At 72.4% G+C, this 57,160-nt stretch carries 47 protein-coding genes, 10 tRNA genes, 1 other RNA gene and 1 riboswitch (2 of these 59 running past the window's edge); of the genes, 22 read left to right on the top strand and 36 right to left on the bottom strand.

The window, feature by feature from the left end:
* The 3 genes from AB0M18_RS27350 to AB0M18_RS27340 all read right to left on the bottom strand — a co-directional run.
* A protein-coding gene (locus AB0M18_RS27350) for a BTAD domain-containing putative transcriptional regulator (protein ID WP_365762467.1) crosses the window boundary here: on the bottom strand, nt 1-514 show its 5' end (the start). 2,762 nt of this gene lie to the left of the window's left edge; the window shows 514 of its 3,276 coding nt (coding positions 1-514); its start codon is at nt 512-514; the stop codon falls past the left edge of the window.
* Nucleotides 515-640: 126 nt separating this feature from the next.
* A complete protein-coding gene (locus AB0M18_RS27345) occupies nt 641-1,045 on the bottom strand; it encodes a Uma2 family endonuclease (RefSeq protein WP_365762465.1) in 405 nt (134 codons plus the stop codon).
* Nucleotides 1,046-1,317: 272 nt separating this feature from the next.
* Nucleotides 1,318-3,447 carry an asparagine synthase-related protein gene (locus tag AB0M18_RS27340; protein WP_365762463.1) on the bottom strand — a complete coding sequence of 710 codons (2,130 nt, stop codon included), beginning with the start codon at nt 3,445-3,447 and terminating at the stop codon, nt 1,318-1,320.
* A 543-nt stretch (nt 3,448-3,990) separates the two neighbouring features.
* Here AB0M18_RS27340 and AB0M18_RS27335 point away from each other — a divergent pair.
* The 4 genes from AB0M18_RS27335 (at nt 3,991) to AB0M18_RS27320 (ending at nt 9,259) form a co-directional block, all read left to right on the top strand.
* Entirely contained in the window at nt 3,991-5,448 is a 1,458-nt protein-coding gene (locus tag AB0M18_RS27335) for an MFS transporter (protein ID WP_365762461.1), read from the top strand.
* A 145-nt stretch (nt 5,449-5,593) separates the two neighbouring features.
* Nucleotides 5,594-6,793 carry an L-2-hydroxyglutarate oxidase gene (lhgO, locus tag AB0M18_RS27330; RefSeq protein ID WP_365762460.1) on the top strand — a complete coding sequence of 400 codons (1,200 nt, stop codon included), beginning with the start codon at nt 5,594-5,596 and terminating at the stop codon, nt 6,791-6,793.
* Between the two features lie 125 nt (nt 6,794-6,918).
* A complete protein-coding gene (gene trmB, locus AB0M18_RS27325) occupies nt 6,919-7,761 on the top strand; it encodes a tRNA (guanosine(46)-N7)-methyltransferase TrmB (RefSeq protein WP_365762458.1) in 843 nt (280 codons plus the stop codon).
* A 208-nt stretch (nt 7,762-7,969) separates the two neighbouring features.
* Complete coding sequence (locus tag AB0M18_RS27320; RefSeq protein WP_365762497.1) at nt 7,970-9,259, top strand: PrsW family intramembrane metalloprotease; 1,290 nt, start codon at nt 7,970-7,972, stop codon at nt 9,257-9,259.
* Between the two features lie 30 nt (nt 9,260-9,289).
* Here AB0M18_RS27320 and AB0M18_RS27315 read toward each other — a convergent pair whose 3' ends face one another.
* The 8 genes from AB0M18_RS27315 to AB0M18_RS27280 form a co-directional block, all read right to left on the bottom strand.
* On the bottom strand, nt 9,290-10,237 hold the full coding sequence (locus tag AB0M18_RS27315; protein ID WP_365762456.1) for an aldo/keto reductase: 948 nt from the start codon (nt 10,235-10,237) through the stop codon (nt 9,290-9,292).
* A gap of 81 nt (nt 10,238-10,318) precedes the next feature.
* Nucleotides 10,319-11,407: a M23 family metallopeptidase gene (locus tag AB0M18_RS27310; protein WP_365762454.1), complete on the bottom strand. Its 1,089-nt coding sequence runs from the start codon at nt 11,405-11,407 to the stop codon at nt 10,319-10,321.
* 11 nt (nt 11,408-11,418) lie between these two features.
* Nucleotides 11,419-11,565, bottom strand: a riboswitch (cyclic di-AMP (ydaO/yuaA leader).
* A 287-nt stretch (nt 11,566-11,852) separates the two neighbouring features.
* Nucleotides 11,853-12,944, bottom strand: a complete 1,092-nt coding sequence (locus AB0M18_RS27305) for a PP2C family protein-serine/threonine phosphatase (protein ID WP_365762495.1) — start codon at nt 12,942-12,944, stop codon at nt 11,853-11,855.
* 160 nt (nt 12,945-13,104) lie between these two features.
* Nucleotides 13,105-14,346, bottom strand: a complete 1,242-nt coding sequence (locus tag AB0M18_RS27300; protein WP_365762493.1) for an MFS transporter — start codon at nt 14,344-14,346, stop codon at nt 13,105-13,107.
* 92 nt (nt 14,347-14,438) lie between these two features.
* Nucleotides 14,439-15,473 (bottom strand): PLP-dependent cysteine synthase family protein, encoded by a 1,035-nt coding sequence (locus AB0M18_RS27295; RefSeq protein WP_365762452.1) that lies wholly within the window; start codon nt 15,471-15,473, stop codon nt 14,439-14,441.
* 86 nt (nt 15,474-15,559) lie between these two features.
* On the bottom strand, nt 15,560-15,961 hold the full coding sequence (locus AB0M18_RS27290; protein WP_365762450.1) for a hypothetical protein: 402 nt from the start codon (nt 15,959-15,961) through the stop codon (nt 15,560-15,562).
* 153 nt (nt 15,962-16,114) lie between these two features.
* Nucleotides 16,115-16,188: transfer RNA gene (locus AB0M18_RS27285), tRNA-Met, on the bottom strand.
* A gap of 87 nt (nt 16,189-16,275) precedes the next feature.
* Entirely contained in the window at nt 16,276-16,815 is a 540-nt protein-coding gene (locus AB0M18_RS27280; RefSeq protein WP_365762448.1) for a rhodanese-like domain-containing protein, read from the bottom strand.
* Between the two features lie 199 nt (nt 16,816-17,014).
* Between AB0M18_RS27280 and sigJ the strand changes: the two genes are divergently transcribed.
* Nucleotides 17,015-17,899: an RNA polymerase sigma factor SigJ gene (gene sigJ, locus AB0M18_RS27275; RefSeq protein ID WP_365762446.1), complete on the top strand. Its 885-nt coding sequence runs from the start codon at nt 17,015-17,017 to the stop codon at nt 17,897-17,899.
* Nucleotides 17,900-17,992: 93 nt separating this feature from the next.
* Here sigJ and AB0M18_RS27270 read toward each other — a convergent pair.
* From AB0M18_RS27270 to AB0M18_RS27255, 4 genes are all read right to left on the bottom strand, one after another.
* Nucleotides 17,993-18,065 (bottom strand) — tRNA-Lys (locus AB0M18_RS27270).
* A 149-nt stretch (nt 18,066-18,214) separates the two neighbouring features.
* Nucleotides 18,215-20,431, bottom strand: coding sequence for a DEAD/DEAH box helicase (locus tag AB0M18_RS27265; protein ID WP_365762444.1), 2,217 nt, complete (start codon nt 20,429-20,431; stop codon nt 18,215-18,217).
* A gap of 201 nt (nt 20,432-20,632) precedes the next feature.
* Complete coding sequence (locus tag AB0M18_RS27260; RefSeq protein ID WP_365762442.1) at nt 20,633-21,160, bottom strand: hypothetical protein; 528 nt, start codon at nt 21,158-21,160, stop codon at nt 20,633-20,635.
* Nucleotides 21,161-21,465: 305 nt separating this feature from the next.
* Entirely contained in the window at nt 21,466-21,816 is a 351-nt protein-coding gene (locus tag AB0M18_RS27255; RefSeq protein WP_365762440.1) for a metallopeptidase family protein, read from the bottom strand.
* Between the two features lie 138 nt (nt 21,817-21,954).
* On the opposite strand from AB0M18_RS27255, the gene AB0M18_RS27250 reads away from it, so the two are divergent.
* From AB0M18_RS27250 to AB0M18_RS27240, 3 genes are all read left to right on the top strand, one after another.
* A tRNA-Glu gene (locus tag AB0M18_RS27250) sits at nt 21,955-22,027 on the top strand.
* Nucleotides 22,028-22,067: 40 nt separating this feature from the next.
* Nucleotides 22,068-22,141, top strand: a tRNA-Asp gene (locus tag AB0M18_RS27245).
* 22 nt (nt 22,142-22,163) lie between these two features.
* Nucleotides 22,164-22,237: transfer RNA gene (locus AB0M18_RS27240), tRNA-Phe, on the top strand.
* A gap of 46 nt (nt 22,238-22,283) precedes the next feature.
* Here AB0M18_RS27240 and AB0M18_RS27235 read toward each other — a convergent pair.
* From AB0M18_RS27235 to AB0M18_RS27225, 3 genes are read right to left on the bottom strand one after another with little or no spacing between them, the layout of a single operon-like run.
* Nucleotides 22,284-23,117: a cytochrome c biogenesis CcdA family protein gene (locus tag AB0M18_RS27235; RefSeq protein WP_365762438.1), complete on the bottom strand. Its 834-nt coding sequence runs from the start codon at nt 23,115-23,117 to the stop codon at nt 22,284-22,286.
* A complete protein-coding gene (locus AB0M18_RS27230) occupies nt 23,114-23,902 on the bottom strand; it encodes a DsbA family protein (protein ID WP_365762436.1) in 789 nt (262 codons plus the stop codon). Before AB0M18_RS27230 ends, AB0M18_RS27235 begins: the two co-directional genes overlap by 4 nt.
* Nucleotides 23,903-23,958: 56 nt before the next feature.
* Complete coding sequence (locus AB0M18_RS27225) at nt 23,959-24,324, bottom strand: hypothetical protein (protein WP_365762434.1); 366 nt, start codon at nt 24,322-24,324, stop codon at nt 23,959-23,961.
* A gap of 118 nt (nt 24,325-24,442) precedes the next feature.
* Here AB0M18_RS27225 and hrpA point away from each other — a divergent pair, with 118 nt between their 5' ends.
* The gene (gene hrpA / locus AB0M18_RS27220) at nt 24,443-28,444 is read left to right on the top strand and encodes an ATP-dependent RNA helicase HrpA (protein WP_365762432.1); all 4,002 of its coding nucleotides are present in this window, start codon (nt 24,443-24,445) and stop codon (nt 28,442-28,444) included.
* Between the two features lie 116 nt (nt 28,445-28,560).
* Nucleotides 28,561-28,634, top strand: a tRNA-Asp gene (locus AB0M18_RS27215).
* 430 nt (nt 28,635-29,064) lie between these two features.
* Here the strand turns inward: AB0M18_RS27215 and bldC are convergent.
* Nucleotides 29,065-29,271: a developmental transcriptional regulator BldC gene (gene bldC, locus AB0M18_RS27210; protein ID WP_003949541.1), complete on the bottom strand. Its 207-nt coding sequence runs from the start codon at nt 29,269-29,271 to the stop codon at nt 29,065-29,067.
* 545 nt (nt 29,272-29,816) lie between these two features.
* Entirely contained in the window at nt 29,817-30,671 is an 855-nt protein-coding gene (locus AB0M18_RS27205; protein WP_365762430.1) for a hypothetical protein, read from the bottom strand.
* 154 nt (nt 30,672-30,825) lie between these two features.
* Here AB0M18_RS27205 and AB0M18_RS27200 point away from each other — a divergent pair, with 154 nt between their 5' ends.
* Nucleotides 30,826-31,914, top strand: a complete 1,089-nt coding sequence (locus tag AB0M18_RS27200; RefSeq protein ID WP_365762428.1) for a Glu/Leu/Phe/Val dehydrogenase dimerization domain-containing protein — start codon at nt 30,826-30,828, stop codon at nt 31,912-31,914.
* Nucleotides 31,915-32,235: 321 nt separating this feature from the next.
* A complete protein-coding gene (locus AB0M18_RS27195) occupies nt 32,236-32,490 on the top strand; it encodes a DUF3073 domain-containing protein (RefSeq protein ID WP_265861184.1) in 255 nt (84 codons plus the stop codon).
* Between the two features lie 150 nt (nt 32,491-32,640).
* Here the strand turns inward: AB0M18_RS27195 and purM are convergent, their stop codons facing one another.
* The 4 genes from purM to AB0M18_RS27175 form a co-directional block, all read right to left on the bottom strand.
* Nucleotides 32,641-33,708 carry a phosphoribosylformylglycinamidine cyclo-ligase gene (gene purM / locus AB0M18_RS27190; RefSeq protein ID WP_365762426.1) on the bottom strand — a complete coding sequence of 356 codons (1,068 nt, stop codon included), beginning with the start codon at nt 33,706-33,708 and terminating at the stop codon, nt 32,641-32,643.
* A 43-nt stretch (nt 33,709-33,751) separates the two neighbouring features.
* Entirely contained in the window at nt 33,752-35,278 is a 1,527-nt protein-coding gene (gene purF, locus AB0M18_RS27185; protein ID WP_365762424.1) for an amidophosphoribosyltransferase, read from the bottom strand.
* 216 nt (nt 35,279-35,494) lie between these two features.
* Nucleotides 35,495-36,358: an META domain-containing protein gene (locus AB0M18_RS27180; protein ID WP_365762422.1), complete on the bottom strand. Its 864-nt coding sequence runs from the start codon at nt 36,356-36,358 to the stop codon at nt 35,495-35,497.
* Nucleotides 36,359-36,401: 43 nt separating this feature from the next.
* Nucleotides 36,402-37,214 (bottom strand): sterol carrier family protein, encoded by an 813-nt coding sequence (locus tag AB0M18_RS27175; RefSeq protein ID WP_365762420.1) that lies wholly within the window; start codon nt 37,212-37,214, stop codon nt 36,402-36,404.
* An 86-nt stretch (nt 37,215-37,300) separates the two neighbouring features.
* Here AB0M18_RS27175 and AB0M18_RS27170 point away from each other — a divergent pair, with 86 nt between their 5' ends.
* The gene (locus AB0M18_RS27170) at nt 37,301-37,708 is read left to right on the top strand and encodes a nuclear transport factor 2 family protein (RefSeq protein WP_365762418.1); all 408 of its coding nucleotides are present in this window, start codon (nt 37,301-37,303) and stop codon (nt 37,706-37,708) included.
* Nucleotides 37,709-37,786: 78 nt separating this feature from the next.
* Here the strand turns inward: AB0M18_RS27170 and purL are convergent, their stop codons facing one another.
* The 3 genes from purL to purS are packed head-to-tail and all read right to left on the bottom strand — an operon-like array spanning nt 37,787 to nt 40,958.
* On the bottom strand, nt 37,787-40,036 hold the full coding sequence (gene purL / locus AB0M18_RS27165) for a phosphoribosylformylglycinamidine synthase subunit PurL (RefSeq protein WP_365762416.1): 2,250 nt from the start codon (nt 40,034-40,036) through the stop codon (nt 37,787-37,789).
* Complete coding sequence (gene purQ / locus AB0M18_RS27160; protein WP_265861196.1) at nt 40,036-40,716, bottom strand: phosphoribosylformylglycinamidine synthase subunit PurQ; 681 nt, start codon at nt 40,714-40,716, stop codon at nt 40,036-40,038. Before purQ ends, purL begins: the two co-directional genes overlap by 1 nt.
* Nucleotides 40,713-40,958 (bottom strand): phosphoribosylformylglycinamidine synthase subunit PurS, encoded by a 246-nt coding sequence (purS, locus tag AB0M18_RS27155; protein WP_137994413.1) that lies wholly within the window; start codon nt 40,956-40,958, stop codon nt 40,713-40,715. The genes purQ and purS overlap by 4 nt, the downstream gene beginning before the upstream one ends.
* Before the next feature lie 320 nt (nt 40,959-41,278).
* On the opposite strand from purS, the gene AB0M18_RS27150 reads away from it, so the two are divergent.
* The 8 genes from AB0M18_RS27150 (at nt 41,279) to AB0M18_RS27115 (ending at nt 46,082) form a co-directional block, all read left to right on the top strand.
* Entirely contained in the window at nt 41,279-41,635 is a 357-nt protein-coding gene (locus tag AB0M18_RS27150; RefSeq protein ID WP_365762414.1) for an Lsr2 family protein, read from the top strand.
* Nucleotides 41,636-41,726: 91 nt separating this feature from the next.
* Nucleotides 41,727-41,798: transfer RNA gene (locus AB0M18_RS27145), tRNA-Gly, on the top strand.
* A gap of 83 nt (nt 41,799-41,881) precedes the next feature.
* Nucleotides 41,882-41,954: transfer RNA gene (locus AB0M18_RS27140), tRNA-Gly, on the top strand.
* 178 nt (nt 41,955-42,132) lie between these two features.
* Nucleotides 42,133-43,077, top strand: coding sequence for an ABC transporter ATP-binding protein (locus AB0M18_RS27135; RefSeq protein WP_365762412.1), 945 nt, complete (start codon nt 42,133-42,135; stop codon nt 43,075-43,077).
* A complete protein-coding gene (locus tag AB0M18_RS27130; protein WP_365762410.1) occupies nt 43,074-43,856 on the top strand; it encodes an ABC transporter permease in 783 nt (260 codons plus the stop codon). Before AB0M18_RS27135 ends, AB0M18_RS27130 begins: the two co-directional genes overlap by 4 nt.
* A gap of 92 nt (nt 43,857-43,948) precedes the next feature.
* Nucleotides 43,949-45,355: a histidine kinase gene (locus AB0M18_RS27125; RefSeq protein WP_365762408.1), complete on the top strand. Its 1,407-nt coding sequence runs from the start codon at nt 43,949-43,951 to the stop codon at nt 45,353-45,355.
* Complete coding sequence (locus AB0M18_RS27120) at nt 45,352-45,984, top strand: response regulator transcription factor (RefSeq protein WP_365762406.1); 633 nt, start codon at nt 45,352-45,354, stop codon at nt 45,982-45,984. The genes AB0M18_RS27125 and AB0M18_RS27120 overlap by 4 nt, the downstream gene beginning before the upstream one ends.
* 22 nt (nt 45,985-46,006) lie before the next feature.
* Nucleotides 46,007-46,082 (top strand) — tRNA-Gly (locus AB0M18_RS27115).
* Nucleotides 46,083-46,201: 119 nt separating this feature from the next.
* Here the strand turns inward: AB0M18_RS27115 and AB0M18_RS27110 are convergent.
* The 6 genes from AB0M18_RS27110 to ffs form a co-directional block, all read right to left on the bottom strand.
* Nucleotides 46,202-47,113, bottom strand: a complete 912-nt coding sequence (locus AB0M18_RS27110; RefSeq protein ID WP_365762404.1) for a phosphoribosylaminoimidazolesuccinocarboxamide synthase — start codon at nt 47,111-47,113, stop codon at nt 46,202-46,204.
* A 120-nt stretch (nt 47,114-47,233) separates the two neighbouring features.
* Nucleotides 47,234-48,706, bottom strand: a complete 1,473-nt coding sequence (locus AB0M18_RS27105; protein ID WP_365762402.1) for a N,N-dimethylformamidase beta subunit family domain-containing protein — start codon at nt 48,704-48,706, stop codon at nt 47,234-47,236.
* Nucleotides 48,707-48,928: 222 nt separating this feature from the next.
* On the bottom strand, nt 48,929-50,833 hold the full coding sequence (locus AB0M18_RS27100) for a hypothetical protein (protein WP_365762400.1): 1,905 nt from the start codon (nt 50,831-50,833) through the stop codon (nt 48,929-48,931).
* A gap of 270 nt (nt 50,834-51,103) precedes the next feature.
* A complete protein-coding gene (gene purD, locus AB0M18_RS27095) occupies nt 51,104-52,354 on the bottom strand; it encodes a phosphoribosylamine--glycine ligase (RefSeq protein ID WP_365762398.1) in 1,251 nt (416 codons plus the stop codon).
* Nucleotides 52,355-52,415: 61 nt separating this feature from the next.
* Complete coding sequence (locus tag AB0M18_RS27090) at nt 52,416-54,572, bottom strand: DNA polymerase III subunit gamma and tau (protein WP_365762396.1); 2,157 nt, start codon at nt 54,570-54,572, stop codon at nt 52,416-52,418.
* A 94-nt stretch (nt 54,573-54,666) separates the two neighbouring features.
* Nucleotides 54,667-54,765, bottom strand: an RNA gene (gene ffs / locus AB0M18_RS27085) — signal recognition particle sRNA small type.
* A gap of 130 nt (nt 54,766-54,895) precedes the next feature.
* Here ffs and AB0M18_RS27080 point away from each other — a divergent pair.
* A tRNA-Ser gene (locus tag AB0M18_RS27080) sits at nt 54,896-54,983 on the top strand.
* An 88-nt stretch (nt 54,984-55,071) separates the two neighbouring features.
* On the opposite strand, the gene AB0M18_RS27075 is transcribed toward AB0M18_RS27080, so the two are convergent.
* The 3 genes from AB0M18_RS27075 to AB0M18_RS27065 all read right to left on the bottom strand — a co-directional run.
* A complete protein-coding gene (locus tag AB0M18_RS27075) occupies nt 55,072-56,334 on the bottom strand; it encodes a hypothetical protein (protein ID WP_365762394.1) in 1,263 nt (420 codons plus the stop codon).
* Nucleotides 56,335-56,462: 128 nt separating this feature from the next.
* Nucleotides 56,463-56,648 carry a hypothetical protein gene (locus tag AB0M18_RS27070; protein ID WP_329873312.1) on the bottom strand — a complete coding sequence of 62 codons (186 nt, stop codon included), beginning with the start codon at nt 56,646-56,648 and terminating at the stop codon, nt 56,463-56,465.
* A 92-nt stretch (nt 56,649-56,740) separates the two neighbouring features.
* Nucleotides 56,741-57,160: the 3' portion of a hypothetical protein gene (locus tag AB0M18_RS27065; protein WP_365762392.1), read on the bottom strand. 198 nt of this gene lie beyond the right edge of the window; the window shows 420 of its 618 coding nt (coding positions 199-618); the start codon falls outside the window, past its right edge; it ends in the stop codon at nt 56,741-56,743.

The following is a 57,160-nucleotide window of genomic DNA, read 5'->3' as shown; positions in this document are numbered from 1 at the left end:
GGACCAGGCCCGTGGTGGCGCCGCGCCGCAGGTCGGCCTCGACGCGCTGCCGGAGGGCGGCGAGCCGCTGGGCCTCGGGGCGGACTCCGGCGGGCTCGGGCAGGTCGGCGAGCGCGGGGCCGCGGAACAGGGCGAGGGCGGTGCGCAGCAGCGCGGCGGCGCCCTCGGGGTCCCCGGCGTCGAGCCGGGCGCCCGCCTCGCGCGCGTGCCGCTCGAACACGTACAGGTCGATGTCCTCGGGCCCGGCCACCAGCCGGTACCCACCGGGCCCCGATCCGACGGCCTCCCTGCCGAGCACCCGCCGCAGCCGCCCGACGAGCGCCTGCACCGCGGCCTGCGCGTCGAGCGGCGGCTCGTCCCCGTACACGTCGTCCACCAACTCCCCCACGGACACCGTCCGCCCGCCCCGCAGCGCGAGCGCGGCGAGCAGCGCCCGCAGCCGGGCGCCGCCGAGGGGTAGGGGCGCGCCGTGGGCGTCGAGGACATCGGTGGTCCCGAGGATCAAGTACCGCACTGGTTCATTCTCGCGGCTGCCCCCGCCGATCGCCTCGGGGTTTCCCCGGAGAGGGGCGCTCGGGGCGCGCGCCGCCGGTCTTGTCCCCAGGCTGTGGACGGGGAGGCCGGGACGCGCGGGCCGCGGTCAGAACTCGGAGGTGTCGAGCTCGAAGTCGAGCGGGAAGGGAAGCCGGGCCATCGTCCCCAGCTTGTGGGCGGCCTTGTGGGCGTAGTCCTCGCCCACGGGCTCGGAGCAGACGATGGCCTCGCCGGTGTCGCGGTCGATGAGCAGATAGACCGGGATGCCGGCGCGGGCGTAGCCCCGGGTCTTCTGTCCGCGGTCGCGACCGGCCGTGGACGGCGAGGTGACCTCGGCGACGAGGAGGACGGCGTCAGGTGCCTGCCAGACACACTCGTTGCGGAAGCTCCCTCTGGGGGCCAGGACGAGGTCGGGCAGCACCCTGCCCCCGCCCGCCAGGCCGGGCAGGACCAAGCCGATGCCCGTGTAGGCGGTCCGCCGCCGGTCCGCGTCCCAGAGCCCGCTCGACAAGCTCGGCAACCGTCTTCGCGTGGCGTCCGGTGCCGCCGACCGACGTCACCAGGACCTCTCCCTCGAAGAGTTCCACGCGCCAGCCGTCGGGGGACGCGGCGCTGAGCTGTTCGAAGCCCTCGAGCAGGCCTTCGGCGCCGCGGTCGGTTCCCGTTCTGGTCATCGCACCCTCCGTCACGTCGTGCTTCGGAGCGAGCGTCCCACCTTCACGCGCGCGTGAAGGTGTCTTCCCGACCGGCTTCACCCTCAGCGAGGGAGAGGGCGGCCGTCCCTCACGCCGGCAGCGACCGCGCCGTCGGGATCAGCGGCCCCGGCACCGCCCGGTGCCTCGGGGCTGCCGTGCCGGTCCAGCAGGAGCCGCGGCGGGCGAGGAGGCGGCGGAGCCAGAGTTCGGTGGAGACCAGGTCGGCGAGGCCGTCGAGGGGGACGGGTTCGCCGTCGGTGGCGGCGCGCAGGGCACGGCGGACCACGCGGGCCTCGATCAGGCCCGCGTCGGCGAGGAGCGGCGCGTCGAAGAGGGCCATCAGATGGGGGAGCGCGGCGCGCAGGCCCGCGCGGGTGGCGGCGGCCGGGACCGCGGGGTGCGGGGCGCCCCAGCCGGGCGGGAGGTCGTGGATGCCGGCGCCGGCGAGGACGGTGCGTAGGACGCCCGCGCGTGCGTCGGGCTGGACCCGCAGTGATTCCGGCAGGTCGCGGCAGGCCCGTACCACCTGGTTGTCCAGGAAGGGCGCGTGCAGGCGCTGGCTGCGGATCTCCGCGGCCTGCTCCAGGACCCGCAGGTCGGCGGCGGACCGCGCGAGGGCGGCACGCGCGCGTGCCTCGCCCGGGCGCTGCACGGAGGCGGGCAGGGTCGCCGCCCGGTTGAGCCGGACCGACACCTCGGCGAGCGCCTCCCCGGTCAGCCAGCGGGCCGCCGGTCCCGGCCGGGACCAGGCGAGCGCGGACAGCGAGGCCTCCAGCGGGCCGTGCGCCCCGGTGGGCGCCCGGTTGGCTTCGAGCACGCGCGTGGCGGCGGCCTCCAGGCCGGTCCGGTACGGCGTACGGGCGAGGCGCCGTGCCGCCCGGTAGACCTGGAGGGGCACCAGGAGCGCGCCCGCCGAAGGCCCGGTGGCCTTGGCGAGGGCCGTCACGGGGCGCACCAGGGAACGGCGCCGGCGGTCCATCAGGAGGTCGGCGAGGCGCGCCGGGTGGGCGTCCAGGACCTGTCGGGCGCCGAAGCCGGTGAAGTGGTCGGCGCTGCCGCCCGCGAGCCGCCGCCGGTGCCGTTCGGCCGTCACCAGAGAGGGGCCGGGTTCGTCCGTCAGCGGCCCTTCGAGGTCGGCGTACGGCAGGGCCTCCTCGCCCGCCGCGACGACCACGTGGTGCAGCCGCGGGTTGGCGGCGATCTCGCGGGCCCGGCCCAGTTCCTCCTGACTGCCGGGCGCGGTCAGATCGTTGAAGGTGACGGCGAGCAGCCGCTCCCCCGCGCCCGTGCCGTGCCCGAGGACGGTGCCGGGCACCCCGGGCAGTCCGGCCGCGAGCAGCGCGAGGGTGCCGGACGCGCTGCCGCCGGACAGGTCGGCGCCGATGCCGGGCGCGGGCGCGCCGCCGCGGGCCGCGCGCCGGTCGGCGGGCCCCATGCCGGGCACCGGGCCCGGGTCGGGCAGCGGCGCCTCGGGCGCGTGCCGGGGCGCGGTGAGCCGGGCCCGTACCGCCTCGACCAGCGCGTCCCGCACCGCCTCCACGGCCTGCCGCGGATCGGCCTCGGGCGCGGCGACGGCGAGCGAGGCGACCGTCTCGTAGCCGGTGATCTCGCGGGAGCCCTCGCGCAGGATCAGCGCGTGCCCGGGCGGCACCCGGCGCACGCCCTCGTACGGGGTGGAGTCGCGCAGCGCCTCCGGGGTCTCGGGACAGGCCAGCAGGGCCGCCAGGTGGCCGATGTCGAGCTGTGCCTCGGTGAGGTCGGCGAGCGGCAGCGCGGCGGTGCCGAAGGCGGTGCCGCCCGCCCACGGGGTGTGGAACACCGGCCGGGCGCCCGCGAGGTCGCCGGTGACGGTGATGCGGCGGCCGACCTTCACCACGGCGGTGTAGCTGCCCGCCCAGGCGGTCAGGTGCCGCAGTGCGCCCCCGCGCGCGGTCAGCAGTCCGCGCCGCAGTTCGTCGTCGCTCGCGGCGCAGCAGCCGAGGACGGCCAGCCGGGTCTGCGCGTCGATGTCCACCAGGCGCACCTCGTCGGGCCGCCAGTCGCCGACCGCCCACAGCGGGTCGGGGTCGCCCCACAGGAGTTGCGCGCCCACCGGGTGCACCGTGCGCCCCTCGGCGGGGTCGCCGACCGCGCCGGCCGATCCCGGGGAGCCGGGCGGCGCCGTGGGCGTGGCGCCGAAGCGCGCGGCGACACTGCTCCAGCCCACCAGCCACCGCATCGCCGCCTCCACAAAGGTCGAGTGGAGGACATGCTGCCATGACAACGGCGCACAGGGGGTGTCACGGGTCGCATCGCGACAAGCGCGAATGCGCCCCTGGCATGGGCCAGTTGAGACGACTCACCGAACCATCGGAATTCGGCCAATCTCAACTGCCCGGCGGGGCGGGGGTTTGTTCGACAGTCCGGGAGGCGGACGCCTCCCGGAGCCGTCCGCCGCCCGCGGGGATTGGGGCGGCGGTGTCCCCCAGCCCACCCGGTCCGGGACATCGGTCCTCGGCCAAGTGGGCCGACCCACGCAGCACTCATGGAAGCGCTCCCCCGGGTGCCGGACGAGAGCGCACGGCCGGGCGCACGGCCACACGGCGGGAGCACGAGCGACCCGGAACGGACCGCCGCTCATTCCATCCCACAACAATCTCGCCATACGGAACACCGCCCCTTAACGGTCGGGATCCGGCGAACTACGCTGTGCTTACGAATGCCGCACGCCTATGCCCGGCGTCGTGGCGGCGTCCGGGTGTCGTTGTCGAGGGGTGGCGTCATGTCCAGGGAGCAACGCGGGCCGAACGAAAAGCTCGGCACGGTTCTCGCCCTCGCGGGAATCAGCAATGCCGGGCTCGCCCGGCGCGTCAACGATCTCGGTGCGCAGCGGGGCCTGACACTGCGCTACGACAAGACCTCGGTGGCCCGGTGGGTCTCCAAGGGGATGGTGCCGCAGGGCGCCGCCCCCCATCTGATCGCCGCCGCCATCGGCCAGAAACTCGGCCGGCCCGTCCCGCTGCACGAGATCGGGCTCGCCGACGCCGACCCGGCGCCCGAGGTGGGCCTCGCCTTCCCGCGCGACGTCGGCGAGGCGGTCCGCTCCGCCACCGACCTGTACCGGCTGGATCTCGCCGGCCGGCGCGGCGGCGGCATATGGCAGTCCCTCGCGGGCTCCTTCTCGGTGAGCGCCTACGCGACGCCCGCCTCGCGCTGGCTGATCACCCCCGCCGACCCGTCGGTCGAGCGCCCGGCGCCGCATCCCGCACCGGCCGCCGGCCCGGGCCCGACCGCCGCCGGCGCGGCCGAGAACGCGGAGCACGCGCGCGTGGGGCACAGCGACGTCGCCAAGCTCCGCGAGGCCGCCGAGGACGCCCGCCGCTGGGACTCCAAGTACGGCGGAGGCGACTGGCGCTCCTCCATGGTCCCCGAGTGCTTACGCGTGGACGCCGCACCGCTGCTGCTCGGCTCGTACTCCGACGAGGTCGGCCGCGCCCTGTTCGGCGCGACCGCCGAGCTGACCCGGCTCGCCGGCTGGATGGCCTTCGACACCGGCCAGCAGGAGGCCGCCCAGCGCTACTACATCCAGGCGCTGCGGCTCGCCCGCGCCGCCGCCGACGTGCCGCTCGGCGGCTACGTCCTGGCCTCCATGTCGCTCCAGGCCACCTACCGGGGCTTCGCCGACGAGGGCGTCGACCTCGCCCAGGCCGCCCTCGAACGCAACCGGGGCCTGGCCACCGCCCGCACCATGTCCTTCTTCCGGCTCGTCGAGGCCCGCGCGCACGCCAAGGCCGGCGACGGCACCGCGGCCGCCGCCGCGCTCAAGGCCGCCGAGGGCTGGCTGGAGCGCTCCCGCGAGGGCGACCCCGACCCGAGCTGGCTCGGCTTCTACACGTACGACCGGTTCTGCGCCGACGCCGCCGAGTGCTACCGCGATCTGAAGCTGCCCCGGCAGGTGCGCCGCTTCACCGAGCAGGCGCTGTCCCGGCCCACCGAGGAGTACGTCCGCTCGCACGGCCTGCGGCTCGTGGTGTCGGCGGTCGCCGAGCTGGAGTCCGGCAACCTGGACGCCGCCTGTGCCGCCGGCACGCGTGCGGTGGAGGTGGCCGGCCGGATCTCCTCCGCCCGCACCACCGAATACGTACGGGACCTGCTGCACCGGCTCGAACCGTACGGGGACGAGCCCCGCGTCATGGAGCTGCGCGAGCGGGCCCGCCCGCTGCTCGTGACCCCGGCATGACCCGTCCGGAACGCACGGCCCGGCACGAACGGCCCCGCACGGCCCCGAACCGGCCCGCACCGGCGTGACACTCGTCCCACGGTGCGGTCGGTTTAGCCGGGATGTCAGTGGGCCAGTGCACTATCAGGGGTGGGAGGTGGCGCTGGTGTCCAGGTCGGACCGCTACGACTGTGACGTGCTCGTGATCGGCGGCGGGATCGTCGGTCTGTCGACCGCGTACGCGATCACGCGCGCCGCGCCCGGCACCCGGGTCACCGTCCTGGAGAAGGAGCACGCCCCGGCGCGCCACCAGACCGGGCGGAACAGCGGCGTGATCCACAGCGGGATCTACTACCGGCCCGGCTCGCTCAAGGCCCGCTTCGCGGTCGAGGGCGCGGCCGAGATGGTCAAGTTCTGCGCGGAGTACGGCATCCCCCACGAGGTCACCGGCAAGCTGATCGTCGCCACCGGCCGCGAGGAGCTGCCCCGGCTGCACGCGCTCGTGCAGCGCGGCCGGGAGAACGGGATCCCGGTGCGCGAGCTCGGCCCGGCGCAGATCACCGAGTACGAACCGCGGGTGCGCGGCCTGGCCGCGATCCACGTCGGCACCACCGGCATCGTCGACTACGGGCAGGTGGCGGCCAAGCTGGCCGAGGCCTCCGGCGCCCGCATCCTCTACGGCTCCCCGGTCGCTCAGGTCGACCGCCGGCCCTGGGGCGTGGCGGTGCGCACCGCGGCCGGGCGCGTGGTGCGCGGCCGGGTCCTGGTGAACTGCGCGGGCCTGCACTGCGACCGGGTGGCGCGGCTCGCCGGCGACGACCCGGAGATGCGGATCGTCCCCTTCCGCGGGGAGTACTACGAGCTGACCGACCCCTCCCTCGTCCGCGGTCTGGTCTATCCGGTGCCCGACCCCGCCTTCCCCTTCCTCGGCGTCCATCTGACCCGTGGCATCGACGGCGGCGTGCACGTCGGGCCGAACGCGGTCCCGGCGCTCGCCCGCGAGGGCTACGGCTGGTCGGTCGTCCGCCCGCGCGACCTCGCCGGCACCCTGGCCTGGCCCGGCAGCTGGGCCATAGCCCGGGAGCACTGGCGCTACGGAGCGGGCGAGCTGCACCGCTCCCTGTCCAAGCGCGCCTTCACCGAGGCGGTACGGCGGATGCTGCCGCTCGTCGAGGAGCGCGACCTGCGCCGGACCACCCCCGGCGTGCGGGCCCAGGCCGTCCTGAAGGACGGCACCCTCGTCGACGACTTCCTGATCCGCGAGTCCACCCGCACCGTGCACGTGCTCAACGCGCCCTCCCCGGCGGCGACCGCCTCGCTGCCCATCGGCCGCGAGGTCGCGGGCCGGGCGCTGGCCCAGCTGTAGGACGGACCGGGCTCCTGGGCCGCTGGGCCCGCGCGGGGCCGCGGGGCTCGCGCGGGGCCGCGGGGCTCGCGGGGGTCCCGCCGCCCCGGCAGGGCCCCCGCCCTGCCCCGTAGAATCGGGGCATTGTGTCTGAGCAGCCTGAGAACACCCCGCACACCGCCCCGGCGGCCCCCGCCTCCGACCCCGCCGGAGAGAGCGAGCAGCGCGAGCAGCGCGCCAACGAGCGCGTCGTACGGCTCGGCAGCCAGCGGTTCGCGCCCGGCGAGGGCCCGCTGGCGGATCCGGCGGGCTCGCACTACGAGCGGCGGATCCGCAGCTTCCAGCCGCGCCGCAGCCGCGTCACCGCCGGCCAGGCCGAGGCCCTGCTGAAGCGCTGGCCCGACTGGGGCCTCGACATCGACGGCAAGCGGATGCTCGACCTGGACGAGATGTTCGGCGGGCTGCCGGTCGTCCTGGAGATCGGCTTCGGCATGGGCGAGGCCACCGCGCAGATGGCCGCCGCCGACCCCGGCACCGGCATCCTCGCCGTGGACGTCCACACCCCCGGCCAGGGCAATCTGCTCGGCCTCGCCGACCGGAACGGGCTCACCAACGTACGGGTCGCCAACGGCGACGCGATCATCCTGCTGCGCGAGATGCTCCCGCCGGAGTCCCTCGCCGGCTGCCGGGTCTACTTCCCGGACCCCTGGCCGAAGAGCCGCCACCACAAGCGTCGCCTGATCCAGCCGGAGTTCCTCACGCTGCTCGCGCCCCGGCTCGCGAAGGGCGGGCTGCTGCACTGCGCCACGGACTGGGAGCCGTACGCGGAGCAGATGCTGGAGGTGCTGACCGAGCACCCCGACTTCGAGAACAGCCAGGCCGACGGCGGCTACGCGCCCCGGCCCGGATTCCGGCCGCTGACCCGCTTCGAGGGCCAGGGCCTGGACAAGGGACACGTCGTCCACGACCTGCTGTTCCACCGCAAGTAGCCCCCGCACCGGGGACCGTGGCGAGTTGTCCACAGGCTGGAAGAACCCCCTCGCCGCTGTCGGTGCCGCTGGTTAGGGTCGTTGCGTGTCGTCGAATCGCATTGCCGGACCCGCCACCGGACCCGCCACGGGTCCGGTCGCCGAGCCCGGTTCCGTCCCCGCGCAGGCGGGCGCCCCCCGCCGGGCGTTCGTCCCCGCGCCCGCTCCCGTGCCCGCGCTCGAGAGCGAGCAACCGGACTTCGCCGCCGTGCCGGAGCGGTCCAAGTGGCGCTACAAGCCACGCAGGGTCTGGCGCAGCCGGCTGGTCCGGCTGATCGCCGTGATCACCGTGCTCGCGCTGTGCGCGCTGGTGATCCTGGCGATCGTGCGGAAGGAGACCGGCACCGAGGGCTTCCTCGTGGGTCTGGGCCTCGCGGTGCTGCCGGTGCCGCTGCTCGTCCTCGCGTTCCGCTGGCTCGACCGGGTCGAGCCGGCCCCGTGGAAGAACGTGTTGTTCGCGCTCGCCTGGGGTGCGTTCGCCTCGACGCTGGTGGCGATCTTCGCCAACTCCTTCGCCGTGGAGTGGATCAGCAGCGCCACCGCCGACCCGGGCTCCGCCGAGTCGCTGGGCGCGACCGCCGTCGCACCCGTCGTGGAGGAGACCGCCAAGGGCGCCGCGGTGCTGCTGCTCTTCCTCTTCCGCCGCAAGGACTTCACGGGCCCGGTCGACGGCCTGGTCTACGCGGGCTTCACCGCCACCGGCTTCGCCTTCACGGAGAACATCCTCTATCTGGGCAACGCGTTCGGCGAGGACCAGGACGTCGGCTCGGGCGGTCTCGGCACCACGATGGCCACGTTCTTCGCGCGGGTCATCATGTCCCCGTTCGCGCACCCGCTGTTCACCTCGCTCACCGGCCTCGGCCTCGGCTTCGCCGCGCTGCTCCCGGCCGGCGCCCGCTTCCGCCGCACCCGGCTGTGGCTGCTGCCACTGGCCGGTCTGCTCCTCGCGATGGGCCTGCACGCCCTGTGGAACGGCTCGGCGACCTTCCACCCGCTGGCCTTCGTCCTCGTCTACGGCATGTTCATGGTGCCGGTCTTCGGCCTGGTGACCTGGCTCGCGATATGGAGCCGGCAGAAGGAGCTGCGGACGATATCCGGCGAGCTCCCGGCCTACGCGACGGCCGGCTGGCTCGCTCTCGACGAACCGCTCGCGCTCTCCTCCATGCGGGCCCGCTCGATGGCCCGCGGCTATGCGGCCCGCGCCTTCGGCAAGCCGGGCGCGCAGGCCGTCGGCGAGTACGAGGCCTTCGCCACCACCCTGGCCTTCCTCCGGCACCGGGCCCGCCGCGGGCAGGTCCCGCAGGACTTCACCGCCCGCGAGCAGGAGCTGCTGCACCACCTGTGGCAGCGCCGCCAGGTGGCCTCACCCGCGCTGACGTACGCGGCCCGCGCGACCGGTCGGGTGTGGTCGCCGCCGCAGTACCTGGACTACGGCGGCTTCAACCCGTACCGGAGCTAGCGGACACCGGCCTCAAAGCCCCCGGGTCCCTCAGACCGCGGACGCCTCCGTGAGCGTGGCGAGTTCGGCCTCGGTGAGCTCCAGGTCGGCGACCGCGACGAGGGCCGGGAGCTGCTCGACCGTGCGGGCCGAGGCGATCGGCGCGGCGACGGTGGGGCGGGAGGCGAGCCAGGCGAGGGCGACGGTGGCGAGCTCGGCACCACGGGCCTCGGCGACCGCGTCGAGGGCGGCGAGCACCCGCCGACCGCGCTCGGTCTCCAGATGCCGGCCGGCACCGGCGGCGCGGACGCTGTCCACGGTGCTGCCCGCGCGGTACTTGCCGGTGAGGAATCCGGCCGCGAGGCCGTAGTACGGCACGGCCGCGAGGCCGCGCTGCTCGACGACGTCGCGGAGCGGGCCCTCGTAGGTGTCGCGGGAGACCAGGTTGTACTGCGGCTGGAGCGCCACGTAACGGGCGAGGCCCTCGGCCTCGGCGAAGTCGAGCGAGGCCCGCAGCCGCTCCGGGGAGATGTTGGAGGCGGCGACGGCGCGCACCTTGCCGTCCTTCACCAGCTGGTCCAGGGCGGTGACGATCTCCTCCACCGGCACGGACTCGTCGTCGAAGTGGGTGTAGTAGAGGTCGATGTGATCGGTGCCGAGCCGGCGCAGCGACTCCTCGGCGGCGGCCTTGATGTTGGTCGCGCCCAGGCCCTTGAAGCCCGGGTGGGCACCGACCTTGGTGGCGACGAGGATGTCGGAGCGGTTGCCGCGGGAGGCCATCCAGCGCCCGATCACCGTCTCGGACTCGCCGCCCTCGTTGCCCTCGGCCCAGGCCGAGTAGACGTCGGCGGTGTCGACGAAGTTGCCGCCGGCGGCGGCGTAGGCGTCGAGCACGGCGAAGGACTGCGCCTCGTCGGCGCTCCAGCCGAAGACGTTGCCGCCGAGGGCGAGCGGGAAGACGTGCAGGTCGGAGGTGCCGAGGCGGCGCAGAGAGCTCATATGGAGATCAACTCCGCGGGCCGCCACCGGTATTCCGCGCCGCTGTCCCTCAGAGAGACCGGCCCCCGGAGAGACCGGCCCTCAGACGGACAGGCCCTTGTCGCGCAGCCAGGCCGCCGGGTCGATGCCGTCGCCGGACGGGGTGTGCACCTCCAGGTGGAGGTGGGGGCCCGTGACGTTGCCGGTAGCGCCGACGCGGCCGATGGTCTCGCCGGTACCGACGGACTGGCCGACGCCGACGGTCATGGAGGAGAGGTGGCAGTACCAGATCTCGGTGCCGTCCTCGAGCTCCAGGACGATCCGGTAGCCGTAGGCGCCGGACCAGCCGGCCGACTTCACGGTGGCGCCGTGGACCGCCTTGACCGGGGTGCCGGTGGGGGCGGCGAAGTCCAGACCGGTGTGGTAGCCGGAGGACCACATGGAGCCGGCCTGGCCGTAGGTGGAGGTGATCGTGTACGAGGAGGTCGGCAGCGCGTAGCTGGCGGCGAGCTTGGCCAGGCGCTCGGCCTCGGCCTTCGCCGCGGCCTCCTCCTCGGCCTTCCGCTTCGCCTCGGCGGCCGCCTTCTCCGCCGCGTCGGCCTTGGCCTGGGCCTCCGCCGCCGCCTTCTCGGCCGCGAGCTTCTCCGCGGCCTCCTTCTCGGCGGCGTCGGCGGCGGCCTGCTGCTGCTCGGCCTGCTGGAGGATGCGGGCGCGGAGCGCCTCGCCGGCGTCGGCGGTCGCCGTCTGCGTCCCGGCCTCCTCGCCGCCGGCGCCCTGCGGGGCGGTCTCGCTGGTGGTGTAGGTCAGCGCGGTGAGCGGCTGGGTGGCGTTGCCCGCGGTGTCGGAGGTCTTGTCGTCGTCGGAGCCGATCAGCTCGCCGACGCCGGGCAGGTCCGAGGCGTCGGGCAGGTCGACGTCCGGGAGCGCTATCGAGACCGGGGGCTTCTGCTGCGCGGTGGCCAGGCCGCCGGCACCGACGGCGGCGATGACACCGACGCCGAGCACGGTGGAGGAACGCGCGAAGTTGGAGCGCTGCTTGACGACACGGTGGCGTCCGCCGGAGCGGTTCTGCGCCCGCAGGGAGTCCTCGGTGGGGTTCCACTCCTCCGTGCCCCCGTCCAGGGCGCCCACCTGGCCGGCGGCGTCGTAGGAGGCGAAGGGGGTTTGCGGAGCAGGGGTGTTGGACGCCACGGAGGCGCTCTCCTTTCCTTCCTTCTCGCCTACCGGGTTAGCTGACGGGTTCGGAGCAGGAAGGTCTCCTACGGGCCTGCCGCACGAGTGCGGTGGGGCCCGATTCACCCCAAGTGGTGGTTCCCCGGTTCCCTTGCGGAATTCGGCGCACGCGCACGGTGCCGTCTCTTGCGACGGCTGGGACGACCGCGCTGCGTTATCGAACGTTAATAGACGCGACCCTCCGATTCCAAGCTGTTCCTCTTGATCATTAGCTGGATTGGGAGGGAATCGCCCGAGTTGAACGCCCTTCAGAAACACAGCCGTTCGCACGAGGAATCTGACGCCACGTCAATTGTTATCGGAGGGAGACCCTTCGGCTACACCCCGTCATCACCCCGTCATCACCCTGCCGTCGCCCCGCATCACCCTGCCGTCGCCCCGCATCACCCGTCGTCGCCCCGCATCACCCGTCGTCGCCCGGCACCACCGGCATCGTCCGGCGCCGTTCCGGCTGGCCCGCCGCCGGGCGGCTCACCGCGAGCAGCGCCATGTCGTCCGTCGTGTCCCCGCCCGTGTGCCGCCGCACGTCCGCCACCAGCGCGTCGAGCAGTTCCTCCGGCCCGGGGAAGATCCGCCCCGCGAGCCGCTCCTTCGGGTCGTAGAACGCGCCCGCCGCGTCCCGCGCCTCCGACAGACCGTCCGTGTAGAAGAGCAGCGTCGCGCCCGGCGGGTACGGGGTCACGTCCACCCGGTCCGGCCAGACCGCCAACTCCCCCATGCCCAGCGGCAGTGCGGCCTCGCTCGGCAGCAACGGCTCGACGCCGCCGTCCACGTGCAGCAGCAGCGGCTCCGGATGCCCGCGGTTCACCACCCGTACGACCCGGTCACCGCCCGGGATCTCGGCCAGCACCGCCGTCGTGAACCCCTCGAAGGCATCGAGCCCGGTCCGCCGCGTGCCCTCCCGGGCCAGCGCCCGTTCGAGCCGCTCCGCCACCCCCTCCAGGGTCGCCTCGTGCTCGGCCGCCTCCCGGAAGGCGCCGATGACCACCGCCACCGCCTCGACCGCGTCGAGCCCCTTGCCCCGTACGTCGCCGACCACCAGACGTACCCCGAAGGGCGTGTCCTGGACCGCGAACAGATCGCCGCCGATGAACGCGTCCGCCTGCGCCGCCTCGTACCGCGCCGCGATCTGCAGCCCGCCGATCCGCTCGGCCGGCGCCGGCAGCACGGCCTTCTGCGCCGTCTCGGCGATCACCCGGGCCGAGGCCAGCCGTTCCCCGCTGCGCCGCACCACCCGGTTGATGAGCACGGCGAGCGCCGAGACCGTGAGAACCGTCAGCGTCCCGGTGAGCGCGGGGATCTGGTCGGCCGTCCTGTTGTAGAAGAGCAGACCGACGCTCGCGAGGACGGCGGCGACGCCGGTGATCAGGGTGATCAGGGTGGAGAAGAAGGGGGCCGCGATCAGCGGCGCCGCGGCGAGCATCGGTGCCGCCGAGTACGTGGGCGGACTCGCCAGGTCCAGGGCGACCCCGGTGCAGAGGATCAACGGCGGCAGCGCCCGGAGGAAGCGCCGGGCGCCGCGGTACGAGCCGGGGTCGTCGCCCCCCGGCCCGCCCCGGGGCCCGCCCGGCGCTCCCGCTGCTCGCGCCACCTGTGCTCTCCCTGGACCTTGGTGCGCCCGGCCAGGGACAGCACCGGGACCACCCCAGGGTCCGTCAGCCCGTAGGGGTCGGCGACTCCTCCTCGGCCGACTGGCGTACGGCGGGACGCTCCGCGAGCCGCCCGCCCCGGGCGAGCGCCGCCATCGCCGCCGCGCAGCCGAGCCCGACCGCGCACAGCACCAGCCACGGCGCCGCCGACCAGCCGGTCGCGTCGAGCAGCACGCCCGTCCCCAGGTTCCCCAGGGTGATGCCGATCCCGCAGACCGTGTTGTAGAGCCCGTAGTGGGTGGCCACCCAGCGCCCCCGGGACAGCGCGACCACGGTGTCCATCTCGTACGGGTAGAGCACGGCGTTCGCCACGGCGAGCAGCGCCGCGCACAGCAGCAGCGCCGCGAGCGGGCGCCCGAGCGCGGCCGGCACCAGGAACGCCGCCCCCATCAGCCCCAGACCGAGCACCAGACACCGCTCCCGCGAGAGCCGCGCCCGGCACCAGGCGGTGATCCGCAGCTGCCCGGCCAGCGCCACCAGGGCCGAGACCACGAACAGCGCGGTGGTCGCCGCCGTGCCGTCCGCGGCCAGCGGCAGCGCCAGATAGACCTGGAAGGACAGCACGTACGAGCCGGTCATCGCCAGCGAGAACAGCCAGAAGGTGCGGTTCGCCAGCACCGTGCGGAACTGCCCGCGCGCCTCCCCCTGAAGGGCCTCCCCCTGAGGGGCCTCCGGGGTCTTCCCGCGTACGGGCAGATGCCGCAGCTGTACGGCGGTGAGCGCGGCGAACAGCAGCGCCGCCACCACGCAGGTCAGCCGGAACGACACCCCTGTCAGGGCCACCCCGGCGAGCGGGCCGAGCAGAATGCCCGCCTGGTAGTACGCGTTGAACAGGGCGAACGCCTGGACGCGCCGCTCCTCCCCGGCCTCCGCCGCCAGATAGGCCCGCACCGCCGGGTTGAACAGCGCCCCGGCCAGGCCGGTCGCCAGCGAGGCGGCGATCAGCGTCGGCAGCGACTGCGCGAAGGCGAGCGCGCCGAAACCGATCGTCCGCAGCGCGCACCCGGCCACGATCAGCGGCTTGAAGCCGAGCCGGTCGGCGAGCGCGCCGCCGACCAGGAACATGCCCTGCTGGGACAGGTTCCGCGCGCCGAGCACGAGCCCGACCGCCCAGGCCGCCATGCCGAGTCCGTCGGCCAGATGGGCGGCCAGGTACGGCATCAGCATGTAGAAGCCGAGGTTGATGGTGAGCTGGTTGAGGAAGAGCAGCCGCACGGCCGGGTCGAAGGTGCGCGTCTGCTTCCAGATCCCGCCCTTGGTCCCGCCCTTGGTCCCGCCCTTGGTTCCGCCCTGGGTCCCGCCCTGCGCGGGCTCGGCCGAGGCGCTGTCCGTCGGCGCGCTCAACGGACCGGCTCCGCGCGCTTCAGCGCCCGCCGGGTCCAGCCGCTGACCGGCTCGCCCTCGGCGAAGACGGCCGGCTCGTCCCGTACGGGACCGTCGAGCAGTCCGTGCGCCGCGCAGTACTCGTCGTTGAAGACGGTGTCGAAGTAGCGCTGCGGCCCGTCGGGGAAGACGGCGGCGATCCGGGTGCCGCGCGGGCGGGTACGGGCCAGCCAGCCGGCCACCAGCGCGACCGCGCCGACGCTCCAGCCGCCGGTCGCGAACTGCCGGGCGGCCAGTCGGCGGGCCGCCCGTACCGCCTCGGCCGGACCCACCCAGTGCACCTCGTCGAAGGCGCCGTGGTCCACGTTGCCCGGGTGGATGGAGGAGCCGAGGCCGCGCATCAGGCGGGGTCCGGCCGGCAGTCCGAAGACGGTCGAGGCGATCGAGTCGACCCCGACGAGCTCCAGGGCGGGGCTGGAACCGGCGCGCAGCGCACGGGAGATGCCCGCCGAGTGGCCGCCGGTGCCGACGGCGCAGACCAGCACGTCGATCCGGTCGAGCTGCCCGGAGAGCTCGGCGGCGAGTCCGGCGTACGCCTCGGGGTTGTCGGGGTTCCCGTACTGGTTGGGCCACCAGGCCTCGGGGAGGGCGAGCAGCAGCTCGGCCACCCGGTCCATCCGGGCCTGCTGCCAGCCGCCGTGCGGGCTGGGCTCCGGCACGACGTGGACATGGGCGCCGTGGGCGGTCAGCATCCGCTCCACGATCGGTTCGAGCCCGGGGTCGGTGACGACGTGCACGGGGTGCCCGTGCAGGATCCCGGCGAGCGCGAGGCCGAGCCCGAGCGTCCCTGAGGTGGACTCGACGATCGGCGCGCCGGGCCGCAGCTCGCCGCGGCGGCGGGCCGCCTCGACCATGTGGAGCGCGGCGCGGTCCTTGATGCCGCCGAAGTTGAAGCCTTCGAGCTTGGCCCAGTAGCCGTCGTCCATCCACAGCACGGGGGTGTTGCCGACGGTCTGACCGGCGACGGAGAGGAGGTTGGCGGGGTGCGTCATGGGGGTTGCGTCCCTAGGGGTGAGGTCGTCCCGCGCGTGCGCGGGCGTACGGAAGAAGCCGAGGTCGCGGTGGTGCGCGACCCGGCTCAGTTCCGGTTCACTCCGAGGGCGATGAGCAGACCGCCCGGCGCGGGGCCGGGCCCGGCCCGCCCGCGGACGCAGCGCGTGTGCGGGGCCTCGGGGAACACCTCGTCGTACGCGAGGAGGACGGCGCCCGCGGCGTCCGGCGCCGACAACGGGGTCCCGGTGGACTGCGCGGGCAGATGGGCGTCGAAGGACCAGCCCCCGCCGGGCCGCTCGCAGCCGTGCGGCAGCTCGGGCGCGGTGGCGGCGGTGACGCCGGCGCCGGAGGGGCCGCCGGCGAGCGGCAGGGAGTGCCCGTGGGCGCCGTGACACACGCCCGCGACCAGCGCGAAGAGCGCGAAGAGCAGCAGGAGGGCGGGGGCCCGCCGTCCTGCTTCGCACACTGTCACTCGTCGGTCACTCATGGTGTGCGCGAGGCTACGTGGCGCGCTCGCCGATCCGCAAAAGGACAGGCGCGGTTTTGGCCACCGTTTACTTCGGACGCGCCCGCTGGAAGTCCTCGGAGAACGACGAAAGCCCGGATCCGTCATCCGGATCCGGGCCTTCGTGCTACTGAGTAGCGGGGACAGGATTTGAACCTGCGACCTCTGGGTTATGAGCCCAGCGAGCTACCGAGCTGCTCCACCCCGCGTCGGTGAACACCACCTTACGGCATGGTCACCCCAGATCGGAAATCCATATCCGCAGCCCTCTCAGCAGCCGTCCTCGGCCGCCGCTCTCAGCAGCCGCAGTCCTCGGCGTCGACCGGTGCCGTCAGCGGGTCCGCGGTCTGCTGGGCGGGGCCTTCCCAGGTCTCGTACGCGAAGCCCTCGCGCACCCAGTACTCGAAGCCGCCCAGCATCTCCTTCACCCGGAAACCGAGCTCGGCGAGGGCGAGCGCGGCGCGCGTGGCGCCGTTGCAGCCGGGGCCCCAGCAGTACGTGACGACAGGGACGTCCTTGTCGAGGAGTTGCTCGGCCTGCTCGGCGATGAGCGCGGTCGGCAGATGGACGGCGCCGGGCACGTGGCCCTGGTCCCAGGAGGCGGTGGAGCGGGAGTCGAGGACGACGAAGCCGGGGTCGCCGCCGGTGGCGCGGGCGTCGGCGAGGGCGGCGGCCACGTCGGAGACGTCGGCGTGGAAGGCGAGACTGGCGGAGAAGTAGGCAGCGGCGGCGGCCGGGGAGGCCGGCGGCGTCCGGAGCACGGGGTTGCCGGGGTTGACCGGGTTGCCGGGGTTGACCGGGCTCACGGGGTTGACCTGGGGCGATGTCGTCGTCATGGTCATCAATCTAGGGACGGTGATCATCGTTCTGAAGGGACCATCCACGGCGGTCGGGGGCCTCGGCCGGGGATTCCCGGGTGTTCGGCGATGTGCGGCGCGGATCTCACGTTTCTCGTGTCGCACGGCCCGGAACCCGTCACATTCCCGGACGCTGGTCCGTCATGTCGGTGTGGACCACGACGAAGGGGAAGCGCTGGTGACGGACAAAGACCTGGATCAGGAGGGGCTGGCGGCACGGTTCGAGACCGACCGCGGGCATCTGCGGGCGGTCGCGTACCGGATGCTCGGCTCGCTCAGCGAGGCGGAGGACGCCGTCCAGGAGGCCTGGTTCAGGCTCAGCCGCTCCGACGTGAGCGAGGTGCGCAACCTCAGCGGCTGGCTGACCACCGTCGTCGGCCGGGTCTGCCTGGACCTGCTGCGCTCGCGCGCCGCCCGGCGCGAGGACCCGCTCGAGTACTACGTCCCCGACCCGGTCGTACGGGAGGAGGGCACCGCCGACCCCGAGCAGGAGGCGCTGCTCGCGGACTCGGTCGGGCTCGCGCTGCTCGTCGTCCTGGAGACACTGGCCCCGGCCGAGCGCCTCGCCTTCGTCCTGCACGACATGTTCGCGGTGTCCTTCGAAGAGATCGCACCCATCGTCGACCGCACCCCGGCCGCCACCCGCCAGCTCGCCAGCCGCGCCCGCCGCCGCGTCCAGGGCGCCACCCCGGCACCGGCGCCCGACGCGACCCGGCAGCGCGAGGTCGTGAACGCCTTCCTCGCCGCCTCCCAGGCCGGCGACTTCGAGGGCCTGCTCACCGTCCTCGACCCGGACGTGGTCCTGCGCGTCGACGGCGGCGTCCTGACCGCCGCCGCCTCCAAGCTGATCCGCGGCGCCGAGGCGGTCACCGCCCAGGCCCTCACCTTCTCCAAGTTCCGCCACTCCGCCCGCCCGGTCACCGTCAACGGCGCCGCCGGCCTGGTCTCCCTGGCGAACGGCGCCCCGATCGGCCTCATGGCCTTCACGATCGTCGAGGACCGCATCATCCGCATCGACATCGTGGCGGACCCGGAACGCCTCGCGGCCCTGGGCGTGCGCTGAGCCTCCCCCGCCGACGGGTGAGCGCTCACCCGTCGGTGGAACGCAGAAGCCCCCTGCTGCCGGTCTGACGGACCGACACAGGGGGCTCACGGGTAGGCCGTGTGGGACTCGAACCCACAACCAATGGATTAAAAGTCCACTGCTCTGCCAATTGAGCTAACGGCCCGTGGACAAGCACACCCGAGCAGCATAGCCCGATACGCCCTGCAAACCGATCGGGTATCGGCCGCGGGGCGCGGTGCGGTGTCGGAAGTGCGGAACGCCCGCACCCCCCTTGGCAGGGGATGCGGGCGTTCGGGCGTGGGCTACGAGGCGTCAGCCGTTGCGCTTCCAGCGCGGCTTGTCGTCGCGGCGGAAGCCACCGCGGTCGTCACGACGGTGGTCGTCGCGGCGGCCGAAGGGGCGCTCGTCGCGGCGGTCGCGGTTGAAGGACGGGCGCTCGTCCCGACGGTCGCGGTTGAAGGGGCGGTCGCTGCCACGGTGGCCGCCGGCGGGGCGGTCGTCGCGGCGGAAGCCGCCACGGTCGTCACGACGGTCGAAGTCGCGGCGCTCCTCGCGGCGGAACGACGGACGGTCGTTGTCCCGGCGGTCGTCACGGCGGTCGCGGTTGAACGACGGGCGCTCGTTGTCCCGGCGGAAGCCGCCACGGTCGTCACGACGCTCGTTGTCCCGGCGGTCGTCCCGGCGGTCGCGGTTGAACGACGGGCGCTCGTCCCGACGGTCGTCACGGCGGAACGACGGACGGTCGTTGTCGCGGCGGAAGCCACCGCGGTCGTCACGACGCTCGTTGTCCCGGCGGTCGTCCCGGCGGTCGCGGTTGAACGACGGGCGCTCGTCCCGACGGTCGTCACGGCGGAACGACGGACGGTCGTTGTCGCGGCGGTCGCGGTTGAACGACGGACGGTCGTCGCGACGCTCCTCACGGCGCTCCGCGTCGCGGCGCTCCTGGCGGGCCCGCTCGGCCTCGGCGGCGGCAGCGGCCGCGGCGAGCTCGGCCTCGGCGGCCTCGGTCACCTCGGCGACGGCGGCGTCCGGGTCCTCGCCGCGCTCGCGGGCGGCGCGGGCCACCAGGCGGTCGGCCTCCTCGCGGAGCTCGACGGCGCGGCGCTGCAGGCGCTCCAGCTGCTTCGTCAGGTCGGCGACCTCGCGCTCGGCCTGCTTGGCGGCGTTGTTCGCGGAGTCGGCCTGGACCTCGGTCAGCGAACGGGCGCCGGTGATCTCGGCGACCTCGGGGTCGAAGGCGCCGGCGCCACCGACGATGTGGCGCGAGGCGTCGACGCCCGCGTCCTCCATCAGACGGAAGATCTGGCGGCGCTGGTGCGGCAGGGCCAGGGAGACCACGACACCGGAGCGGCCGGCGCGGGCGGTGCGGCCCGAGCGGTGCAGGTAGTCCTTGTGGTCGCCGGCCGGGTCCACGTTGAGGACCAGGTCGATGCCGTCGACGTGGATACCGCGGGCGGCGACGTCGGTGGCGACGAGGACGTTGACGTAACCGTCCTTGAAGTCGGCCAGGGTGCGGGTACGCGCGCCCTGGGTCATGCCGCCGTGCAGCGCGTCGGCCTTCACACCGGCGTCGCGCAGCTGCTCGGCGACGCGGTCGGCGCCCAGCTGGGTGCGGACGAAGATGATGGTGCGGCCCTTGCGGGCGGCGATCGCGGCGGTGACCGGGGCCTTGTCCTTCGGCTTCACGACCAGGACGTGGTGGGTCATCGTCGTGACGGCACCGGCGGACGGGTCGACCTCGTGGGTGACCGGGTTCACCAGGTAGCGCTTGACCAGGCTGTCGATCTCGTTCTCCAGGGTGGCGGAGAAGAGGAGACGCTGACCGCCGGCCGGGACCTGGTCGAGCAGCTCGGTGACCTCGGGCAGGAAGCCCAGGTCGGCCATCTGGTCGGCCTCGTCGAGGACGGCGACCTGGACCTGCTCCAGGGAGCAGGCGCCGCGGTTGATGATGTCGCGCAGTCGGCCCGGGGTGGCGACGAGGATGTCGACGCCGCGCTCCAGGGCGTAGATCTGGTTGCCCATCGACGTACCGCCGCAGACGACCTTCATACGGAGGCCGAGGACGTCGCCGTACGGCTGGAGGGCGTCCGCGACCTGCATCGCGAGCTCACGGGTCGGGGTGAGGATGACGCCGCGGGGCTTCTTCTTCTCGGTCTGGCCGCCGGCCAGGGTGGCGAGCAGCGGGAGGCCGAAGGAGAGGGTCTTGCCGGAGCCGGTACGGCCGCGGCCGAGGATGTCCTTGCCGGCCAGGGCGTCCGGGATGGTCGCGGCCTGGATCGGGAAGGGCGTGGTCACGCCGTTCTGGGCGAGCTTGCGCACGACGCCCTCGGGGAGACCCAGGTCACCGAAGGTGATCTCCGGGACCTCGGGAGTCTCGTCGGCGGCCTCGTCGGCGGCGGTCACGTCGGCCTCGACGTCGGCGTCGAGCTCGGCGTCGACATCGAGCTCGGCGTCGAGGTCGATCTCGACGGCCGCGTCGACGATCTCGTCGTTCTCGGGCATGACGGCGTGATCAGAAAAAATGGACATGCGAAATGCGAAACCTTCCGGAGTCTCGGCACGCGCCCGTCAACTCCGTGTTTCGCACTACGGACCGCCTCAATGCGGTCAGCCACGGCAAGGGAGAGTACGCGCCAGTCACGGCGCTCTTCGGTCTTGGCGCCGGGCAAATGGGATCAAACGATCTACCACCATACGCACTCTCCCCCACCCAAGGCAAACCGACCCCCGTCACACCGGCCCGGCCTGCGGCGATGCCTCCGGCTCCCGGGCCCTTCCGGGCCCGTCGGCCGCCCTCATGGCACCCAGATGGGTGTCCGCGCCGGGCGTCGTGGTCGGCGTCTCGGAGACGGTCGGCTCGGGCGTCGGCTCCTGCGTGGGCTCCGGGGTCGGCTCCTGGGTCGGCGTGGGCGTCGGGTCCACCGGCGGCGGGGTCTCCCCGCCCGGCACCCCGGCTCCTCCCGGACCCGCGCCGGAACCGTCCGGCCCGCCCGGCGGCCGCTGCGGCTTCGGCCCCTTGCCGGGACCCTCCGCGTCCGGCGTGCCGGACGGCGTGGCCGACGCGCTCGGCGAGCCGCTCGGCACCGGCGTCTCCTCGCCCTCGCCGTCCGGGTCGGGGCCGGTACGGCCCGTACGGTCGTATCCGCTCCCGCTGTGACCGCCGGACAGCCCGCCGTCGGCCGCGGTCCCGGCCGCCTCGCCCCGCTTGCCCGCGGACGTGCTGGGCGCCGGCTTCGCCCCGTCGTCGCTCACACTCATACAGCCGCTCAGGCCCGCGCAGGCGGCGACCGCCAACGCGGTGGCGGCCCATCGCACAGGGGTGGGCAAATGGCGCACGGAGGCACCTCCAGGACATGACGGGCAGGCAGGAACGGGACGCTGGTCGAACGCGTTGCCCTGCCCAACTCCCTGGGCGCCACAAGGGACACGCCCGAAAGGCACGCCCTCTCACCCCCGCCCGCCCCGGGCGACCCCGGCCACCTCGGGCGACGCCGCCCACCCCGGGCGACGCCGCCCACCCCGGGCGACGCCGACGCGCCCCGGGCGACCCCGCCCGTCCCGGCTCAGCCGTAGCCGAGCGCGTGCAGCCGCTCGTCGTCGATGCCGAAGTGGTGGGCGATCTCGTGGACGACGGTGATCTCCGTCTCCGCGACGACGTCCTCGCGCGACTCGCACATGCGCAGCGTGGGACCCCGGTAGACGGTGATCCGGTCGGGGAGCACCCCGGCGTACCACTCGCCCCGGTCGGTCAGCGGCGTCCCCTCGTAGAGCCCGAGCAGCTCGGGGTCGTCCGGCGAGGGCTCGTCCTCGACGAACACGGCGACGTTGTCCATCAGCCGCGTCAGTTCGGGCGGGATCCGGTCCAGGGCTTCGGCGACGAGCTCCTCGAACTCCTCGCGCGTCATCTCCAGCACGCGCCCATTCTCCCCCGCCGTCCCCCGCCCGGGGGCGCCTCCCGCTTGCGGGGCAGAAACCGTTTTGGCGATAGCGGCCGCCATCCCATATGCTTCTCACGTCCCCGACGCGCTGAGAAGCGCGCAGGTGAGCCTCTAGCCCTCATCGTCTAGTGGCCCAGGACGCCGCCCTTTCAAGGCGGTAGCACGGGTTCGAATCCCGTTGGGGGCACGCATTACCGTGTGCGAGACTAGTGATCGCACACAAGCAAGGCTCTGTGGAGCAGTTGGTTAGCTCGCCACCCTGTCAAGGTGGAGGTCGCGGGTTCAAGTCCCGTCAGAGTCGCTGAGATCGGAAACGATCTCGTGGCTGGGTAGCTCAGTTGGTACGAGCGATCGCCTGAAAAGCGATAGGTCGCCGGTTCGACCCCGGCCCCAGCCACAACCGGAAGGCCCCGTTCTCACGAACGGGGCCTTCTTCGTTCCCCTCAGGCCTCCTCCCGCTTCCCCCGCCGCGCGGCGCGCCACGCGAGCGCGCCCGCCACCACCGCGACCACGGCCACGAGCAGGGCCCAGTCGGGGATCGCGCGGCCGAGGGAGGAGACGCGCTCCTCCACCGCGAAGGAGTCGTCGACCGACAGCAGCCCGGGCAGGGCGGTGGTGCCGTCGAAGACCAGGAAGAGGGTGCCGAGGGCGATGAAGAAGAAGCCCGAGAGCAGCGAGGTCGAGTGGGCCTCGAAGCGGCCGATACGGATCGGGCGGCCGCGCAGCCAGCGCCGCCGGCCCAGCTCGTAACGCTCCCAGAGCAGGGCGAGCACGAACAGCGGGACGGCCATGCCGAGGGCGTACACGGCGAGCAGCAGCCCGCCGTAGACCGGGCTGCCGCCGAGCGCCGCCACGGTCAGGACGCTGCCGAGGATGGGGCCCGCGCAGAAGCCGGCGAGGCCGTAGACGAGGCCCAGGGCGTAGACGGAGAGGGCGGTGGTGGGACGGATCCGGCCGCTGACCTCGCTCATCCGGCGGGACGCGAAGCCGAGCCCGAGGATCTGGAGCACGCCGAGGGCCACGATCGTCCAGCCGCCCACGGCCACCAGCAGGTCGCGGTGGCCGTAGAAGAGGCGGCCGGCGAAGGAGCCGGCCGCGCCGAGCGGGACGAGGGTGGTGGCCAGGCCCGCGTAGAAGATCCCGGTCCGGGCCACCAGCTTGGCGCGGGTCTCCATGGAGTAGGCGAAGAAGGCGGGCAGCAGCAGGGCGCTGCACGGGCTGAGCAGGGCGAGCAGCCCGCCGAGGAAGGCGGCGAAGTAGCCGATGCCGGAGGTCACCGCTTGTCCTCCGCGCCGGCCGACTGTGCCGACGCCGTCGGCTTCGCCGACTGTGCCGACGTCGCCGACTTCACCGCCGCCTCGATCGCCTGCGTGAAGGTCTCCATGGGCTGGGCTCCGGCGATCGGGCGGCCGTTGACGAGGAAGGACGGGGTCGAGGCTGCGCCGATCGAGTAGCCCTGCTCCTGGTCCTTGCGCACCGCCTCGCGGGCCGCCTGCCCGTCCGCGTCCCGGGCGAAGCGCGCGAGGTCCGCGACCCCGGCCTCCTTCGCGAGGGCGGTCAGGCGCTCCTTGCCGAAGCCCTTCTCCTTGGCGCCCGGCGCGTACGCCGCCTTGTGGAACTCCCAGAACCGGCCCTGCTGCCCCGCCGCCCAGGAAGCGCGGGCCGCCGCCTCCGACTCCTCGCCGAAGATCGGGAAGTTGCGCCACTCGATGCGCAGGGTGCCCGCGTCGACGTACTTCCTCACCAGCGCGGGCTCGGTGTCGCGGGCGAACTTCCCGCAGAAGCCGCACTTGAAGTCGGCGTACTCGATGAGAACCACCGGCGCGTCGGCCCGGCCCAGGGCGAGCCTGTCGGCGGCGTCACGGCGGGCGTACGCCTCCAGCTCGGGGTAGACGCCGTCGGCCGGGTCGGCGGACACCTCGGCGACGGAGGACCCGGACGACCCGGAGGGCGAGGACGGCGCGGTGGCCGCGTACGAGGCGAGACCGAGCAGCGTGGCGGCGAGGACGACACCACTGATGATCACGACGGGCCTGGACCTGTTGGGCTTGGACTTGGGCATGCTGAAGCGCTCCTGAGACGGGAGAGAAAGGACGGACGGCGAGGAGAGACGCCCGTCTAGACCCTCAGGATCGACAGCTCCACCGGCGACGGCGGTACGAGCTCCGGCGGCGCCCGCCCCGCCCGTACGTCCATGACCTCCTGGTCCGCGCCCCAGCCACCGCACGGCATCCGCTCCTCCGCGAGCGCCGGCAGCAGCTCGCCGAAGGCGTGCCCACGCGGCGGTACGGCGGGGGCGGCGGCCCCTTCCTCGGCACCGTGGCTCTCGCCGCAGCCGGGAGCGGCAGGGCCCACGGAGGCCACGGAGGCCACGGCCACCGTCTGTACGGGGTCCGGCGCCGCCCCGCACACCGCAAGACCGAGCACCAGCCCCGCCAGCGCCGCGAACGCCGCAAGGGCGCGCAGGACCGGGGTGCGGGGCATGAGGAAACCTTTCGGGAGGGTGCTGGGCGGTGTGTCCGAAATACTACGCAGAGGCGTGGCGCAGCCCTCGTAAATCGGTTCGCCGCTTCTCAGCGGCAGGTGCGATCCTGGGTTCCGTATGTCTACTTCCTTCGCCGCCCTCCAGACCGTCCTGGCCGAGGTCTCGCTGCGGGACTCGCACCGGCTCGGCCGCCGTCTCGAAGGCGCCCGCCGCATCCGCAAGCCCGAGGCCCGTGAGGCCGTCCTGGACGAGATCGCCGTCGAGGCGGCCAAGGCCAAGGAGCGCGCCGACGGGCGCGCCTCCCGCGTGCCCGCGGTCACGTACCCCGAACAGCTCCCGGTCTCGCAGAAGAAGGACGAGATCGCCGAGGCGATACGCGACCACCAGGTCGTGATCGTCGCCGGTGAGACCGGCTCCGGAAAGACCACGCAGATCCCGAAGATCTGTCTGGAGCTCGGCCGGGGCGTCCGGGGCATGATCGGGCACACCCAGCCCCGCCGGATCGCCGCCCGCACGGTCGCCGAGCGCGTGGCCGAGGAGCTGAAGACCCCGCTCGGCGAGGCGGTCGGCTGGAAGGTCCGGTTCACCGACCAGGTGAACCCCGACGCGACCTTCGTGAAGCTGATGACGGACGGCATCCTGCTCGCCGAGATCCAGACGGACCGCGAGCTGCGCGCCTACGACACGATCATCATCGACGAGGCCCACGAGCGGTCCCTCAACATCGACTTCCTGCTCGGCTATCTGGCCCAGCTGCTGCCGAAGCGCCCCGACCTCAAGGTCGTCATCACCTCCGCGACCATCGACCCGGAGCGCTTCTCCCGTCACTTCGGGGACGCGCCGATCGTCGAGGTCAGCGGACGCACGTACCCGGTCGAGGTCCGCTACCGCCCCCTCCTGGAGGAGGACAGCGACGAGGCGGACCGGGACCAGATCACCGCGATCTGCGACGCCGTCGACGAGCTGCAGAAGGAAGGGCCCGGCGACGTCCTGGTCTTCCTCTCCGGCGAGCGCGAGATCCGCGACACGGCGGACGCGCTGACCAAGAAGAAGCTCTTCAACACGGAGATCCTGCCGCTGTACGCCCGGCTCTCGCACGCCGAGCAGCACCGGGTCTTCCAGGCGCACTCCGGCCGCCGGATCGTGCTCGCGACGAACGTCGCGGAGACCTCGCTCACCGTCCCCGGCATCAAGTACGTGATCGACCCGGGCACCGCGCGCATCTCGCGCTACTCGCACCGCACCAAGGTGCAGCGGCTGCCCATCGAGCCGGTCAGCCAGGCCAGCGCCAACCAGCGCAAGGGCCGCTGCGGCCGTACTTCGGACGGCATCTGCATCCGGCTGTACTCGGAGGACGACTTCCTCACCCGCCCCGAGTTCACGGACGCGGAGATCCTGCGCACGAACCTCGCCTCCGTCATCCTCCAGATGACCGCCGCCGGCCTCGGCGACATCGAGAGGTTCCCCTTCATCGACCCGCCGGACCACCGCAACATCCGGGACGGCGTCCAGCTCCTCCAGGAGCTGCACGCCCTCGACCCGGCGCAGAAGGATCCGCGCAAGCGGCTCACCGAGACCGGCCGCAAGCTGTCCCAGCTGCCCGTGGACCCGCGGCTCGCCCGCATGGTCCTGGAGGCCGACCGGAACGGCTGCGTCCGAGAGGTCATGGTGATCGCGGCGGCGCTGTCCATCCAGGACCCGCGCGAGCGGCCGGCCGAGAAGCAGGCGCAGGCCGACCAGCTGCACGCCCGCTTCAAGGACGAGACCAGCGACTTCCTCGCCTTCCTCAACCTCTGGCGCTACATCCGCGAGCAGCAGAAGGAACGCGGCTCCAGTTCCTTCCGCCGGATGTGCAAGCAGGAGTACCTGAACTTCCTGCGCATCCGCGAGTGGCAGGACATCTACTCCCAGCTGCGGACCGTCGCCAAGCAGATGGGGATCCACCTCAACGAAGAGGACGCGCCCGAGCAGTCCATCCACGTCTCCCTGCTCTCCGGTCTGCTCTCCCACGTCGGTCTGAAGGACGTGAAGGAGTCCAAGGAGGGCGCCGCCAAGGCCGCCAAGGACGGCCGGCGCGAGGGCGGCGGCGGACGCAACGAGTACCTGGGCGCCCGCAACGCCAAGTTCGCGATCTTCCCCGGCTCCGCGCTCTTCAAGAAGGCCCCGCGGATGGTCATGTCCGCCGAGCTGGTGGAGACCTCGCGGCTCTGGGCCCGGGTCAACGCGCGGATCGAGCCCGAGTGGGTCGAGCCGCTGGCCCAGCACCTGGTGAAGAAGACGTACAGCGAGCCGCACTGGGAGAAGGACCAGGCCGCGGTCATGGCCTTCGAGAAGGTCACGCTGTACGGCGTGCCGATCGTCGCCGACCGCAAGGTGAACTACGGGCGGATCGACCCCGAGGTCTCCCGCGAGCTGTTCATCCGCAACGCGCTCGTCGAGGGCGACTGGCGCACCCACCACAAGTTCTTCGCCGACAACCGCAAGCTGCTCACCGAGGTCGAGGAGCTGGAGCACCGCGCCCGGCGCCGGGACATCCTCGTCGACGACGAGACGCTGTTCGACTTCTACGACAAGCGGGTCCCCGAACACGTCGTGTCCGGAGCCCACTTCGACTCGTGGTGGAAGCACAAGCGCCACGAGGAGCCGGAGTTCCTGGACTTCGAGCGCGAGATGCTGATCAACGAGAAGGCGGGGGCGGTCACCAAGGCCGACTACCCGGACTCGTGGCGGCAGGGCGCGCTGAAGTTCCGGGTGACCTACCAGTTCGAGCCGGGCGCGGACGCGGACGGCGTGACCGTGCACGTACCGCTCCACGTGCTCAACCAGGTCACCGACGAGGGCTTCGACTGGCAGATCCCGGGTCTGCGGGAAGAGGTCGTCACGGAGCTCATCCGCTCCCTCCCGAAGCCGATCCGCCGCCACTACGTCCCGGCCCCGAACTTCGCCGGCCGCTTCCTCGACACGGTCGTACCGGTGCAGGAGCCGCTGACGGCGGCGCTCGCGCGCGAGCTGCAGCGGATGGTCGGCGTGCCGCTGACGGCCGAGGACTTCGACTGGGCGAAGGTCCCCGAGCACCTCAAGATCACCTTCCGGATCGTCGACGAGCGGCGCCGCAAGCTGGCCGAGGACAAGGACCTGGAGGCGCTGAAGCTGAAGCTGCGCCCGAAGGCCCGTCAGGCGCTGTCCAAGGCCGCCGCGGCGGCCACGGGCGGCCGGGACGGCTCGGGCCCCTCGCTCGAGCGCACGGGCCTGAAGGACTGGACGATCGGGACGCTCACCCGGGTCTTCGAGACCAAGCGGGGCGGGCAGCCGGTCAAGGCGTACCCGGCCCTGGTCGACGAGGGCGAGAGCGTCGCCGTGCGGCTCTTCGACACCGAGGAGGAGCAGGCCCAGGCGATGTGGCGGGGCACCCGGAAGCTGATCATGCTGAACATCCCGGTGAACCCGGCGAAGTTCGCCTCGGACCGGCTGACCAACCAGCAGAAGCTGGCCCTCTCGGCCAACCCGCACGGCTCGATCCAGGCCCTCTTCGACGACTGCGCCACCGCCGCCGCCGACCGGCTGATCGCGGACCACGGCGGCCCGGTGTGGGACGAGGAGTCCTTCCGGAAGCTGTACGACAAGGTGCGCGCCGATCTGGTGGAGCTGACCGTACGGACGGTGGGCCAGGTCCAGCAGGTGCTCGCGGCCTGGCAGGCCTGCGAGCGGCGCCTGAAGGCCACGAACAGCCCCGCCCTGCTCCGCAACCTCCAGGACGTGCGCACGCAGCTCTCCTGGCTGATGCCGGCCGGTTTCGTGACCCGTACGGGTCTGAAGCGGCTGCCGGACCTGATGCGCTACCTGGTGGCGGCGGACCGGCGGCTGCAGCAGATGCCGACGGGCGTGCAGCGGGACACCACCCGGATGGAGAAGGTGCACGAGATGCTGGACGAGTACGCCTGGCTGCTCGAACAGCTCCCGAAGGGGCGCCCGGTGCCGTCCTCGGTCACGGACATCCGCTGGATGATCGAGGAGCTGCGGGTGAGCTATTTCGCGCACGCGCTCGGCACGGCGCACCCGGTGTCGGACAAGCGGATCGTGAAGGCGATCGACGCGGCCGTGCCGCAGCCGGCGCGCTAGCCCCGTCCGTCACGCCACCCGGCACACGACCCGTCAGCCCGTCCGGCAGCCGGTTCGACCGCACCCCCTGACCTGCTGTACTCTTTTCCTCGCAGCCACGGTTCAACGGCTGCGAGGGCTCTGTGGAGCAGTTGGTTAGCTCGCCACCCTGTCAAGGTGGAGGTCGCGGGTTCAAGTCCCGTCAGAGTCGCAGCAGAGAAACAGGAAGGCCCGCACCGATCGGTGCGGGCCTTCTTGCGTTCCCGGGAGCCAGGGACCAAGGTCCCTCCAAGGGGGGACCATCGGCGCGATGGAGGGCCCCTTGCGAGTGGAAGGCTGTTCCAGGGGCAAGGCTTTGACGATGTGACGGGTGTCACTCAATCAGTTTTCGGAACGGCCGAACTTACACCCCTCCTACATGACCCAGATTTAATATGTGCAATTGCACCTGGTCTACGCGGGTGAACCGGGACATAAAAAAGATCGCACCGGACCCGGCGGAGTCCAGTGCGATCGATGACGGGGAACCTGTTGGGGCAGGTCGCGCGTCGGCAGAGCTTGGGGTGGGCGGCCGGATTGGGGGACCCGGAAGTGCCCGGTACTACGGGGTGTTACGGGGTGCTGCGAGTGTCGCGGGCGCCTCAGGCCTCGCTGCGCTGCTGCGGAATGCCCGCCAGCAGGGCGCGGACCTCGGCCTCGCGGTACCGGCGGTGCCCACCCAGGGTGCGGATGGACGTGAGCTTGCCGGCCTTGGCCCAGCGAGTGACCGTCTTCGGGTCCACGCGGAACATGGTGGCAACCTCGGCAGGGGTCAGCAGCGGCTCGGCATCAGGGGTGCGAGCGGTCATGAGCGGCCTCCTCGGGAGAACCGAACCATCTCGGTTCTTTCCTCTAAATTCTGCACCTTGACCCGCCTTGCCCGAAATGGCGGAAGCGGGTCGAGTCGGTTATAGGACGAACGGCTTGTCCTCGGCACTACAACTACACCATCCGTCCAGCCACGTCGGCCAAACCGATGGAATTGCCCTCGCAGGTGTTCATCAGCGGCGGAAGTCGATGGACCATGCCATAACGGACAGTCACGCCACTGTGACGATCAGTCACAGAGCGATCAGGAGTCCTCAGACCCCCCATAGAGTGCAATGTCGAGCGTTCCGCCCATACTTGGACGGAAGGAACCCTCCCCGGACTCCTTGTCCTATTTTGGCACGAGGGTGGGCGATGGGCGCAAGGGTGCGTTAAGTGCTGTCCGTCACGCTTGAGCCAAAGGCCCGGATCGGGACCTACGTCCCACCCCACCCGCACCAAGGGCCCCAGAAGAGCACACCAAGGACCCGAACTGGTGTCCAGCGATGAAGATCATTTACATCAGGTGAACACGTCCTGTCGATGATCAATTGGCGAACTGCAGGTTGTGCACGGCCTTCCAGCGCTCGGCGAACCGCCCGTAGGCCGCCTGCGCGCCCGGCCCGTCACCCGCCCGCAGCGCCTCGATCCCGGCCGCCACGTCCGCCGCCGAGCGGTCCGCGTCCAGCGCCTCGGCCGGAAGCGCATGCACCAGACCGCCGTAGTCCAGCTCCACCAGGGCCCGCGGATGGAACTCCTCCAGCCAGCGCCCCACGTCGACCAGGCTCTCCGTCATCGGACCCTCCGCGATCGCCTCGCGCAGCGCCTTCAGCGCCCGCGCGAGCCGCCGCCGCGCCTGCACCATCGGCGTGCGGTAGCGCAGTACGGGCGGCTCCCCCGCGGCGCCGCCCCCGCCCGGCTCGTACTCCCGCTCCTCGTCCGAGAACAGCGCGAACCAGGCCGCCGGCACCCGCCACACCGCGCCCCGGATCCACGGCCGCGCGTCCGGGTTCCGCTCCAGCCACCGCTCGTGGTCCGCCGTCGCCTGGGCCCGCACCACCGGCGGCAGCATCGCGTCCAGGACCGGCGCCGGCAGCGTCCCGCCCACCAGCTCGCCCATCGCCAGCCAGCCGCGCAGGCGCGTCCGCCACGGACACACCAGGACCACCCCGTCGACCTCCGCCACGAACGCGTCCGCGCTCTCGTGCACCGGCACCGGGACCGGCGGCACCGGCACCAGGTCCGCGAGCGAACGGCGCAGTTCGTCCTGCACACCCGGCGGGTCCGGCCGGCACGCGTAGCGCGCCCAGTGGCCCCGCTCCGGCTCGGCGAACGCGGCCAGCGGCTCGTACACGCGCAGATAGGCGGCATAGGGGACCAACACCGAGGAGGGCACCGACATGTCACGAATCCTTCCACGCGCGTACTCCGCGAGGGGGTGATCCTCAGCACTGCGCCCCTGCTACGGCCAGGTAGGACTTACCCTCATGGCGACCTGGTCCCACCCCCACCCACAGGGGGGACCTTCCGCCGCTTCTTACTTGGGAGTCACCACCGTGACCGATGTGACCGGCGTGCCCGACGTAGTGCACACCCTGTTCCACTCCGCGCAGGGCGGCCACGAGCAAGTCGTGCTGTGCCAGGACCGCACCACGGGCCTCAAGGCCGTCATCGCCCTCCACAACACCGCTCTGGGCCCCGCCCTCGGCGGCACCCGCTTCTACCCGTACGCCACCGAGGCCGAGGCGATCGCCGACGCGCTCAACCTCTCCCGCGGCATGTCGTACAAGAACGCCATGGCCGGCCTCGACCACGGCGGCGGCAAGGCCGTCATCATCGGCGACCCCGAGAAGATCAAGAGCGAGGAGCTGCTCCTCGCCTACGGACGCTTCGTCGCCTCCCTCGGCGGCCGCTACGTCACGGCCTGCGACGTCGGCACCTACGTCGTCGACATGGACGTCGTCGCCCGCACCAACCAGTGGACCACCGGCCGCTCCCCCGAGAACGGCGGCGCCGGCGACTCCTCCGTCCTCACCGCCTTCGGCGTCTTCCAGGGCATGCGCGCCTCCGCGCAGCACGTGTGGGGCGACCCCACCCTGCGCGGCCGCAAGGTCGGCGTCGCGGGTGTCGGCAAGGTCGGCCACTACCTGGTCGAGCACCTGATCGCCGACGGCGCCGAGGTCGTGATCACCGATGTGCGCGAGGAGTCGGTGCGCCGGATCACCGAGAAGTTCCCGCAGGTCACCGTGGTCGCCGACACCGACGCCCTGATCCGCCTCGAGGGCCTGGACGTCTACGCCCCCTGCGCCCTGGGCGGCGCGCTCAACGACGAGACCGTCCCGGTGCTCACCGCGAGCATCGTCTGCGGCGCGGCCAACAACCAGCTGGCCCACCCGGGTGTCGAGAAGGACCTGGAGGCGCGCGGCATCCTCTACGCGCCCGACTACGTGATCAACGCCGGTGGCGTGATCCAGGTCGCCGACGAGCTGCACGGCTTCGACTTCGACCGCTGCAAGGCCAAGGCCACGAAGATCTTCGACACCACCCTGGAGATCTTCGCACGTGCGAAGTCCGACGGAATTCCGCCGGCCGCCGCGGCCGACCGGATCGCCGAGCAGCGCATGGCCGAGGCGCGTCAGGCCTGAGCCCGGCGCCGCCTTGACAGGTCCGGCCCGTTGATCGATCAAACGGCGTGGGCGATTCGCGGAACTTTCGCGAGACTTCGCTCACGCCGTTCGGCGGGTCGGACCTCAAGAAGAGGTTAAAATCGCGATTGACCAGCGAGGACAGGGCACCTCGATGGTTCTGTACCGGGGTATGTGATGCGCGCGGCGTACCGTAGACCGACGGAAACAGGTACCGTTGAAGCCCTACGGACCGGTCTCTCTTTCGAGAGTCCGTTCCGGATCATGAACGCGTGTCAAGACTCTGGGGCCAGAGAGCCCCGTCACCGAGGGGGTCGAGCCATGGGGCGCGGCCGGGCAAAGGCCAAGCAGACCAAGGTCGCCCGCCAGCTGAAGTACAGCAGCGGCGGGACTGACCTGTCGCGTCTGGCCAACGAGCTGGGCGCTTCGACTTCGAGCCAGCCGCCGAATGGCGAGCCGTTCGAGGACGACGACGAGGAAGACGACCCGTACGCGCAGTACGCGGATCTCTACAACACGGACGACGAGGACGAGGACGACGAGTCCGGTCCGGCGTCCACTCAGCGTCGCGCTTGACCTTCTGAACATGGAAACCCGGTCCGGGGTCACCGGACCGGGTTTCTGCGCTGTCCGCGACCGGATCCCGACCGGACCCGGAGGGATCAGGCGGTCAACGAAGAAAGGGGCCCCTGGCGGGGCCCCTTTTCCGTAAGGACTCTTACCTCGCTACTTGGCGTAGTCGCCGATCAGCTCGGCGCCCGTCGCCTTGTCGCCGCGCTCGGTGATCTCGCCGGCCACCCAGGCGTCGACACCGCGGTCGGCCAGGGTGGTCAGGGCCGCGTCCACGGACTCGGCGGGGACCACGGCCATCATGCCGACGCCCATGTTCAGGGTCTTCTCCAGCTCCAGGCGCTCCACCTGACCGGCCTTGCCGACCAGGTCGAAGACGGCGCCCGGGGTCCAGGTCGAGCGGTCCACGACGGCGTGCAGGGCGTCCGGGATGACCCGGGCCAGGTTGGCGGCCAGGCCGCCGCCGGTGATGTGGCTGAAGGCGTGCACCTCGGTGGTGCGGGTGAGCGCCAGGCAGTCCAGGGAGTAGATCCTGGTGGGCTCCAGGAGCTCCTCGCCCAGGGTCCGGCCGAACTCCTCGACCTGCTGGTCGAGGGCCATGCCTGCGCGGTCGAAGACCACGTGCCGCACGAGCGAGTACCCGTTGGAGTGAAGACCGGAGGACGCCATGGCGATCACGGCGTCACCCGTACGGATGCGATCGGAGCCGAGCAGCCGGTCGTACTCGACGACGCCCGTGCCGGCGCCCGCGACGTCGAAGTCGTCCGGGCCGAGCAGGCCGGGGTGCTCGGCGGTCTCGCCGCCGACCAGGGCGCAGCCGGCCAGGACGCAGCCCTCGGCGATGCCCTTGACGATGGCGGCGACCCGCTCGGGGTGCACCTTGCCGACGCAGATGTAGTCGGTCATGAACAGCGGCTCGGCGCCGCTGACCACGATGTCGTCCATGACCATGGCGACCAGGTCACGGCCGATGGTGTCGTACACGCCCAGCTGGCGGGCGATGTCGACCTTGGTACCGACACCGTCGGTGGCGGAGGCGAGCAGCGGGCGCTCGTAGCGCTTGAGGGCGGAGGCGTCGAAGTAGCCGGCGAAACCGCCGAGGCCGCCGAGCACCTCGGGGCGCTGGGTCTTCTTCACCCACTCCTTCATGAGCTCGACGGCGCGGTCGCCCGCTTCGATGTCGACGCCCGCGGACGCGTAGGAGGCACCGGTGGTCTGAGACATGGGGTTCAGAGCTTTCGTGTCGTTACTGCGGTACTGCGGGGTCTTACGGGCGGCGGAGCGCGTCGGCGGCCGCGGTGGCGGCGGGGCCCGCCGCCAGCTCGGTCTCCAGGAGCTGCTTGCCGAGCAGCTCCGGGTCCGGGAGCTCCATCGGGTACTCGCCGTCGAAGCAGGCCCGGCAGAGGTTGGGCTTCTGGATGGTGGTCGCCTCGATCATCCCGTCGAGCGAGATGTACGAGAGCGAGTCCGCGCCGAGCGAGGTGCCGATCTCCTCGACCGACATGCCGTTGGCGATCAGCTCCGCGCGGGTGGCGAAGTCGATGCCGAAGAAGCAGGGCCACTTGACCGGCGGGGAGGAGATCCGGATGTGGACCTCGGCGGCGCCGGCCTCGCGGAGCATCCGGACCAGCGCGCGCTGGGTGTTGCCGCGGACGATCGAGTCGTCGACGACCACCAGGCGCTTGCCCTTGATGACTTCCTTGAGGGGGTTCAGCTTCAGCCGGATGCCCAGCTGGCGGATGGTCTGCGAGGGCTGGATGAAGGTCCGGCCGACGTAGGCGTTCTTGACCAGGCCGGCGCCGAACGGGATGCCGGAGGCCTCCGCGTAGCCGATCGCGGCCGGGGTGCCCGACTCCGGCGTCGCTATCACCAGGTCGGCCTCGACGGGCGCCTCCTTGGCGAGCCGGCGGCCCATCTCCACCCGGGAGAGGTACACGTTCCGGCCGGCGATGTCCGTGTCGGGGCGCGCCAGGTACACGTACTCGAAGACACAGCCCTTGGGCTTCGCTTCCGCGAATCGAGAGGTACGGATGCCGTTCTCGTCGATCGCGATGAGCTCGCCCGGCTCGACCTCGCGGACGAAGGTCGCGCCGCAGATGTCGAGGGCGGCGGTCTCCGAGGCGACCACCCAGCCGCGCTCCAGCCGGCCGAGCACCAGCGGGCGGATGCCCTGCGGGTCACGGGCGGCGTAGAGCGTGTGCTCGTCCATGAAGACGAGGGAGAAGGCGCCCCGGACCTCGGGGAGGACCTTCGTGGCCGCCTGCTCGATGGTGAGCGGTGTGCCGTCCTCGGCCACCTGGCCCGCGAGCAGCGCGGTGACCAGGTCGGTGTCGTTGGTGGCGGCGACCTGGGTGGTGCGGCCCTCCTTCTTGGGGAGGTCGGCGACCATCTCGGCGAGCTTCGCCGTGTTCACCAGGTTGCCGTTGTGGCCGAGCGCGATCGAGCCGTGGGCGGTCGCCCGGAACGTCGGCTGCGCGTTCTCCCACACGGAAGCCCCGGTGGTCGAGTAGCGGGCGTGACCGACCGCGATATGACCCTGAAGGGAACCGAGTGAAGTCTCGTCGAAGACCTGGGACACAAGTCCCATGTCCTTGAAGACGAGGATCTGGGAGCCGTTGCTCACCGCGATTCCCGCGGATTCCTGACCCCGATGCTGGAGGGCGTAGAGCCCGAAATAAGAGAGCTTTGCGACCTCTTCACCCGGAGCCCAGACACCGAAGACGCCACAAGCGTCCTGGGGGCCTTTCTCACCGGGGAGCAGATCGTGATTGAGTCGACCGTCTCCGCGTGGCACGTTTCCGAGTGTAGACGGGGTCGACCACTGGTCCGAATTGGCGAAATACCGAGGTGGCGACGCTCGTGCGATCACACGAACAGATCAACTCCGGCCTGGAGAGGCCTACGAAGCAGGCAGGGTAAGGAATTCCGGCCCGCGGGCCCGGGCGAGCGGACGCTCGTACCAGCCCCGGGGCGGTCCCGCGATGTGACGGACGCCGCAGTCCGTGTCCGCTCAGCGGGCGGTCGCGGTCGCCGTGAGGCCCTCTCCCAAGGCGTCGGTGAGGGTCAGCATTCGGTGGTTCAGCCGATAGGCGAGCGGGCCGTCGAGGAGCTCGTACAGCCGCGTCTCAAGGGCCATCTGCGGACCCGTGCAGATCATCCGGGTCGTCGCCGCCGGGCCCTCGACGGTGAGGGTCCGGGCCTTCTCGTCGACCCGGACGGCCGCGGAGAAGTTGTTGCAGCCCAGATTGCCGGTGGCCCGGCCGTCGGCACCGAGGACGAGCCGCGCCTTGGTCCCGCTGCCGGCGGGCAGGGAGGAGGCGGTGTCGCCCGAGACGAGACCGTCGACCTTCCAGGTGGTGCCGAGCAGCGGCGCATCCGGCTCGGCGGTCAGCTCCACGCTGTTGCGCCCGTCGGCCGAGGCGAGGACCAGTGACGCCCCGCTCTGCTTCCCCTTGAGCTCGCCGGTGAACGCCTTGAGCAGCGCCGTCTCGAACCGCTGCCGGTCGGCAGGGCAGCCGATGGCCGTGACCGGGCCCAGGGAGACGGTGAGGGTGTCGCCCTTCACGGCGACCTCGGCGCCGAAGCCGTTGCAGCCGGAGGTCCCGTGGGCCTGGCCGTTCTTCTCGAAGTCCAGCTGCGCGCCGCCCGGGGCCACCGACCGGACGCCGTCCGCCGTGGCCGCGGCGATCGTCCAGTGCGTGCCCGCGACAGGCAGGTCGGGCGTGCCGGCGCCGCCGCCGGGGCGCGTGCCCTCCGTCGTACCGCAGGCGGAGAGGAGGAGAGCGAGAGCTGTTCCGGCTGTTCCAGCGAGGACCCACGGCTTCTTCATGGCGGTGGGACGGAGGCCGCAGCCGTACGGTTCCGGGGCGTCCACGATTCCGGGTCGACCACGGTTCCGGGTCGACCACGGTTCCGGGTCAGCCCATCAGCGGCAGCAGCCCGCCCAGATCGGCCCGCTCCCCGCTCGCGCTGACCCGCGCCGCGTCCAGCTCCGCCGCCCAGTCCGTCCGGCCCGTCGCGAGCCGCACCCAGGTCAGCGGGTCCGTCTCGACCACGTTCGGCGGGGTGCCACGGGTGTGCCGGGGACCCTCGACGCACTGCACCACCGCGTACGGCGGGACCCGCACCTCCACCGCGCCGCCGGGGGCCTTCGCGGCGAGGGCGTCGGCGAGCAGCCGGGTGCAGGCGGCGAGCGCCTGCCGGTCGAAGGGGACGTCGGGGACGTCAGGACCGGTCGCCGCGTTCAGGTCGTCGGTGTGGACGACGAGTTCGACGGTCCGGGTGACCAGGAAGTCGCCGAGCCGCATCGCGCCGAACCGGGTCGGGACGAGCCGCTCGTCGGACGCGCCCGCGAGCCGCTCCTCGAAGACCGCCCGCGTCCGCTCGTACGCCCCCGCCGGGTCCCCCACGAGATCGTCCTCCGCGGCCAGCGCCCGGGTGTCCTCGTCGATGCCGGCCGCGCCGGACGCCGTGGCGAGCGGCCAGTCCAGGAGCGCGAGTTCGTGCCGGGCCGGCTCGGGCTCCGCGAGCTTCCGGGAGAGCGAGGCGAGCACCATCGTCAGATGCGCGACCAGCTCGCGCACGGTCCACCCGCCGAGCCGCGTCGGCCGCGCGAGCACCTCCGGCGGCAGCGCGGACACCGCGTCCCGTACGTGCCCGGCCTGGGCGAGCACAGCGGCGCGGGTCTTGGCGGAGTCGTACTTCCGGAGGCGCTTCTTGGCGGGTGGCATGGGCCGAGGCTAACGCTGAGACTTGAAGGAGGGGGACCACGGAGGGGGACCTCGGACATCCCCTCACGAAAGGCAGTGCCGGGACCATGACCCATCACGAGCACCCCGATGCCGCCCTGGTACGCCGGGGCTACGAAGCGTTCACCACCGGTGACATGGAGACGCTCGCCTCCCTGATGACCAGCGACTGCACTCACCACTCGCCCGGCGAGAGCCAGATGTCCGGGCACTTCAAGGGCCGGGACAACGTCCTCGCCCACTACGGGCAGCTCATGGAGCTCACCGACGGCACCTTCCGCGTCGAGCTGAAGGGCGTCTACCCGGACGGCAGGGGTCACGCCATGTCCGTCCACAAGTGGCACGCCGACCGGAACGACCGGGGCATCGAGATGGAGGGCGGCCTCTTCTTCACCATGATCGGCGGCAAGATCTCCGACATCGACGAATGCGTCGCGGACATCGTCGAGTCGGACTCCTTCTGGGGCACCGGCTGAACGCGGCGGACAGCACGAAGCCCCCGCACCGTCTGATGCGGGGGCTTCGTTCCGTACGAGATCCGTACGGGACGAACGTCAGGCCAGCAGGCCCGGGATCGTCCCCTCGTGCGCGGCGCGCAGCTCCTCCAGGGAGGCGCTGAACTCGCCCTGCACGTCCACCGAGTCGCCGTCGACGACACCGATGCGGGTCGCCGGGAGGCCCCGGGCGGCGCACATGTCGGTGAAGCGGAGCTCCTCGCTGCGCGGGACGGACACGACCGCGCGGCCGGCCGACTCGCTGAAGAGGAGCGTGAAGGCGTCGGTGCCCTCGGGCACGACCAGGCGCGCGCCGTTGCCGCCGCGCAGACAGGACTCGACGACCGCCTGGACCAGACCGCCGTCGGACAGGTCGTGGGCCGCGTCGATCATGCCGTCGCGCGAGGCCGAGATCAGGATCTCGCCGAGCAGCTTCTCCCGGTCGAGGTCCACGGCCGGCGGCAGACCGCCGAGGTGCTGGTGGATCACCTCGGACCAGGCCGAACCGCCGAACTCCTCCTTGGTGTCGCCGAGCAGGTAGAGGAGCTGGCCCTCTTCCGCGAAGGCGATCGGGGTGCGGCGGGTGACGTCGTCGATCACACCGAGGACGGCCACGACGGGCGTCGGGTGGATGGCCACGTCACCGGTCTGGTTGTACAGCGACACGTTGCCGCCGGTGACCGGGGTGCCGAGCTGCAGACAGCCGTCCGCGAGACCGCGGGTGGCCTCGGCGAACTGCCACATGACGGCCGGGTCCTCGGGCGAGCCGAAGTTCAGGCAGTCGGAGATGGCGAGCGGCCTGGCGCCGGAGGCGGCGACGTTGCGGTACGCCTCCGCCAGCGCGAGCTGGGCGCCGGTGTACGGGTCGAGCTTGGCGTACCGGCCGTTGCCGTCGGTCGCCATGGCCACGCCGAGGTTGGTCTCCTCGTCGATGCGGACCATGCCGGCGTCCTCGGGCTGGGCGAGCACGGTGTTGCCCTGCACGAAGCGGTCGTACTGGTCGGTGATCCAGGACTTGGAGGCCTGGTTCGGGGAGCCGACCAGTCTGAGGACCTGGTCCTTCAGCTCGGCGCCGTCCTGCGGGCGGGCCAGCTTGCCGGCGTCGTCGGCCTGGAGCGCGTCCTGCCACTCCGGGCGGGCGAACGGGCGCTGGTAGACCGGGCCCTCGTGGGCGACCGTGCGCGGCGGGACGTCGACGATCTGCTCGCCGTGCCAGAAGATCTCCAGGCGCTCGCCGTCGGTCACCTCGCCGATGACGACCGCGATGACGTCCCACTTCTCGCAGATCTCCAGGAAGCGGTCGACGTGCTGCGGCTCGACGATCGCGCACATGCGCTCCTGCGACTCGCTCATGAGGATCTCCTCGGGCGAGAGCGTCGCGTCGCGCAGGTGCACCTTCTCCAGGTCGACCCGCATACCGCCGGTGCCGGCGGAGGCCAGCTCGGAGGTGGCGCAGGACAGACCGGCGCCGCCGAGGTCCTGGATGCCCGCGACCAGCTTCTCCTGGAAGATCTCCAGGGTGCACTCGATGAGGAGCTTCTCCTGGAACGGGTCGCCGACCTGGACCGCCGGGCGCTTCGTCGGCTTGCTGTCGTCGAAGGTCTCCGAGGCGAGGACGGACACGCCGCCGATGCCGTCGCCGCCGGTGCGGGCGCCGTAGAGGATGACCTTGTTGCCGGGGCCGGAGGCCTTGGCGAGGTGGATGTCCTCGTGCTTCATCACGCCGATGCAGCCGGCGTTGACCAGCGGGTTGCCCTGGTAGCAGGAGTCGAAGACGACCTCGCCGCCGATGTTGGGCAGACCCAGGCAGTTGCCGTAGCCGCCGATGCCGGCGACGACACCGGGCAGCACGCGCTTGGTGTCGGGGTGGTCGGCGGCGCCGAAGCGCAGCGGGTCGACCACGGCGACCGGGCGGGCACCCATGGCGAGGATGTCGCGGACGATGCCGCCGACGCCGGTGGCCGCGCCCTGGTAGGGCTCGATGTACGAGGGGTGGTTGTGCGACTCGACCTTGAAGGTGACCGCGTAACCCTGGCCGACGTCGACGACGCCCGCGTTCTCGCCGATGCCGACGAGCATGGCGTCGTTCTGCGGGGCCTTCTCGCCGAACTGCTTCAGGTGGACCTTGCTGCTCTTGTAGGAGCAGTGCTCGGACCACATGACGGAGTACATGGCGAGCTCGGCACCCGTGGGACGGCGGCCGAGGATCTCGCGGATGCGCGCGTACTCGTCCTCCTTGAGGCCGAGTTCCTTCCAGGGCTGCTCGACGTCGGGCGTCTCGGTGGCGTGCTTGACGGTGTCGAGGCTCATCAGGCGTTGACCAGCTTCTTGAGGATCGAGGTGAAGAAACCGAGACCGTCGGTCTTGCCGGTTCCGATCAGCGGCTCGACGGCGTGCTCGGGGTGCGGCATGAGGCCGACGACGTTGCCCGCGGCGTTGGTGATGCCCGCGATGTCGCGCAGGGAGCCGTTGGGGTTCATGTCCAGGTAGCGGAAGGCCACCCGCCCCTCGGCCTCCAGCTCGTCGAGCGTGCGCTCGTCGGCGACGTACCGGCCGTCCATGTTCTTGAGCGGGACCTCGATCTCCTGGCCCTCGGTGTAGTCCGAGGTCCAGGCGGTCTCCGCGTTCTCCACCCGCAGCTTCTGGTCGCGGCAGATGAAGTGCAGGTGGTTGTTGCGCAGCATGGCGCCCGGCAGCAGGTGGGCCTCGGTGAGGATCTGGAAGCCGTTGCAGATGCCGAGGACGGGCATGCCCGCCTTCGCCTGTTCGATGATCGTCTCCATCACCGGCGAGAAGCGGGAGATGGCTCCGGCCCGCAGATAGTCGCCGTAGGAGAAGCCGCCCGCGAGGACCACCGCGTCGACCTGCTTGAGGTCCTTGTCGCGGTGCCACAGCGAGACGGGCTCGGCGCCCGCGAGGCGGGCGGCGCGCAGCGCGTCCTGATCGTCCAGCGTTCCGGGGAACGTGACGACGCCGATGCGTGCGGTCACGACTCCACCTTCACGGTGAAGTCCTCGATCACGGTGTTGGCAAGGAAGGTTTCGGCCATCTCATGGATGCGGGCGAGGGCGGCCTCGTCGACCGGTCCCTCCACCTCCAGCTCGAAGCGCTTCCCCTGGCGGACGTCGGCGATCCCGTCGAATCCGAGGCGGGGCAGTGCACGCTGCACCGCCTGTCCCTGCGGGTCGAGGATCTCCGGCTTGAGCATGACGTCGACTACGACGCGTGCCACTGGCACTCCCGGTGGTGTGTTGCGTGGGCGGTTCCCTCAGCGTACCTGCCTCCAAATTCTACGCGGGTAGAAGTCTGAAGGATCCTACAAAGGGCGCCGAAACAAGCCTGCCTGGTGAATTCGGGCGGAATACTCATCACCACCCGTGACACGCGGAAACAATTGCCTGGGCTTCCCCCTGCGACACCATTCGCTGTACAAAGGAATGCAGAGGAACGCAATTTTGTCCCCGGATGGCCGACGCATCGGCATCGCCGCACGTCAAAGCGGTGCCAACCCCCTCAGACGACACGGCGATCCGCAGGAAAGGACCGATATCCGTGGCTCAGCGAGTAGTGGTCACTCTCTTCGACGACATCGACGGCGGAGAAGCGGCGGAAACGGTCGCGTTCGGCCTGGACGGGAAGATGTACGAGATCGACCTGAATCCCGCCAATGCAAAGAAACTGCGCAAGGTCCTCGCCCCCTACCTGGCCGCCGGCCGCACCGTTCGTGCCGCAGGTCACAAGGGCGGCGGGAAATCCGGCGCCCGGACCGCCACGGTCCCGCTCAAGCACACCGCGCTCGCCCCGGACCCGGCCGCGGTCCGCGCCTGGGCCCAGTCCAACAAGCTGGAGGTCCCCGCGCGCGGCCGGATCCCCAAGCGCATCTACGAGGCGTTCCAGGCGGCGAGCTGACCCGGATTTGCGCTCACCCCCCCATGATCCGCTAGAGTCTGGATCACGCCGAGGGGCGAGGCCGAAAAGCCGAGTCCCACAAGCAGAGCGTGCGGGTGTAGTTCAGTAGTAGAACAGCCCTCTTCCAGAGGGAAGCCGCAGTGTGCGATCCCTGTCACCCGCTCTCTGCACCACGGTTACCGAGCACTCCGGTGCATCAGGTAGAGTGGTGCACGCGCCGCCCGGTGAAAGCCTGGCGGAGGCAATGCGGACGTGGCTCAGTTGGTAGAGCATCACCTTGCCAAGGTGAGGGTCGCGAGTTCGAATCTCGTCGTCCGCTCAGGGAGCGAAGGCCCCGGTTCTCAGGAACCGGGGCCTTCGTCGTTTCCCGGTCCTCGTCGTTTCCCGGTCCTCGTCGGCTCTCGGACCTCGTCGGCTCCGCCTCGTATGACATTTGTCAGGCGGGGCGATGACAGCGCGCACTGCCGACGGCCCGGAACCGGGCCGAGCCTGGTGTCATGACGAACGTGATCGAGGCGGACGGCCTCCACCGGACCTACTCCGGCGGCTTCGAGGCCGTCGGGGGCATCTCCTTCACCGTGCCGCGCGGCGAGGTCTTCGCCCTGCTCGGCACCAACGGCGCGGGAAAGACCTCCACCGTCGAACTCCTCGAAGGGCTCGCCGCACCCACCCGCGGCACCGTCCGGGTCCTCGGCCACGACCCGTACCGCGAACGCGCCGCCGTCCGCCCCCGCATCGGGATGATGCTCCAGGAAGGCGGCTTCCCCTCCGACCTCACCGCCGCCGAGACCGCGCGGATGTGGGCCGGCTGCACCACCGGCGCCCGCCCGGTCGCCGAGGCTCTGGACACCGTCGGCCTCACCCACCGGGCCGGCGTCCGCGTCAAACAGCTCTCCGGCGGCGAGCGGCGCCGGCTCGACCTCGCGCTCGCCCTGATCGGCCGGCCCGAGGTGCTCTTCCTCGACGAGCCCACCACCGGTCTGGACGCCGAGGGCCGCCGCGACACCTGGGACCTGGTGCGCCGACTGCGCGACGGCGGCACCACCGTCCTCCTCACCACCCACTACCTGGAGGAGGCCGAGAGCCTCGCCGACCGGCTCGCGATCATGCACCGCGGCCGGATCGTCACCGCCGGCACCCCCGCCGAGGTCACCGCCGCCCGCCCCGCCCGGATCCGCTTCCGGCTCCCCGAGGGCATCGCCCCCGCCCGGCTCCCGCTCGGCCTCAAGGCCGCCGCCGACGGCCCGCGCGTCGAGATCCGTACGTACGACCTCCAGAACGCGCTCGGCGAACTCCTCGGCTGGGCCGCCGCCGAACACGTACGGCTCGACGGGCTCGACGCCCGCTCCGCCTCCCTCGAAGAGGCCTTCCTGGAGATCGCCTCCCGCGCCGACTCCCTCGACCCCTCTCACGACGACGCCCACCTGGAAGAGGTCCGATGAACGCCGCCGCCGTCGCCCGCCTGACCGCCCTCGGCCGGGCCGAACTCACCCTCCTCGGGCGCAACCGCAACACCCTCTTCGTCGCGCTGCTCATGCCGGTGCTGATGATCTTCCTGCTGCGCTCCTCGCTCACCGGACTCGGCGGCGGCACGGGCGGCGCGGAGCGCCTGCCCATGGGCATCGCCGCGGCCACCCTGGTCGGCGGCACCGGCATGGTCCTGATGCTCGTCGTCTACATGAGCCTGGTCTCCACCTACGTCGCCCGCCGCGAGGAACTCGTGCTCAAGCGGCTGCGCACCGGCGAGGCCCGCGACGCCGAGATCCTGGCCGGCGGCGCCCTCCCGGCCGTCGTCATCGCCCTCGTCCAGTGCGCCGTGCTCAGCGCGCTCGGCCCCGCCGTCCTCGACACCGCCGCCCCGCGCCGCCCCGACCTGCTGGTCCTCGGCGTGCTCGGAGCCGTACCGCTGCTCGCCGCGCTCGCCGCCCTCACCACCGTGATCACCCGCACCGTCGAGAGCGCGGGCCTGACCACCCTCCCCTTCTTCCTCCTCTCCACCATGAGCTCGGGCCTGATCGTCCCGGCCGAATCGCTGCCCGACCCGGTCGCCGCGGTCTGCTCGCTGCTTCCGCTGAGCGGCGCCATGGAGCTCGTACGGGCCGGCTGGCTCGGCGTCGAAGACGGGAAGGGGCTCCTTGGCGCGGCCCTGACCACGGTGGCCTGGATCGTGATCAGCGTGTTTGCTGTGCGGAAGTGGTTCCGCTGGGAACCGCGCCGGTAGGGAATCGGGCCGGTAGGGATTCGGGCCGGTAGGGGACCGCGCCGGTACGCCGGCAGGGGACCGGCACCGGGGAAGACGAGGGGGCGGTAGTCGTGTCGAGGCTGACCGGATGGTGGAGCGGGCGCAGCAGCGCGGCCAAGGTCGAGCTGTACACCCGGTGGACCTTCCACGCGTTCGCGCCGCTGGAGATCGTCGCGCTCGCCGGCCTGCCGATCGGCCGGGCCGCCGACAGCCCGCTGGGCGCGGGGGGCGCGGCGGCGCTGATCCTGGTGACCTGCGTGCACGCCGTCCTCGGCGCCGTGGTCGCCTCCCGCGCCCTGGACTGGGGACTCGACCGGCGCGAGCACCCCACCCGGCTCGTCGGCGCACTGGTCGCGCTGACCGCCGGCGAGGTCGTCGGGGCGCTCGTCCTACTTCGGACCGGGCTGATCCACGACGCGTCGATGGTCGCCGGCGTCTCGGTCGGGCTCGTCAGCTTCGCCCTCGGCACCCTGGCGCTCTGCGTGGCCCAGGTGCGGCGCATCCTGTACGCGGTCCCCGCGACCGCGGTCGCCGTCGGCGCCCTGGGCGCGCTGTGCGGCATCGGACTCGCCCCGGCGGTCGGCCTCGCCGTCGGCGTGCTGCTCGGCGGCTACGGACTGGCCGGCGCCTGCGGCTTCTCCGGCTGGCTGGTGCGGATCGTCTGGGAGCTGGAGCGGTCCCGCGAGCTGAAGGCGCGGCTCGCCGTCGCCGAGGAACGTCTCCGCTTCGGGCGCGACCTGCACGACGTCATGGGCCGCGATCTGTCGGTGATCGCGCTCAAGAGCGAGCTCGCCGTGCAGCTCTCCCGGCGCGGCCGGCCCGAGGCGGCCGTGGACCAGATGACCGAGGTGCAGCGGATCTCCCGGGAGTCGCAGCGCGAGCTGCGCGAGGTGGTGCGCGGCTACCGCGCGGCCGACCTGCGGACGGAACTGGAGGGCGCCCGGGGCGTCCTGGCCGCCGCCGGCATCGCCTGCGCCGTCGACGCGCCCGAACTCGACCTGTCCGCCACCGTGGAGTCGGCGCTCGGGTGGGTCGTCCGGGAGGCCACCACCAACGTGCTGCGGCACGGCGACGCCGGGCGCTGCGTGATCAGCCTGGGGGCGGTGGACGGCGCGGTGGTGCTGACCGTGGAGAACGACGGTGCGGATGCCGCTGCCGAACGGGACGGGGCGGGGGTACGGGACGGGGCTCGGGTCTCCGGCGGCACCCCGGGCTCCGGCACCCCGGGCTCCGGCACGCCGGGCGGCACCGGCACCGGGTCCGGGACCGGGACCGGGACCGGGTTCGGGGTCGCATCCGGTACTGGGTCCAGTACCGGGTCCGGCCTCGCCGGGCTCCGGGAACGGCTCGGCGCGGTGGACGGCGCCCTGGAGGCCGGCCCGGTGGCCCCGCAGTCCTTCCGCGTCACCGCCCGGGTGCCGCTGCCCGCGCCGCGTACCGCGCATCGCGCCCGATCCGAAGAGGAGACGGTCCTGTGACCGAGCCCGTCCGCGTCCCCGTCCCCGTCCGCGTCCTGCTCGCCGACGACGAGCATCTGATCCGCGGCGCGCTCGCCGCACTGCTCGGCCTGGAGGACGACCTGGTCGTCGTGGCCGAGGCGGCCTCCGGCCCCGAGGCGCTCGCGATGGCGCGCGCCCACCGGCCCGACGTCGCCGTGCTCGACCTGCAGATGCCGGGCGCCGACGGTGTGACGGTCGCCACATCGATCCGGGACGAACTCCCGGACTGCCGCACGATGATCGTGACCGGTCACGGGCGTCCCGGGCACCTCAAGCGGGCCCTCGCCGCCGGCGTCCGCGGCTTCGTCCCGAAGACGGTCAGCGCCCGGCGACTGGCCGAGCTGATCCGTACCGTGCACGCCGGAAACCGTTATGTGGACCCGGAGTTGGCGGCCGACGCGATCGCCGCCGGGGACTCGCCGCTCACCGCGCGGGAGGCCGAGGTGCTCGAACTCGCCGCCGACGGGGCACCCGTGGCGGAGATCGCGGAGCGCGCCGTGCTGTCCCCCGGAACCGTGCGCAACTACCTCTCCTCCGCCGCCGCGAAACTCGGCGCCGAGAACCGGCACACGGCGGTGCGTCTCGCCCGCGCGAAAGGTTGGGTATAGTTAGCAGCGCGCTACGGCGCATGCGGACGTGGCTCAGTTGGTAGAGCATCACCTTGCCAAGGTGAGGGTCGCGAGTTCGAATCTCGTCGTCCGCTCCATACAGAAAGCCCCCGGTCGATCCGACCGGGGGCTTTCTCGTTCCCAGGGAGCAGGGCCTGCCCGGCGGACCAGGGCGCCTGCCCGGCGGATCAGGGCCGGACAGGCCACGGCGGAATGCCTAGGACCAGGCCTGGCCGGTGAGGAGCTCGTAGGCCTCGGTGTACTTGGCGCGGGTCTTCTCCACGATCTCCGTGGGGAGCGCGGGCGGCGGCTGCTCGCTCTTGCGGTCCCAGCCGGAGGCCGGCGAGGTCAGCCAGTCGCGCACGAACTGCTTGTCGTACGAGGGCTGGGCGCGGCCCGGCTGCCACTGGTCGGCCGGCCAGAAGCGCGAGGAGTCCGGGGTGAGGACCTCGTCGGCGAGGACGAGGGTCTGGCCCTCCGCGGTGGACTCGAAGCCGAACTCGAACTTCGTGTCCGCCAGGATGATCCCCCGCTCGCGGGCGATGTCGCGGGCCCGGGAGTACACGGCGAGGGTCGTCTGGCGAAGCAGCGCGGCGGTCTCGGCGCCGACCTGGCGGGCGACCTCCTCGTACGACACGTTCTCGTCGTGGTCGCCGACGGCGGCCTTGGTCGCCGGGGTGAAGATCGGCGCGGGCAGCTCGGAGCCGTCGGTCAGGCCCTCGGGCAGGGCCAGGCCGCAGACCGTGCGGGACGCGTCGTACTCGACGAGGCCGGAGCCGGTGAGGTAGCCGCGGGCCACGCACTCGACCGGGACCATGTTCAGGGACTTGCAGATCAGCGTGCGGCCGGCCCAGTCGGCGGGCGCGCCGGCCGGGAGCTCGGTCGACAGGACGTGGTTGGGGACCAGGTCGGCGAGCTTGTCGAACCACCAGAGCGACAGCTTGGTGAGGACGCGGCCCTTGTCGGGGATCTCGGTGGGCAGCACCCAGTCGTACGCGGACATGCGGTCGCTCGCCACCATGACGAGGTCGCCCGCCTCGTTGCGGTACAGGTCGCGGACCTTGCCCGTGTGGAGATGGGTGAGGCCCGGGACCTGGACGGGCTCGGGCTTTTCTACGAATCCGGACACGGTTCCTCCGCGTAGGTTGATCCAGGAGCAGGTCCGATTCTCTCGCACGTCGGGGCCGGTCCGGCCGCCGGGCCGTGTGAGCCCGCGCTCAGTCCCCCTGTCGTACGACCGTGTCCGCGCTCAGTCCCGCTTGCAGATGCGGTCGAGGAGGTTCGCGGTGGCCCGCTGGATCCGGGGGTCCACATGGCCCGGCCGGTCGAGCGCCGGCGACCAGGCGAAGGTGCCCGAGGCGAAGACCCAGGCGCCGGACGGGGCCCGGTAGAGGCTGGTCTCCTGGTGCCGCAGCGCGCCCTCGCCGTCCCGGTACGGCGAGTGGGCGAGGAGGATGCGGCCCTGGTGGTCCGGGAGCGCGGTGCGCGGGAAGTAGCGGTCGGCCTCTCCGGCGACCAGTCCCGGGATCTCGTCGCCCTCGCCCGCGCCGGTGGCCTCCCAGAGCCAGTGCTCCGCGTTCCGTACGACCATCGGGTGCGGTTCGGGCACCCGGCCCGCGTACTGGATGCCGAGCAGCTGCTGCTCCGGCCGGTCGACCTCCCGCCAGAGCGCCGGGCGGCCGGGGCCACGGCGTTTGCGGCAGGTGAGCAGCCGGTCGGGCGCACCGGACGGCGAGGGGGCCAGCTCGACCTGCCAGTACATCGTGTTGGCGGACAGGAGGACGAGGGACGTGCCCTGGTCGCGGGCGAGCTCGACGGTGCGGCGCATCGGCACCGACCAGTACTCGTCGTGGCCCGGGAAGACCAGGCCCCGGTAGCGGCTCGGGTCCACCCGGCCCGCGTGCAGGTCGCGGGTCTCCGCGTACGCCAGGTCGTAGCCGTACCGCTCGGCCCAGCGGATGAAGTCGTACGCGTGCCCCACGTGCAGCGGCAGGCCCGCGCCCGCGTAGGGGCGGTCGAAGGAGACGGTGACGGCCGCCTCCTCCTCGCCGAGCAGCCGGCCCTCCTCGTCCCAGGCGTGGTAGAGGCTGGCGCCGGTCCGGCCGTCCTCCGGATAGAGGTTGTACGCCTGCCAGGTCACGTCCGGCAGGACGAGCAGCAGGTCCGCCGGGTGCCCGTCGCGGACGGTGAAGGGGATGTGGGAGCGGTAGCCGCCGACGGTGGTGAGCACGGCGACGTACGCGCCGATCGACCAGTAGGAGGGGATCTGCAACCGCCAGGACTGCCACCAGTGGTGGCAGGAGACGGTGCGGTCGGCGGTCAGCGGGGCGGGCTGGACGATCCCGGAGAGCCGCGGGCTGGTGGTGATCTTGGCGGCGCCGTCGCCGCCGTAGTGCCCGATCCGGTAGATGTCGACCGAGAACTGCTGCGGCGGGTCCACGGTGATGTGGAAGTCGAGCGCCTCGCCGGGCGCCACCGCGCCGTTGGACACGAAGCCCTTGATCTGGCCGTGCACGTCGTCGGCGGTGCGCGGGCCGCCGCCCACACCGCCACCGCCACCGCCGGTCAGGGTCTCGTCCGCGTACCACGGCACCAGCTGACCGGTGTCGTCGAAGTAGTTCTCGGAACCGCGCAGCCAGGGCAGCGGGCCCTGGCCGAAGGGGTCCGACACGGCGTGCGCGAGCGCGCCGGACTCCCACCGCCTGATCTGCTCCGTCCCCATGACGCGCCCCTCCCTCGACTTCCCCGGTCGTCCGCTCGGTGCCTCTGGTGTCTGCCCGCCGTTGGTGACGGCCGAAGATGCCTCTGTCAGTGCCGGTCTCCAGCACATCACATAACGCACGCACTCCGTCACCCTTCGTCGTGAATTGACGAGAGTGGAAGACAGCCCTCCGGAGGGGGCGGGTCCCGGTGTACGCCCGTGGGCTCGCCCGCGGGCAGGGCCTCAGAGCAGGCGGACCGGCTTCTCCGGGCGCACCCCGGTGCGGTGCAGCCAGGCCCGCAGCGGCTCCGGGTCCCCGTCCTCGACCAGGCAGAGCACCGCCGGCACCAGGTCCGTGCTCCGCTCGCCGCGCACGAGCAGCGCCGGTCCGTCCAGCCAGTCCAGGCCGGGCGCAGCGTCGGCGGTGTCCACGGCGGCGCAGCAGACCATCGCGGCCACATGGTCGGCGAGCAGGTCCCGGCCGGTACGGGGCGGCTGGAGCGGGAACAGCGGCAGCGGCCCGTCGGGACCCTCGGCGGCCGGGGCGACCGGCCGCCGCTCCTCCTCGCGGACGGTCTGCGCGGTGAGCGCCGCGGCGAGCACGTCGGCGGCCTCGGTGCCGGGAGCCCGCTCCGGAGCAAAATCCGGGTCGAGGTCCGGGTCGAGGTCCGGGTCCGAGTCCAGGTCGAGGCCCGGGTGCGGGTTCGGGGCAGAAGCGGGACCGAGGTCGGGGTCGGGGTCGGCGGCGTGGGGTCCGGAGGCCGCGTGGACCGCGGGGGTCGAGGAGTCGGGCGCCTCGGGCGCGGGCGCGGGCGCCGGAGCCCCGAGGCCCGCCCGCGGATCGGTCGCCGTCAGGTGGGCCATGATCCGGGCCAGGGTGGGGGCATCCGGGGCGTCCTGGGCGTCCTGGCCCCGGCGCGCGGCCGGCCCGGTCGGGGTGGCCGCCCCGATCCCGTCGAGGACCTGGTGGAGGCGGGCCGCGTCGGCACGCCACTTCCGGTCGACGACCTCCTCCGCGTACGCACTCCACTCCACCGGCGCCCAGTCCGGGCCCGGCTCGGCCGGCACGCCGTGGAAGAGGCGGGCGGCGAGCAGCGAGGTCGCCTCGTCGACCGCGCCCGGCTCCTCCAGGAGGTCGCAGGCGGGCCGCTCGCCGAGCCGCGAGGCGAAGCCGTCGGCGAGCCGGTCGCGGCGGGACAGCTCCGTGAGCGCCGACACCACGCCCGCGTCGAGGCGCGCGGGCCAGCGGCCCATCCGCCAGGCGGGCAGCGCGACCCGGGTGAGCAGCCGGTCCCAGCCCGCGTAGGCGAGGCCGACCTGCTCCTGGGCCACGATCCGCACCCCGTAGTCCACGGCCTGGGCGCGCTCGGAGCCGGCCGCGGCGACGCCCCGCTCCATCTCGGCGGCGTGCCCGCGACAGCCCCGCAGCATGATCCCGGCGAGCCGTCCCACGCCCAGGGCGCCGATCCGGCGCACCGGGTCGAGGCCGGGGTGCCGGGGCACGGCGACGGCCGCGTCGAGCCCGCGCACGAAGCGGCGGGCGGCGGCTATGTCGGGGTGCGCGGCCGGGCCCGTACCGGCGACGACCGGGGCGAGCACCGCCCGCAGCTCGGCGACCCGCATCCACCACAGGAAGGGCGAGCCGATCACCAGGACGGGCGCCTCCTCGGCGCGGTGCGCGCGGTGCGCGCCGTGCGCCCGGTGCGCCGTCCGGTGGGCCGGGTGCGAACGGTCCTCCAGCCAGCTGTCGCAGTCCGGCGTGAGGGCTATCGCGGAGGGCGCGGGCACGCCGAGCCGGTCGGCGAGGTCGCGCACCATCCGGTAGAGGTCGGGGGCCGCGCTCTCGGCGAGCTCCACCGTCGGCGTCACGGCGGGCTTGGAGCGCGCGACGACCAGGGCGACGGCCGCCGCGACGAGCAGCACGACGACGGCGAGGGCGGTCACCACCCAGCGGGCGGTGTCCCAGCCGGGGCCGGTGAAGTGGCCGGTGACCCCGCCCGCGTACAGCACGACGGCCACGGCGGCGGGAAGCACCGCGAGACCCAGCGCCCTGCCGCGCACGCGGAGCACCGCGAGCGCGCGGGAGCGGGCGGCGCGTGCGCCGAGCTCCTCGCCGGGTGCGGAACCGGTACCGGTCACGCCGTACATCACCCCCTCCTGCCCTGGTCGGGACGGCCCGTGCGGCCCGTGGCGGTGTTGCTCACTCCCCCACTGTGGCACCCGCCACTGACATCGCAAGATCGGAGGGCCAAGTGCCGGAATGCCTTCGCCGCACCCTAGTTGGGGCTTCGGCGGGCGTCATCCGGATGGGCGAGCCGTCACTCGATGGAATGGCTTTGGGCAAAGGTGATGACGAGGGCGCGGCAGTGCGGTTGACTACGCCGCCGCGCCCCTGAGCGCCGTGAGGCACCTGGGACGTCAGCCCCGGGCGGCCTTCTCCGCGATGTCCGTGCGGTGCTGCGAACCGTCAAGACGGATTCGGCCGACCGCCGCGTAGGCGCGCTCGCGGGCCTGGGTCAGGTCCGAACCGGTGGCGGTCACCGAGAGCACCCGGCCGCCGGCGCTGACGACCGCGTCGCCGTCCTTCTTCGTACCGGCGTGCAGCACGTACGCGTGCGGCGCGTCCTGCTCCGCGACCTCGGCCAGGCCCTCGATCGGGTCGCCGGTGCGCGGGGTGCCCGGGTAGTTGTGGGAGGCCACGACCACGGTGACGGCGGCCTCGTCGCGCCAGGCCAGCGGGGCCTGGTCGGCGAGGGTGCCGTTGGCGGAGTGCAGCAGCACGCCGGCCAGCGGGGTCTTCAGGCGGGCGAGCACGACCTGGGTCTCCGGGTCGCCGAAGCGCGCGTTGAACTCGATGACCCGCACCCCGCGGCTGGTGATCGCCAGACCCGCGTAGAGGAGGCCGGAGAACGGGGTGCCGCGGCGGCTCAGCTCGTCGACGGTGGGCTGCAGGACGGTCTGCAGAACCTCGTCGACCAGCTTCGGGTCGGCCCAGGGCAGCGGGGAGTAGGCGCCCATGCCGCCGGTGTTCGGGCCCTCGTCGCCGTCGAGCGCGCGCTTGAAGTCCTGCGCGGGCTGCAGCGGGAGGACGGTGGTGCCGTCGGTGATGGCGAAGAGGGAGACCTCGGGGCCGTCGAGGTACTCCTCGATGACCACGCGGTCGCAGGCGAGCGCGTGGGCGCGGGCCTGCTCGATGTCCTCGGTCACCACGACGCCCTTGCCGGCCGCGAGACCGTCGTCCTTGACGACGTACGGGGCGCCGAAGGCGTCGAGGGCCTCGTCGATCTCGGCGGGGGTGGTGCAGACGTAGCTGCGGGCGGTGGGCACGCCGGCGCCGGCCATGACGTCCTTGGCGAAGGCCTTGGAGCCCTCCAGCTGCGCCGCCTCCTGGGAGGGGCCGAAGACCGGGATGCCGGCGGCGCGCACGGCGTCGGCGACACCCGCGACGAGCGGGGCCTCCGGGCCGACGACGACGAGCTCGGCACCGAGCTCGGTCGCGAGCGCGGTGACGGCGGCGCCGTCGAGCTGGTCGACGGCGTGGAGCTCGGCGACCTCGGCGATTCCGGCGTTGCCGGGCGCGCAGTGCAGAGCGGTGACGTCGGGATCGAGGGAGAGGGAGCGGCACAGGGCGTGTTCGCGGGCGCCGCCGCCGATGACGAGGACCTTCACGCCAGCCAGGGTAGCCCGCGGGCGCCCGTGATCTTTGTGCGGGCCGCTGAGCGAGACGCTCTTACTCGTTCGTGTATTCCTCCAGGACGGTGGCGCCGAGCTCGCGCACGATCAGCTCGTGCCCGGACAGCGCGGAGTCCACGAGGTCCGGATCGTCCTCCTCGGGCACGTCGTCCTCGGGCGCCACCGGCGGCGGCCCCTGGGGCACATGAGCGGGCGCGGGCGCCTGCCGGGTGGGCTGCGGAGCCTGTACGGGCGCGGGTCCGGGCGCCGGTGCCTGCGGGGCCTGCTGCATGGCCGGCGGGGCCTGTACGGGGGCGGGCGCGGGCGCCGGCGGGCGCGCCGGGGCCGGGGCGGACGGGCGGCCGCCGCCGAAGCCGGTGGCGGCGGGCGGCGGGTTGGCGCCGCCCGAGGGGTCGACGATCGCCTCGACCTTCCAGTGCACGTTGAACTGCTCCGCCAGGGCCGCCTTCAGGACGTCCTCGCTGCCGCTGCTCGCGAAGTTGTCCCGGGCGCCCGCGTTGAGGAAGCCGAGCTGGACGGTGGTGCCGTCGAAGCCCGCGACCTGCGCGTTCTGCGAGAGCAGGATCCAGGTGAAGCGGCGCCGGTTCTTGACCGCCTCCAGGATCTGCGGCCACATGTTCCGCACCTGGGCGGCACCGGCCGCCATGTCCCCGGAGGGAGCGGCCTGGCCGGGCTGGGCCGGGGCCTGCTGGGGAGCGGGGGCGTAAGCCTGCGGGGAGGCGGGCGCGGGGGCCGCGGGCGCGGCTCCCGGCCAGGCGCCGGGCGCTCCGCCACCGGGCCGGGCGGCACCGGGCCAGGCACCGGGCTGCGGCTGCTGCTGTACGGGTGCGGGGGCCGGGGCCGGGGCCTGCGGGGCTTGCTGGAACTGGGGGGCCGGGGCCGGGGGCTGCTGGACGGGCGCGGGCGCCTGGACGGGCGCGGGTGCGGGTGCGGGCGCGGGTGCGGGCGGCGGGACATGGGCCTCCGCCGTCGGCACGTACCCCATCTGCGGCGCCGGCGAGGTGGTCGTGAACACGGCGGCCGGCGGCGCGGCGGCGGCCCCGCGCTCCAGCCGGTCGAGGCGCGCCTGCAGCGAACGCTCGTCGTCGAAGGCGGCGGGCAGCAGCACGCGCGCGCAGATCAGCTCCAGCTGGAGCCGCGGCGAGGTCGCGCCGCGCATCTCGGTCAGCCCCGCGTTGACCAGGTCGGCCGCCCTGCTGAGCTCGGCGGCGCCGAACACGGAGGCCTGCGCCTGCATCCGCTCGATGACGTCGACGGGCGCGTCGACCAGGCCCTTCTCGGCGGCGTCCGGCACGGCGGCCAGGATCACCAGGTCACGCAGCCGCTCCAGGAGGTCGGCGACGAAGCGCCGCGGGTCGTTGCCGCCCTCGATCACCCGGTCCACGACCTCGAAGGCCGCGGCCCCGTCCCCGGCGGCGAAAGCGTCCACCACCGAGTCGAGCAGCGACCCGTCCGTGTAACCGAGGAGGGAGGTGGCCATGGCGTACGTCACACCGTCGTCGGCGGCGCCGGCGAGCAGCTGGTCCATCACGGACATCGAGTCACGCACCGACCCGGCACCGGCCCGGACCACCAGCGGAAGCACGCCGTCCTCGACCGGGATGCCCTCGCGGCCGCAGACGTCGCCCAGGTACTCCCTCAGGGTGCCGGGCGGCACCAGGCGGAAGGGGTAGTGGTGGGTGCGCGAGCGGATCGTCCCGATGACCTTCTCGGGCTCCGTCGTCGCGAAGATGAACTTGAGGTGCTCCGGCGGCTCCTCGACCACCTTCAGCAGGGCGTTGAAGCCCGCCGAGGTGACCATGTGCGCCTCGTCGATGATGTAGATCTTGTAGCGGCTGGACGCCGGCCCGAAGAACGCCTTCTCCCGCAGGTCACGGGCGTCGTCCACACCACCGTGCGAGGCCGCGTCGATCTCGATGACGTCGATCGACCCCGGCCCGTTGCGCGCGAGGTCCCGGCAGGACTGGCACTCCCCGCACGGCGTCGGGGTGGGACCCTTCTCACAGTTCAGACAGCGCGCCAGGATGCGCGCACTGGTCGTCTTGCCGCAGCCGCGCGGCCCGCTGAACAGGTACGCGTGATTGACCCGGTTGTTCCGCAGCGCCTGCTGCAGCGGGTCGGTGACATGCTCCTGCCCGATGACCTCGGCGAAGGACTCGGGGCGGTAGCGGCGGTACAGCGCGAGAGACGACACGTATACGAGGTTATAGGCGCCCACCGACAACCCGGGAACAATCGACCGGCCGCCCTGTGGACGACCGGGGCCCCTCGCCCCGCCCCCGCCCGGAAACGCAAGCGCCCCCCACGCACCCGCCAGAGCCGACCTACCCTTGCTGCCTTCCGGCCCTGGGGGAGTTCAGTCAGATAGCGCCACGTGAGGGGCTCCGCCCAGAGTACCCGATCCGAACCCCCACCCGTCCCCCGCCCTCCCCCACCCCTCGACCTGCACCCTTCCCCCCCGCCCCCGCTCCAGATCATGTGCGCGAGCACCCCTCCCGGTCATGTAATGTTCTCCACGGAGGATTCGCCTAGAGGCCTAGGGCGCACGCTTGGAAAGCGTGTTGGGGGCAACCCCTCACGAGTTCGAATCTCGTATCCTCCGCCACGGCTGACCAGCCAAAACGAAGGTCCCGACCGCCCAGCGGCCGGGACCTTCGTCATTCCATGGTTGCAGTTTTGGTTGCAGTTCCCGTCTACCGCCCGTTGAGGACGGACCGGCACACCTTGCAGTACATGGCGGCGTTCCGCCCGTAGCGCCGCATCAGCTGGCCGCAGCCGGCGCACAGCCCGAACTCCCACGGCGGGCATCCCAGCGCGGCGGAAGCGGCGGCGCGTTCCACGGTGGTGATCCGCATCGGGCCGCGGGAGCGCTGGACCGGCATGCGGGGAAGCGTGAAGCCGCCGGTCGGCTGGTCGAGATCGCGGGCAGGCCGGCCGTCGCTGACGAACCAGCCCTCCTCGCCCGCTCGGCAATTACGGTCGATCTCCTGCTCGGCAAAGGTGATCAGGTCGTCCTCCTCTTCGACCGGGGCCGCAGGGAGAGGCGTCTTGTCACCGACGAGCTCCTGCCACAGCGCGCGGTCCTCGGCCGACACCCACATGTGCCGGCCAGCGCGGCCGCTTCCTCGGTTGGGCACATAGACCGGGACGCTCTCGCCCGTGGCGCTCTGCAGGACCAGGTCCTCGATGAAGACCGGCTTCTTCTCCGGGTGGCACAGCGCGGGCACGAACCAGTCCGCGTGAATCGCGCCACAGTGACCGGCGCCCTCGCTAATGAGGCAGTGGCGCTCGCTACTCGGTACGCACTTCCAGACTTCGAGGTGCCGGAACCCGCCGCGGATCACCATCTCCTTGCCGTCGGCGATGTCCTTCCACGGCATGTCGTCGACCCGCGCCCAGGGAGCCCGGTCGATCAGGGAAGCCGTCCGGTCCTTTGCCACCCAGAGCGGGGTGATGCCGTGCTCCCTTGCGTTGACCGAGCGCCGGTGCACGCTGCTGGGACTGAGGTGGTGGTACTGGATCTCCCAGCCGATCCGTGTGCCGCCGGGTCCGACGACTACGGCGTCCGAGATGCTGCGCCGGTTGCCGATGGGAACCTCGGCCTCGGCGTCCAGGCCGTAACGCCCGGCGGTCTCGACGATCCGCTCCTTGGTGGCCTTGTGCTGTGCGCTCTCCGCCGGCGTCGCCTTGTGCGTGATCGGCAGGTGCGAGGCGACGAGCGGTCGCCGGCCACCCACGCGCCCTCGGCGGATGAACATCCAGGGCGACTTGCCGCCCGACTCCGACAGGCACTCGCGCTTGTCGTGGTGCGCCAGGCATTCGAGCAGCTGCGGGTCGCGCTCGGAGACGCTGGCGGTGATCTCCTGGAGCAGATCGGGACGGTCCGGGTGACCGAGGTCGGGCAGGGACAGATTGATCTCTATGCCATATCCGGTGTGCCACACCCCATTTGCCATCTCTCCACGATAGGAACGACCACTGACACACAACAGGGCGCGTGCAGGATCGAACTCCGATAGCCGGCCCCGGAGTTCATCGGGACCGGCTACCAGAAAGGGACTGGATCACCAGTCGCGGAAGGCGGTCAGCGCCGCCACCTTTCCCAGAGCCACCCCATCGCCGTGACCGTCACGAGCCCGAGTACCTGCTGGGCCTCGTTGCCGATGCCGGTGGTGTAACCCGCCGCGTATCCGACGGCGACGGCCGCGACGAACATCTCGAACCTGGGCGGCCGCTCGCTTCCGGCCACGGGGACACGCATACTGGACATGGTTCTTCTCCTCGTTCAGATGGGTTGGACCATCCGCCGGACCCCGGAGATCTGTGGAAGGTGACACGGGATCCGGCGGAAACATGTGGGGGTCAGGGGGCGCCCTCGAGGCCCCCTGACGTAGGCAACTCCTCGTACAGCTCGGAACTAACCAATTCGCCGAGCCTCACGGTCATTTCTTGGCGTTGCTCCTCGCTCAGGCCACGGAACGCGCGCCAAGCTAGTTCGACTGGGGAGCTGGGGCGGTAGCCCATGGCGATCCAGGCCAAAATGAGCGACCTCTCAGCCTGGGAAAGATCCTTCAATCGCCCCCAGACCGCTTCCGGATCCGGCGCTTGCCTGAGCCGAATGTCATCGAACGCCGGGGCTCGGAGGGCCTCAGGCTCTAGCAGACGTGCAAGCGACTTCGACTGCTTCTGCTGGCGGGACGCACGGATTACGCCCGGTTCCCAAACAGCTGCCCCAGCCCGCACGAACTGGGCTTCGTTGGGCGCCAGTTGCGGGTCTTCCCG

Source organism: Streptomyces sp. NPDC051909, from assembly GCF_040681095.1.
GTDB lineage: Bacteria > Actinomycetota > Actinomycetes > Streptomycetales > Streptomycetaceae > Streptomyces.
The sequence above is the reverse complement of the archived record's forward strand: the minus strand, read 5'-3'. Positions and strand labels throughout refer to the sequence as shown.

Coding starts and splice junctions, on each gene's coding strand:
- AB0M18_RS27340 (WP_365762463.1), bottom strand. CDS start 3,447: ATGCGGTGGCTGGTGGGCTGGAGCAGTGTCGCCGCGCGCTTCGGCGCC.
- AB0M18_RS27335 (WP_365762461.1), top strand. CDS start 3,991: ATGTCCAGGGAGCAACGCGGGCCGAACGAAAAGCTCGGCACGGTTCTC.
- AB0M18_RS27315 (WP_365762456.1), bottom strand. CDS start 10,237: ATGAGCTCTCTGCGCCGCCTCGGCACCTCCGACCTGCACGTCTTCCCG.
- AB0M18_RS27295 (WP_365762452.1), bottom strand. CDS start 15,473: ATGACGCACCCCGCCAACCTCCTCTCCGTCGCCGGTCAGACCGTCGGC.
- AB0M18_RS27290 (WP_365762450.1), bottom strand. CDS start 15,961: ATGAGTGACCGACGAGTGACAGTGTGCGAAGCAGGACGGCGGGCCCCC.
- AB0M18_RS27280 (WP_365762448.1), bottom strand. CDS start 16,815: ATGACGACGACATCGCCCCAGGTCAACCCCGTGAGCCCGGTCAACCCC.
- AB0M18_RS27265 (WP_365762444.1), bottom strand. CDS start 20,431: ATGTCCATTTTTTCTGATCACGCCGTCATGCCCGAGAACGACGAGATC.
- AB0M18_RS27260 (WP_365762442.1), bottom strand. CDS start 21,160: ATGAGTGTGAGCGACGACGGGGCGAAGCCGGCGCCCAGCACGTCCGCG.
- AB0M18_RS27230 (WP_365762436.1), bottom strand. CDS start 23,902: ATGCCCAAGTCCAAGCCCAACAGGTCCAGGCCCGTCGTGATCATCAGT.
- AB0M18_RS27225 (WP_365762434.1), bottom strand. CDS start 24,324: ATGCCCCGCACCCCGGTCCTGCGCGCCCTTGCGGCGTTCGCGGCGCTG.
- hrpA (WP_365762432.1), top strand. CDS start 24,443: ATGTCTACTTCCTTCGCCGCCCTCCAGACCGTCCTGGCCGAGGTCTCG.
- bldC (WP_003949541.1), bottom strand. CDS start 29,271: ATGACCGCTCGCACCCCTGATGCCGAGCCGCTGCTGACCCCTGCCGAG.
- AB0M18_RS27205 (WP_365762430.1), bottom strand. CDS start 30,671: ATGTCGGTGCCCTCCTCGGTGTTGGTCCCCTATGCCGCCTATCTGCGC.
- AB0M18_RS27195 (WP_265861184.1), top strand. CDS start 32,236: ATGGGGCGCGGCCGGGCAAAGGCCAAGCAGACCAAGGTCGCCCGCCAG.
- purM (WP_365762426.1), bottom strand. CDS start 33,708: ATGTCTCAGACCACCGGTGCCTCCTACGCGTCCGCGGGCGTCGACATC.
- AB0M18_RS27175 (WP_365762420.1), bottom strand. CDS start 37,214: ATGCCACCCGCCAAGAAGCGCCTCCGGAAGTACGACTCCGCCAAGACC.
- AB0M18_RS27170 (WP_365762418.1), top strand. CDS start 37,301: ATGACCCATCACGAGCACCCCGATGCCGCCCTGGTACGCCGGGGCTAC.
- purL (WP_365762416.1), bottom strand. CDS start 40,036: ATGAGCCTCGACACCGTCAAGCACGCCACCGAGACGCCCGACGTCGAG.
- AB0M18_RS27135 (WP_365762412.1), top strand. CDS start 42,133: ATGACGAACGTGATCGAGGCGGACGGCCTCCACCGGACCTACTCCGGC.
- AB0M18_RS27130 (WP_365762410.1), top strand. CDS start 43,074: ATGAACGCCGCCGCCGTCGCCCGCCTGACCGCCCTCGGCCGGGCCGAA.
- AB0M18_RS27105 (WP_365762402.1), bottom strand. CDS start 48,706: ATGGGGACGGAGCAGATCAGGCGGTGGGAGTCCGGCGCGCTCGCGCAC.
- AB0M18_RS27100 (WP_365762400.1), bottom strand. CDS start 50,833: ATGTACGGCGTGACCGGTACCGGTTCCGCACCCGGCGAGGAGCTCGGC.
- AB0M18_RS27075 (WP_365762394.1), bottom strand. CDS start 56,334: ATGGCAAATGGGGTGTGGCACACCGGATATGGCATAGAGATCAATCTG.
- AB0M18_RS27070 (WP_329873312.1), bottom strand. CDS start 56,648: ATGTCCAGTATGCGTGTCCCCGTGGCCGGAAGCGAGCGGCCGCCCAGG.